The 57,113-nt window shown below is 59.8% G+C and carries 53 protein-coding genes (1 of these 53 running past the window's edge); 30 read left to right on the top strand and 23 right to left on the bottom strand.

The features are described from left to right. Positions 1 to 960: the 3' portion of a 3-hydroxyacyl-CoA dehydrogenase family protein gene (locus ACYVIT_RS11275; RefSeq protein ID WP_415806090.1), read on the top strand. Its footprint begins 6 nt before the window's first position; the window shows 960 of its 966 coding nt (coding positions 7-966); the start codon falls outside the window, past its left edge; it ends in the stop codon at positions 958 to 960. A gap of 289 nt (positions 961 to 1,249) precedes the next feature. Here ACYVIT_RS11275 and ppk2 read toward each other — a convergent pair whose 3' ends face one another. The 5 genes from ppk2 to ACYVIT_RS11250 form a co-directional block, all read right to left on the bottom strand. Beyond that, positions 1,250 to 2,170 carry a polyphosphate kinase 2 gene (gene ppk2, locus ACYVIT_RS11270; protein ID WP_415806089.1) on the bottom strand — a complete coding sequence of 307 codons (921 nt, stop codon included), beginning with the start codon at positions 2,168 to 2,170 and terminating at the stop codon, positions 1,250 to 1,252. A 151-nt stretch (positions 2,171 to 2,321) separates the two neighbouring features. Beyond that, the gene (cuyA, locus tag ACYVIT_RS11265) at positions 2,322 to 3,317 is read right to left on the bottom strand and encodes a D-cysteate sulfo-lyase (RefSeq protein WP_415806088.1); all 996 of its coding nucleotides are present in this window, start codon (positions 3,315 to 3,317) and stop codon (positions 2,322 to 2,324) included. A 42-nt stretch (positions 3,318 to 3,359) separates the two neighbouring features. Further along, complete coding sequence (locus ACYVIT_RS11260; protein WP_415806087.1) at positions 3,360 to 3,518, bottom strand: helix-turn-helix domain-containing protein; 159 nt, start codon at positions 3,516 to 3,518, stop codon at positions 3,360 to 3,362. An 83-nt stretch (positions 3,519 to 3,601) separates the two neighbouring features. Further along, positions 3,602 to 4,123 (bottom strand): DNA-deoxyinosine glycosylase, encoded by a 522-nt coding sequence (locus ACYVIT_RS11255; protein WP_415806086.1) that lies wholly within the window; start codon positions 4,121 to 4,123, stop codon positions 3,602 to 3,604. Between the two features lie 93 nt (positions 4,124 to 4,216). Continuing rightward, positions 4,217 to 6,073, bottom strand: coding sequence for a phosphoenolpyruvate carboxykinase (GTP) (locus tag ACYVIT_RS11250; protein ID WP_415806085.1), 1,857 nt, complete (start codon positions 6,071 to 6,073; stop codon positions 4,217 to 4,219). Positions 6,074 to 6,366: 293 nt separating this feature from the next. On the opposite strand from ACYVIT_RS11250, the gene ACYVIT_RS11245 reads away from it, so the two are divergent. Continuing rightward, complete coding sequence (locus ACYVIT_RS11245) at positions 6,367 to 6,702, top strand: thioredoxin family protein (protein WP_415806084.1); 336 nt, start codon at positions 6,367 to 6,369, stop codon at positions 6,700 to 6,702. Positions 6,703 to 6,736: 34 nt separating this feature from the next. On the opposite strand, the gene ACYVIT_RS11240 is transcribed toward ACYVIT_RS11245, so the two are convergent. Further along, entirely contained in the window at positions 6,737 to 7,459 is a 723-nt protein-coding gene (locus ACYVIT_RS11240; protein ID WP_415806083.1) for a GNAT family N-acetyltransferase, read from the bottom strand. Positions 7,460 to 7,533: 74 nt separating this feature from the next. Between ACYVIT_RS11240 and pdxR the strand changes: the two genes are divergently transcribed. After that, the gene (pdxR, locus tag ACYVIT_RS11235; protein ID WP_415806082.1) at positions 7,534 to 9,039 is read left to right on the top strand and encodes a MocR-like pyridoxine biosynthesis transcription factor PdxR; all 1,506 of its coding nucleotides are present in this window, start codon (positions 7,534 to 7,536) and stop codon (positions 9,037 to 9,039) included. Positions 9,040 to 9,096: 57 nt separating this feature from the next. On the opposite strand, the gene ACYVIT_RS11230 is transcribed toward pdxR, so the two are convergent. After that, positions 9,097 to 9,393, bottom strand: coding sequence for a hypothetical protein (locus ACYVIT_RS11230; RefSeq protein ID WP_415806081.1), 297 nt, complete (start codon positions 9,391 to 9,393; stop codon positions 9,097 to 9,099). A gap of 215 nt (positions 9,394 to 9,608) precedes the next feature. On the opposite strand from ACYVIT_RS11230, the gene gorA reads away from it, so the two are divergent. Together gorA and ACYVIT_RS11220 are read left to right on the top strand one after the other, a co-directional pair. Continuing rightward, on the top strand, positions 9,609 to 10,967 hold the full coding sequence (gene gorA / locus ACYVIT_RS11225) for a glutathione-disulfide reductase (RefSeq protein WP_415806080.1): 1,359 nt from the start codon (positions 9,609 to 9,611) through the stop codon (positions 10,965 to 10,967). A 110-nt stretch (positions 10,968 to 11,077) separates the two neighbouring features. Next, positions 11,078 to 12,205 carry a 3-deoxy-7-phosphoheptulonate synthase gene (locus tag ACYVIT_RS11220; RefSeq protein ID WP_415806079.1) on the top strand — a complete coding sequence of 376 codons (1,128 nt, stop codon included), beginning with the start codon at positions 11,078 to 11,080 and terminating at the stop codon, positions 12,203 to 12,205. A 72-nt stretch (positions 12,206 to 12,277) separates the two neighbouring features. Here the strand turns inward: ACYVIT_RS11220 and ACYVIT_RS11215 are convergent, their stop codons facing one another. Continuing rightward, on the bottom strand, positions 12,278 to 13,078 hold the full coding sequence (locus tag ACYVIT_RS11215) for an IclR family transcriptional regulator (RefSeq protein ID WP_415806078.1): 801 nt from the start codon (positions 13,076 to 13,078) through the stop codon (positions 12,278 to 12,280). Between the two features lie 183 nt (positions 13,079 to 13,261). On the opposite strand from ACYVIT_RS11215, the gene ACYVIT_RS11210 reads away from it, so the two are divergent. The 4 genes from ACYVIT_RS11210 to alkB all read left to right on the top strand — a co-directional run bounded on the left by ACYVIT_RS11210 (position 13,262) and on the right by alkB (position 17,516). Further along, on the top strand, positions 13,262 to 14,065 hold the full coding sequence (locus tag ACYVIT_RS11210; protein WP_415806077.1) for an enoyl-CoA hydratase/isomerase family protein: 804 nt from the start codon (positions 13,262 to 13,264) through the stop codon (positions 14,063 to 14,065). A gap of 3 nt (positions 14,066 to 14,068) precedes the next feature. Beyond that, on the top strand, positions 14,069 to 16,153 hold the full coding sequence (locus tag ACYVIT_RS11205; protein ID WP_415806076.1) for an acetate--CoA ligase family protein: 2,085 nt from the start codon (positions 14,069 to 14,071) through the stop codon (positions 16,151 to 16,153). A 203-nt stretch (positions 16,154 to 16,356) separates the two neighbouring features. Then, positions 16,357 to 16,686, top strand: a complete 330-nt coding sequence (locus ACYVIT_RS11200) for an I78 family peptidase inhibitor (RefSeq protein ID WP_415806075.1) — start codon at positions 16,357 to 16,359, stop codon at positions 16,684 to 16,686. Positions 16,687 to 16,865: 179 nt separating this feature from the next. Continuing rightward, on the top strand, positions 16,866 to 17,516 hold the full coding sequence (gene alkB, locus ACYVIT_RS11195; protein WP_415806074.1) for a DNA oxidative demethylase AlkB: 651 nt from the start codon (positions 16,866 to 16,868) through the stop codon (positions 17,514 to 17,516). A 27-nt stretch (positions 17,517 to 17,543) separates the two neighbouring features. Here the strand turns inward: alkB and ACYVIT_RS11190 are convergent, their stop codons facing one another. After that, positions 17,544 to 18,410 (bottom strand): ParB N-terminal domain-containing protein, encoded by an 867-nt coding sequence (locus ACYVIT_RS11190; protein WP_415806262.1) that lies wholly within the window; start codon positions 18,408 to 18,410, stop codon positions 17,544 to 17,546. Positions 18,411 to 18,612: 202 nt separating this feature from the next. On the opposite strand from ACYVIT_RS11190, the gene ACYVIT_RS11185 reads away from it, so the two are divergent. Next, positions 18,613 to 19,233: a DUF937 domain-containing protein gene (locus ACYVIT_RS11185; RefSeq protein ID WP_415806073.1), complete on the top strand. Its 621-nt coding sequence runs from the start codon at positions 18,613 to 18,615 to the stop codon at positions 19,231 to 19,233. A 111-nt stretch (positions 19,234 to 19,344) separates the two neighbouring features. Here ACYVIT_RS11185 and ACYVIT_RS11180 read toward each other — a convergent pair whose 3' ends face one another. Beyond that, on the bottom strand, positions 19,345 to 19,473 hold the full coding sequence (locus ACYVIT_RS11180; RefSeq protein ID WP_415806072.1) for a hypothetical protein: 129 nt from the start codon (positions 19,471 to 19,473) through the stop codon (positions 19,345 to 19,347). Between the two features lie 107 nt (positions 19,474 to 19,580). On the opposite strand from ACYVIT_RS11180, the gene ACYVIT_RS11175 reads away from it, so the two are divergent. From ACYVIT_RS11175 to ACYVIT_RS11160, 4 genes are all read left to right on the top strand, one after another. Next, positions 19,581 to 19,934 carry a YciI family protein gene (locus ACYVIT_RS11175; protein ID WP_415806071.1) on the top strand — a complete coding sequence of 118 codons (354 nt, stop codon included), beginning with the start codon at positions 19,581 to 19,583 and terminating at the stop codon, positions 19,932 to 19,934. Between the two features lie 200 nt (positions 19,935 to 20,134). Beyond that, positions 20,135 to 20,545 carry a VOC family protein gene (locus ACYVIT_RS11170; RefSeq protein ID WP_415806070.1) on the top strand — a complete coding sequence of 137 codons (411 nt, stop codon included), beginning with the start codon at positions 20,135 to 20,137 and terminating at the stop codon, positions 20,543 to 20,545. Continuing rightward, positions 20,542 to 21,819, top strand: coding sequence for an RNA polymerase sigma factor (locus ACYVIT_RS11165; RefSeq protein WP_415806069.1), 1,278 nt, complete (start codon positions 20,542 to 20,544; stop codon positions 21,817 to 21,819). The genes ACYVIT_RS11170 and ACYVIT_RS11165 overlap by 4 nt, the downstream gene beginning before the upstream one ends. A gap of 133 nt (positions 21,820 to 21,952) precedes the next feature. Beyond that, on the top strand, positions 21,953 to 22,369 hold the full coding sequence (locus tag ACYVIT_RS11160; protein ID WP_415806068.1) for a DUF4168 domain-containing protein: 417 nt from the start codon (positions 21,953 to 21,955) through the stop codon (positions 22,367 to 22,369). 88 nt (positions 22,370 to 22,457) lie between these two features. Here the strand turns inward: ACYVIT_RS11160 and ACYVIT_RS11155 are convergent, their stop codons facing one another. The 3 genes from ACYVIT_RS11155 to ACYVIT_RS11145 form a co-directional block, all read right to left on the bottom strand. After that, on the bottom strand, positions 22,458 to 24,224 hold the full coding sequence (locus tag ACYVIT_RS11155) for an ABC transporter ATP-binding protein (RefSeq protein ID WP_415806261.1): 1,767 nt from the start codon (positions 24,222 to 24,224) through the stop codon (positions 22,458 to 22,460). A gap of 5 nt (positions 24,225 to 24,229) precedes the next feature. Further along, a complete protein-coding gene (locus tag ACYVIT_RS11150) occupies positions 24,230 to 24,448 on the bottom strand; it encodes a SlyX family protein (protein WP_415806067.1) in 219 nt (72 codons plus the stop codon). Positions 24,449 to 24,592: 144 nt separating this feature from the next. After that, positions 24,593 to 25,525: a LysR family transcriptional regulator gene (locus tag ACYVIT_RS11145; protein ID WP_415806066.1), complete on the bottom strand. Its 933-nt coding sequence runs from the start codon at positions 25,523 to 25,525 to the stop codon at positions 24,593 to 24,595. Positions 25,526 to 25,703: 178 nt separating this feature from the next. Here ACYVIT_RS11145 and ACYVIT_RS11140 point away from each other — a divergent pair, with 178 nt between their 5' ends. The 6 genes from ACYVIT_RS11140 (at position 25,704) to ACYVIT_RS11115 (ending at position 33,715) form a co-directional block, all read left to right on the top strand. Next, the gene (locus ACYVIT_RS11140) at positions 25,704 to 26,900 is read left to right on the top strand and encodes an acyl-CoA dehydrogenase family protein (RefSeq protein ID WP_415806065.1); all 1,197 of its coding nucleotides are present in this window, start codon (positions 25,704 to 25,706) and stop codon (positions 26,898 to 26,900) included. 9 nt (positions 26,901 to 26,909) lie between these two features. After that, entirely contained in the window at positions 26,910 to 28,049 is a 1,140-nt protein-coding gene (locus tag ACYVIT_RS11135; protein ID WP_415806064.1) for an acyl-CoA dehydrogenase family protein, read from the top strand. 83 nt (positions 28,050 to 28,132) lie between these two features. Next, on the top strand, positions 28,133 to 29,386 hold the full coding sequence (locus ACYVIT_RS11130; RefSeq protein ID WP_415806063.1) for a CaiB/BaiF CoA transferase family protein: 1,254 nt from the start codon (positions 28,133 to 28,135) through the stop codon (positions 29,384 to 29,386). A gap of 90 nt (positions 29,387 to 29,476) precedes the next feature. Beyond that, positions 29,477 to 30,457 (top strand): tripartite tricarboxylate transporter substrate binding protein, encoded by a 981-nt coding sequence (locus ACYVIT_RS11125; protein WP_415806062.1) that lies wholly within the window; start codon positions 29,477 to 29,479, stop codon positions 30,455 to 30,457. A 218-nt stretch (positions 30,458 to 30,675) separates the two neighbouring features. Beyond that, positions 30,676 to 31,647, top strand: a complete 972-nt coding sequence (locus tag ACYVIT_RS11120) for a Bug family tripartite tricarboxylate transporter substrate binding protein (RefSeq protein ID WP_415806061.1) — start codon at positions 30,676 to 30,678, stop codon at positions 31,645 to 31,647. 181 nt (positions 31,648 to 31,828) lie between these two features. Further along, positions 31,829 to 33,715, top strand: a complete 1,887-nt coding sequence (locus ACYVIT_RS11115) for a choice-of-anchor I family protein (protein ID WP_415806060.1) — start codon at positions 31,829 to 31,831, stop codon at positions 33,713 to 33,715. 131 nt (positions 33,716 to 33,846) lie between these two features. On the opposite strand, the gene ACYVIT_RS11110 is transcribed toward ACYVIT_RS11115, so the two are convergent. Then, positions 33,847 to 35,103 (bottom strand): multidrug effflux MFS transporter, encoded by a 1,257-nt coding sequence (locus tag ACYVIT_RS11110; RefSeq protein WP_415806059.1) that lies wholly within the window; start codon positions 35,101 to 35,103, stop codon positions 33,847 to 33,849. A gap of 99 nt (positions 35,104 to 35,202) precedes the next feature. On the opposite strand from ACYVIT_RS11110, the gene ACYVIT_RS11105 reads away from it, so the two are divergent. Continuing rightward, a complete protein-coding gene (locus ACYVIT_RS11105; protein ID WP_415806057.1) occupies positions 35,203 to 35,910 on the top strand; it encodes a glutathione S-transferase N-terminal domain-containing protein in 708 nt (235 codons plus the stop codon). An 83-nt stretch (positions 35,911 to 35,993) separates the two neighbouring features. On the opposite strand, the gene ACYVIT_RS11100 is transcribed toward ACYVIT_RS11105, so the two are convergent. Then, on the bottom strand, positions 35,994 to 36,377 hold the full coding sequence (locus ACYVIT_RS11100; protein WP_415806056.1) for a YbaN family protein: 384 nt from the start codon (positions 36,375 to 36,377) through the stop codon (positions 35,994 to 35,996). Between the two features lie 187 nt (positions 36,378 to 36,564). Next, complete coding sequence (locus tag ACYVIT_RS11095) at positions 36,565 to 37,683, bottom strand: NADH:flavin oxidoreductase/NADH oxidase (protein ID WP_415806055.1); 1,119 nt, start codon at positions 37,681 to 37,683, stop codon at positions 36,565 to 36,567. Positions 37,684 to 37,792: 109 nt separating this feature from the next. Here ACYVIT_RS11095 and ACYVIT_RS11090 point away from each other — a divergent pair, with 109 nt between their 5' ends. Continuing rightward, positions 37,793 to 38,743, top strand: coding sequence for a LysR family transcriptional regulator (locus tag ACYVIT_RS11090; RefSeq protein WP_415806054.1), 951 nt, complete (start codon positions 37,793 to 37,795; stop codon positions 38,741 to 38,743). A gap of 5 nt (positions 38,744 to 38,748) precedes the next feature. Here the strand turns inward: ACYVIT_RS11090 and ACYVIT_RS11085 are convergent, their stop codons facing one another. From ACYVIT_RS11085 to ACYVIT_RS11075, 3 genes are all read right to left on the bottom strand, one after another. Further along, positions 38,749 to 39,276 carry a helix-turn-helix transcriptional regulator gene (locus ACYVIT_RS11085; protein WP_415806053.1) on the bottom strand — a complete coding sequence of 176 codons (528 nt, stop codon included), beginning with the start codon at positions 39,274 to 39,276 and terminating at the stop codon, positions 38,749 to 38,751. A gap of 14 nt (positions 39,277 to 39,290) precedes the next feature. Further along, positions 39,291 to 39,548, bottom strand: a complete 258-nt coding sequence (locus tag ACYVIT_RS11080; RefSeq protein WP_415806052.1) for a hypothetical protein — start codon at positions 39,546 to 39,548, stop codon at positions 39,291 to 39,293. Between the two features lie 184 nt (positions 39,549 to 39,732). Continuing rightward, positions 39,733 to 41,133 carry an aminotransferase-like domain-containing protein gene (locus tag ACYVIT_RS11075; protein WP_415806051.1) on the bottom strand — a complete coding sequence of 467 codons (1,401 nt, stop codon included), beginning with the start codon at positions 41,131 to 41,133 and terminating at the stop codon, positions 39,733 to 39,735. Positions 41,134 to 41,338: 205 nt separating this feature from the next. Here ACYVIT_RS11075 and ACYVIT_RS11070 point away from each other — a divergent pair, with 205 nt between their 5' ends. The 3 genes from ACYVIT_RS11070 to ACYVIT_RS11060 all read left to right on the top strand — a co-directional run bounded on the left by ACYVIT_RS11070 (position 41,339) and on the right by ACYVIT_RS11060 (position 44,630). Next, positions 41,339 to 42,628: a hydroxymethylglutaryl-CoA reductase, degradative gene (locus tag ACYVIT_RS11070; RefSeq protein WP_415806050.1), complete on the top strand. Its 1,290-nt coding sequence runs from the start codon at positions 41,339 to 41,341 to the stop codon at positions 42,626 to 42,628. Between the two features lie 142 nt (positions 42,629 to 42,770). Next, a complete protein-coding gene (locus ACYVIT_RS11065; RefSeq protein WP_415806049.1) occupies positions 42,771 to 43,232 on the top strand; it encodes a hypothetical protein in 462 nt (153 codons plus the stop codon). A gap of 15 nt (positions 43,233 to 43,247) precedes the next feature. Beyond that, complete coding sequence (locus ACYVIT_RS11060; RefSeq protein WP_415806048.1) at positions 43,248 to 44,630, top strand: tripartite tricarboxylate transporter permease; 1,383 nt, start codon at positions 43,248 to 43,250, stop codon at positions 44,628 to 44,630. Between the two features lie 232 nt (positions 44,631 to 44,862). Here ACYVIT_RS11060 and ACYVIT_RS11055 read toward each other — a convergent pair whose 3' ends face one another. From ACYVIT_RS11055 to ACYVIT_RS11040, 4 genes are all read right to left on the bottom strand, one after another. Beyond that, complete coding sequence (locus tag ACYVIT_RS11055; protein ID WP_415806047.1) at positions 44,863 to 46,371, bottom strand: tripartite tricarboxylate transporter permease; 1,509 nt, start codon at positions 46,369 to 46,371, stop codon at positions 44,863 to 44,865. Between the two features lie 9 nt (positions 46,372 to 46,380). Further along, positions 46,381 to 46,887 (bottom strand): tripartite tricarboxylate transporter TctB family protein, encoded by a 507-nt coding sequence (locus tag ACYVIT_RS11050; RefSeq protein WP_415806046.1) that lies wholly within the window; start codon positions 46,885 to 46,887, stop codon positions 46,381 to 46,383. 19 nt (positions 46,888 to 46,906) lie between these two features. Next, positions 46,907 to 47,917, bottom strand: a complete 1,011-nt coding sequence (locus tag ACYVIT_RS11045) for a Bug family tripartite tricarboxylate transporter substrate binding protein (protein WP_415806045.1) — start codon at positions 47,915 to 47,917, stop codon at positions 46,907 to 46,909. A 70-nt stretch (positions 47,918 to 47,987) separates the two neighbouring features. Continuing rightward, a complete protein-coding gene (locus ACYVIT_RS11040) occupies positions 47,988 to 49,379 on the bottom strand; it encodes an NAD(P)H-dependent oxidoreductase (protein ID WP_415806044.1) in 1,392 nt (463 codons plus the stop codon). 213 nt (positions 49,380 to 49,592) lie between these two features. Here ACYVIT_RS11040 and ACYVIT_RS11035 point away from each other — a divergent pair, with 213 nt between their 5' ends. The 5 genes from ACYVIT_RS11035 to ACYVIT_RS11015 all read left to right on the top strand — a co-directional run bounded on the left by ACYVIT_RS11035 (position 49,593) and on the right by ACYVIT_RS11015 (position 57,018). Beyond that, on the top strand, positions 49,593 to 50,303 hold the full coding sequence (locus ACYVIT_RS11035) for a GntR family transcriptional regulator (RefSeq protein ID WP_415806043.1): 711 nt from the start codon (positions 49,593 to 49,595) through the stop codon (positions 50,301 to 50,303). A 193-nt stretch (positions 50,304 to 50,496) separates the two neighbouring features. Beyond that, positions 50,497 to 52,614 carry a TonB-dependent receptor domain-containing protein gene (locus tag ACYVIT_RS11030; RefSeq protein WP_415806042.1) on the top strand — a complete coding sequence of 706 codons (2,118 nt, stop codon included), beginning with the start codon at positions 50,497 to 50,499 and terminating at the stop codon, positions 52,612 to 52,614. A gap of 231 nt (positions 52,615 to 52,845) precedes the next feature. Then, positions 52,846 to 53,373: a sigma-70 family RNA polymerase sigma factor gene (locus ACYVIT_RS11025; RefSeq protein WP_415806041.1), complete on the top strand. Its 528-nt coding sequence runs from the start codon at positions 52,846 to 52,848 to the stop codon at positions 53,371 to 53,373. A gap of 8 nt (positions 53,374 to 53,381) precedes the next feature. Continuing rightward, positions 53,382 to 54,371: a FecR domain-containing protein gene (locus ACYVIT_RS11020; protein WP_415806040.1), complete on the top strand. Its 990-nt coding sequence runs from the start codon at positions 53,382 to 53,384 to the stop codon at positions 54,369 to 54,371. Positions 54,372 to 54,621: 250 nt separating this feature from the next. Next, a complete protein-coding gene (locus tag ACYVIT_RS11015) occupies positions 54,622 to 57,018 on the top strand; it encodes a TonB-dependent siderophore receptor (protein ID WP_415806039.1) in 2,397 nt (798 codons plus the stop codon). Positions 57,019 to 57,113: the final 95 nt, after the last annotated feature.

Below are 57,113 nucleotides of genomic sequence, written 5' to 3'. Positions count from 1 at the left end.
TCATTACCTCAACCGCTGCTCACAAACCCCGCCGCTACGCACGCCGTGGTGGTAGGTGGCGGCACGATGGGCGCTGACGTGGCCGTCGTCCTGGCACGTGCGCATTGCCGCACTACCGTCATTGAACCCGATGCCGCGCGCGCCCAGGCCCTGCCTGCGCGCGTCGCCGCTAATCTGGCCGCAGCGGGACGCGCAGAGGCGGCGGATTATGTACACACAGCGCCCGATCTGGATAGTGTCGACTGGAACAGCGTCGCGTTGGTGATCGAATGCATTCCAGAACGATTGGATCTGAAGCAAGCCCTATTTGCAGACCTGGAGCAACGTGCGTCTGCGCATGCCATTCTGGCGAGCAATAGCTCGAGCTTTCCGATCAGCGCGATCGGCCAGGGACTCAAGACACGCGATCGTATGTTGGGCCTGCATTTTTTCATGCCCGCGCATCTCGTGCCGCTGGTCGAGGTGGTGTTGTGCGACGCCAGCGATCCCGCGCAGGCCGATGCCCTGATTGCTTTCATGCGCCGTTGCGGCATGGTCCCGGTCAAGGTATTGAAAGACTTGCCTGGTTTTCTGGCCAATCGTTTGCAGCATGCGCTGTCACGCGAGGCATTTGATCTGATCGATCGCGGTATCGCCTCGCCCGAGGATGTCGATGCGGCTGTGAGATTCGGTTTTGGCTTCCGGTTTCTGGCCGCCGGCCCAGTATTACAGCGCGATCATGCCGGAATCGAGGTGCACGCGGCGGCAGGCGCCACGATGTATCCCTCGTTCTGCAACAGCGATACGCCTGCGCGTTGTCTCACCGAACGCGCCGCGGACGGCAGGCACGGAATGAAGGCAGGCCAAGGCTTTTATGAATGGACGCCTGAAAGTATCGCTACTGAGCGTGCGCGCTATGATCGATTGCTGCGCGCAGGACTCGATTTGATTGCGGATGAACTGCCGCCGATAGATCCCTGATCGGTCCCGGATTTCAATCGCTTTGCCAATTCGGCTGACATGCCGTCGCCCTTGACCCAGACCGACATTTTCTCGAGCCACTCGAAAGCGCTTGGCGTTCGGTGTGGTTCAGGGGGACCAGCATCACCTCCTCAAGTATTTTGCCGACCTCGTCGGCATGAGCGCGCAGCTTGCGGCCATGATGGGCAGCTCTGCACCGCGGTGTCGGGGCTGGTGATCCTGTTGCTGTGCCCGGTGGCCGGCATGCTGTCGGACCGCTATGGGCGCGATATCGTGATGCTGTTCGGCCTCAATACACCTGGGGCACGATCATCTCGCTTGGCACCGGATGACGGATATAGTCCTTGTTGCGCACGCGCTCCGGCAAGATCACCTCTTCACGTTCGACTTCCTGGTAGGGAAACTGCGACAGCAGATGGTGGATGCAATTGAGCCGTGCCTGCTTTTTATTGTCGGCAGGCACGACCCACCACGGCGCCTCGTTGATGTGTGTGTGGTCCAACATCGCCTCCTTGACGCGGGTGTAATCCTCCCAGCGGCGGCGCGATTCCAGATCCATGGGGCTGAGCTTCCATTGCTTTAGCGGATCGTGGATACGGCCGAGAAAGCGCAGATGCTGTTCCTCGTCCGTGATCGAGAACCAGTATTTGATGACCTTGATCCCGGAACGCACGAGCATGCGTTCGAATTCCGGCACCGAACGGAAAAACTCCTCGTATTCCTCGTCCGAACAGAACCCCATGACGCGCTCGACGCCTGCCCGGTTGTACCAACTGCGATCGAACAACACGAGTTCCCCGGCTGCAGGCAGATGTGCAACATAACGCTGGAAATACCATTGTGTACGCTCGCGATCGTTGGGTGCGGGCAAGGCAACTACGCGGCATACGCGGGGATTCAGGCGTTGGGTGATGCGCTTGATCACGCCGCCCTTGCCCGCTGCATCGCGTCCTTCGAAAATGATGACCGCTTTTTGCCGAGTCGATGCGACCCAGTTCTGCAGCTTGACCAACTCGCCTTGCAGACGAAACAGCTCACGGAAATAGGCTATTCGCTGGGCGTGTGTTTCATTTCCCGGGGCAACGCCACCCTCCTGCTGTGCCAGATCATAGGTGCGGTCTTCGATTTCCAGCTCCAGCTCTTCGTCCAGGCTGTCGAGCAAATCGTTTTCGATGCGGCGTCGCAGTTCGTCGCGGTCTTCAAAATTCATGGCGTCAGAGATCCTTTACCCGTTTTTGACAGCGTAGCGGGCGCAGATGAAGGATTGTTGACAGCGTTGTTGCACGGCGGATTTCGTCAGAGGCTGGGGGCTTGGCCGGCTGACTCACAAGCAGCCGGCCTCGGCATTCCCGCCCATTGAATCAAAGCACCGATCGATATCCAAACAGCGCGACCGACCCGCCCGTGTGAACGAACACGACATTCTGGCCACGCGTAAACTGGCCTGCGCGAATTTGACCGATCAGCCCGGCCATGCCTTTTCCTGAATACACAGGATCGAGCAAAATGCCCTCTTTCTGCGCGCACAGGGTCAGGGCCTCGATCATTCCAGGCGTGGGCTGACCATAGCCATCACCCACGTAGCCGTCATCGGCGCGTGAGGCGGACGCCTGAATTTTTGTCGATAGCCCAAGCAACGCGACGGTTTCATTAGCCAACTTCAGCACATTGGCCTCCTGAGGGGCCCTTTTTGCGCGCACGCTGATGCCCATGACGGGAATGCCGCTTTGCGTGCCTTCGAACGCCGCGAGCAAGCCTGCCTGCGTGCCGGTACTGCCGGTGGCATGGACCACCGAATCGATATTCAGTCCCAGATCATAGGCTTGCTGCATGATTTCCATACCGCAGGCGACATAACCCAAAGCCCCGATAGGGTTGCTGCCGCCGCCGGGAATAATGTAGGGCTTCGAACCTTTTGCACGCAGCTCGTCGGCCAATGTTGCCATGGCAGCATTCATATCGGTACCCGCCGGCACGCGCGCGACGATTTCGCCACCCAGCAGTCTGTCGAGCATCACGTTTCCGGACTCGGCGTATTCCTCGTCCAGGTTGGTAACGCGTGCCTCGAGAATCACCTTGGTTTTCATGCCGACGATGGCAGCAGCCGCGATGGTTTGGCGCACGTGATTGGACTGCGTAGCGCCTTGGGTGATGACAGTATCGGCGCCTTTGGCGAGCGCGTCGGCGATCAGGAATTCCAGTTTTCTGGTCTTGTTGCCTCCCGTGGCGAGCCCAGTGCAATCATCGCGCTTGATGTAGATGTCCGGCCCTCCCAGATATTCGCTCAGATTTTTCATATGTTCGAGCGGCGTCGGAAAATGGCCCAACCGTTTACGCGGAAATTTGGCGAGATTCATTGATCGATAACTCCAGTGGTGGATTGGCGAAACAAAAAGACCTCAGTGTCGTGACATGCCGCGCCGGGCTCCGCAGGTTTGACGCAGCTCCTGGCGCCGCACCTGGCGGCCCAGCGCTGGCTGCCCGACGCCCAACATTAACGCCGCCTGAGTGAAGCTGCCTAGTTCAGCGGCATAGTAAAAATATACGAGCTGCCGCAAATCCGTTCACACCCCTTCTGGCGGAAGAACCGGTATGGTGGGATTGTAGCGTTGCAACCTGGACCGGCGCGTGCAGTGCATGGCTATGGCACAGGCATGTCCAGGGCTCGCCGCCACGCCGTCGACTTGTCCTGCAGGCTCATGGCGGCATGCGCCGGGCTGGTTGACGGCAATTCGAAGTACAGCAGTTCGCGCGAGAGTCCCAACGCCGGCAGCACGTGCCGCTTGTACAACGCCGCGGCTTTGGCGCCATTGAAACAGACGCGTTCTATGCCCGGATGCAGGCGAAACAGCATCTCGAAATCGTTCGGCACCACGCTGGCAGCGAGGATATTTGCATCCAGACTGCCGGGACGCTCGCAGGCCTGCAGCACGTCCCACAGCGCTATCCCATTTGCCTTCAATGCCTCGCAACGCACCTGATACGAGGCCTGCGCGCCAAAGCCGTACAACTGCGCCGCTATCGGCCAGAACGCGTTGCGCGGATGTGCGTAATATTGTTGCTCGCGCAGCGATGCCACCCCCGGCATGGTACCCAGCACGAGCACCCGCGCATGCCGGGAGATCAGTGGCGGAAAGCCCGAAACATGACTTGAAACCGGCACAGCGGAAAGCTCCCAATAGCAAACGCGGCGCCCGGACAGTATCCAGGCGCCGCGTTTTTCCTGCAACGTGACGATGAAAACACGCCGTCCGTATTACGCAGCCAGACGCGTCTCGATCGACGACTTCACACCCGGCAATTCACCCGGCAGCCCCTGTGCCAATTGCTGGAACAAGGTATCGTGCAGCGCCAATTCATCACGCCACGATTTCACATCGACCGAGATGACTTGCTGGAACTGATCCGGGCTGAATTCCAGGCCGGTCCAATCGATGTCCTGATACGTGGGTGATACGCCGAATACTTGCTCGACACCATTGGCCGTGCCATCGATGCGGCCCAGCATCCACTTCAGAACACGCATGTTGTCGCCAAAACCCGGCCAGACAAATTTGCCATCCGGCCCTTTGCGGAACCAGTTGACACAATAGATGTGAGGCAGCTTGGCACCTGCATCCTGCAGGCGTTTGCCCAGTTTCAGCCAATGGCCAAAGTAGTCGCTCATGTTGTAGCCGCAGAACGGCAACATGGCGAACGGGTCGCGGCGCACGACGCCCTGCTGGCCTGCGGCCGCAGCCGTGGTCTCAGAGCCCATGGTGGCCGCCATGTAGACGCCTTCGACCCAATTACGGGCCTCGGTGACCAGCGGCACGGTGGTGGAGCGACGGCCGCCAAAGATGAACGCGTCGATGACGACGCCTTTGGGGTTTTCCCATTCAGGGTCGATGGACGGACATTGCGAGGCAGGTGCAGTGAAGCGCGCATTCGGATGAGCGGCTTTGCGGCCAGTTTCCTTCGCGCTCGCGGGCGTCCAATCCTGACCCTGCCAGTCGATCAGATGCGCGGGCGGCGTATCGGTCATGCCTTCCCACCAGACGTCGCCGTCATCAGTCAACGCCACGTTGGTGAAAATGACGTTGGCTTTCAACGTGGCCATGGCATTGAAGTTGGTCTTTTCGCTGGTGCCAGGCGCCACGCCAAAATAACCCGCTTCGGGGTTGATGGCACGCAGGCGGCCTTCGGCGTCCGGTTTGATCCAGGCAATGTCGTCGCCGATGGTGGAGACCTTCCAGCCGTCCATACCCTCGGGCGGGATCAACATGGCAAAGTTGGTCTTGCCGCACGCCGACGGGAATGCCGCGGCGACGTGATATTTGCGGCCTTTGGGCGAGGTCACGCCCAGAATCAGCATATGTTCGGCCAACCAGCCCTGATCGCGGCCCATGGTCGACGCGATCCGCAAGGCAAAGCATTTTTTGCCCAACAAGGCATTGCCGCCGTAACCCGAGCCAAAGCTCCAGATCTCGCGCGTTTCGGGATAGTGAACGATGTATTTCGTCGGATTGCACGGCCACACCACATCGGCCTGGCCTGCTGCCAGCGGGGCGCCCACGCTATGCACGCAAGGCACGAACTCGCCATCGCTGCCCAGCACGTCAAACACGGCGCGGCCCATGCGGGTCATGATGCGCATGTTGACCACGACATAGGGACTATCAGACAGCTCGACACCGATGTGGGCGATATCCGAGCCCAACGGCCCCATTGAGAACGGCACGACATACATCGTGCGCCCACGCATGGAACCCTCAAACAAGCCATTCAGCGTGGCGCGCATTTCAGCGGGATCAGCCCAATTGTTCGTAGGACCGGCGTCCTCGGCATGCTGCGAGCAGATAAAGGTGCGGTCTTCGACGCGCGCCACATCGGAGGGGTCGGACCAGGCCAGGTACGAATTCGGCCGCTTTTCCGGGTTCAATCGTCGCAAGGTGCCTGCCTGCACCATCAGCTCGCACAGTCGGTCGTATTCTTCTTGGGAACCATCGCACCAGACCACATTGTCCGGCTTTGTCAGCGCAGCCACACGCGCCACCCACTCGACCAACCCCTTGTGCTTGACGTATTCGGGTACGTTAAGCGAGGCGACTTCTCCGTCGAACGGCTTATTCATCGGGACCATCTCCTTTAATAAAAAAACGATGCGGGTCCCCCATGAGGACCCGCATTTCATCTATTTATCTGATTTCGCAATATTACTTGCCCGCACGCCCGCCGAACCAATTCGGGGCATCAGGAATGCAACATCGTATGTCTGTTGTATCGTCAACGAGGATAGGATGAACAGATGCACGAGTGCCTTGACGCGAATTCAGAAGTCGTCGAGCGTACTGCATTCCGCGGTATTCGTTTCGCGAAAACAGGGTAAACCCCGATAACATAGCGATTTTCAGCCGCCCATTTCCCATGCAACAAATCGAACTCAACGATAGTACTGCTGACCGCTACCTGCTGGATGCCCCGGGCTTGTCGCTGCTGGCCTTTCATAGCCGTACCTGCGGCACGTGCCGCATCGCGCGGGAACAGTTGCCCGAGCTGGACCTGCCGGTCGAGCGCCTGTGCTGGATCGATGCGGGCGATAACGGGGGATTGGTCGAACGCTACGAGGTCTTTCATTTGCCCGCCCTATTCCTCGTGCGCGACGGCGCCTATTACGGCGCCGTCAATGCATCGCTGGCGGAATGGGACCTGCGCCAGCAGATCAGTCTGGCGCTGGATAGTTACCCCGCAGAGCTACCCTGACGTTCAGGTGGCCAGTTATCCGGTGCTCGGACGGTCAAGCCGTCCGCGCCGACTCGATCAAATCTGACAGCCGGCGGCGTTGACGCCCTTCGGCGTCGAAATTATCCGGCGCGAGCCATTGCTCAAAGCCGCTGCACACGGCCGGCCATTCCGAATCGATGATGGAAAACCAGGCAGTATCCCGATTGCGCCCTTTATAAACCACGGCCTGCCGGAAAATCCCCTCGAACTGAAATCCCATGCGCAGCGCAGCGGCACGCGACGGCGCATTCAGGCTGTCGCACTTCCATTCATAGCGGCGATAGCCGAGTTGATCAAACGCCCGGCGCATCAGCAGATACTGGGCCTCCGTGCCGGCAGGCGTGCGTTTGAGCAGATTCGAATAGGCCACGTTGCCTACCTCGATCACGCCATTGGCCGGATCAATGCGCATGGCGGCCAAGGTGCCGACCGCTTGTCCCGTAGCCGAATCGATAACGGCAAAAAACTGGGGATCCTCAGAGGTCTGCACCGTACGCGCATATGCCAGATAGCTGGCCTCGTCGGCGAATGGCCCGGCCAGCGTATATGTCCAGTCAGCATCGTCAGGCGTCTGGCGAAACGCGGCATACAGTTGGGCGCCATGACGCGCCGCATCCAGCGGCTCGAGCCGGCAGTAATGTCCCGCGATCGCCTCATGCGGGGGCCGCGGACGCGCGGTCCAATTCGGGAGGGGATCGCCCACGGGCTGTTGAGTCCAGGCGCTGGTCGACGGCATACGTAGTTCCTTCTGATGATCGGTGGACAACGGTGTCATGCAAATACAGGCCATAAGGCTAGCTGAATCGTGGCATGGTAAAAAGATCCAATATCAGACTATTTGATGGTGCCATGGATACACCAGCCCCATTGCTGGACAGCCCGCTGTCGCCTCCTCAGGATGGCCACACGCTGCAGCGGCAATTGTTGCAAAGACTGAAGGCCTCCATTCTGGACGGGCGGCTGCCCGCGGGTAGCCGGTTGCCTGCATCGCGTGCTCTGGCAGAACAGCTCGGCATTTCGCGCAATACCGTGATGCTGGCCTATGGGCAATTGACCGCGGAGGGCTATGTCCGGGCGGATCGTCAGGGAACGCGGGTCGCCGCGCTGCCAGCGGCACCGACGGCGCGGGTCGCCCCCGCCCCCACAGGCGCCGGCGCCGCGCAACGCGTCAGCCGATTGACGCCATCGCCCCGCCGCGTCGAGGCTGGCATGGCATTGCGTCCAGGGACGCCGGCGCTCAATCATTTTCCGCTCAACGCGTGGCGCCGTACGCTGGACCGTACGCTGCGTGATATGCCCGCCAGCACACTGGGCTATGGCGAGCCCGCGGGCGAGCCGGCGCTGCGTGAAGCCATCGCCCGACATCTGGGTTTATCCCGCGGCGTGCGCTGCAAGGCAGAGCAGATCCTGATTACCGAGGGCGCCCAAGAGGCGTTGACCCTGTGCGTACGGCTGCTGAGCAATCCCGGCGATATCGCCTGGGTGGAGGACCCGGGCTATCGAGGGATCAAAGCAGCACTCCAGGCAGGAGACCTGCAGGTGATACCGGTGCGCGTTGATGCCGAGGGCCTGGCTGCGCCTGCCGCGCTCTGGCACACCCATACGCCACGCGTGATCTACACCTCGCCCTCGCATCAATATCCGACGGGCGCCGTGCTGAGCGCCGCTCGCCGCCTGGACCTGCTGGATCGCGCCCGGCGCAACAACGCCTGGATCATCGAGGACGATTACGACAGCGAATTCCGCCACCAGGGCGATCCGATCCCTGCGATGCAGGGGCTCGCGGATAACGCCCCGGTGGTCTACATCGGCACGTTCAGCAAAACCATGTTTCCCGCCCTGCGCGTCGGATTCCTCGTATTGCCCGAAGGGCTGACGGGCTCGTTACATACTGCCGTGCACGAATTACTGCGCGGCGGCCATCGGCATGAACAGCTCGCCCTGGCGGACTTTATGGAAAGCGGCCAATTTGCCCGCCATCTGGGCCGCATGCGGCGTCTCTATCGCGACCGGCAATCCGCGTTGCGAACGGCCTTGGCTTTGCATCTGCCGGTCTCGCATGAAGTATTAGGCGGACAAGGCGGCTTGCATTTGACCCTGAGACTGCCGCCAGACATCCCAGACCGGCAACTCGCTGCTGCGGCGCGGCGGGCGGGCATGGCGCCCACGGCCCTGTCGGCCTTTGCCCTGCAGCCGACTGCAGAAGACAATGGACTGGTACTGGGCTATGGCAATACCTCGGCGGATCTGTTCGAGCCCCTCATCAAGCGGCTTGCCAAACTGATCGTGGAAACCACTGCAGGGCGCACGGCATAAGGACGACAATCCCGCTCGCCGGAAAATGCCCCAGCCAGGAGCGGGCCTCGGCTCGTGCTAACTGATCAGAGCGGACAACAACAGCATCGCCAATAGCAACCAGAACAATCCCGACACAATGGAGCGCCCCATAAAGGCCTTGACCGCAGACCACAGCAAGACCAGGCCCAGGAGCAGCAGCGCGAAATGAAATATCGACGAGCTCATTCCCAATGCGCCGGCCAGGCCCGAGAAAAAATCCCCGATCGCCGAGCCCAGACCGCTAAAGACATAGCGGATGCCCGACACAATGGCACGGATCACCTCGCCTAACACGGCGCCTACCGAGCCAAAGAAACTAGTTTCAGTCTGCATGCATTCCCATCACGGAATCACCCCGAACACCGCCAGATACGGCGGCACCACCGTCAGAATGTATCCCATCTGCGAGGCCTGTGCTGAGGCGCCACCAGCCAGGCCGCAGCATACCCGCCGGATGGCGGTTTAAGATTAGCGGTTTAATACTGTTCTTTTCAGAAATTGTGTGGGCCACGGCGTCCCACCATGCAGACTCGTAACAAGGATTCGTAATGGCTTTCGATTTCGACTTATACGTCATAGGCGCAGGTTCAGGCGGCGTACGTGCCGCGCGCTTTGCCGCGGGATTCGGCGCTCGTGTAGCCATTGCGGAAAGCCGCTATCTGGGCGGCACCTGCGTGAATGTTGGATGCGTACCCAAAAAGCTGTTGGTGTATGGCGCGCATTTTCACGAGGATTTCGAGCAAGCCTCGGGATTTGGCTGGACCGTCGGGGAACCGGGCTTTGACTGGGCCACGCTGATCGCCAATAAAAACCGCGAAATCGAGCGCCTCAATGGCATTTATCGCAATCTGCTGGTCAATAGCGGTGTGACCCTGCACGAAGGCCATGCCCGGTTGGTCGATCCTCATACCGTGGAAATCAACGGCCAGCGCCACACGGCCGAGCATATCCTGGTGGCCACTGGCGGCTGGCCACAGATCCCTGATATTCCGGGTAAAGAACACGCCATCACCTCGAACGAGGCCTTTTTCCTGCCTGAACTGCCGCGCCGCGTCGTGGTCGTGGGCGGGGGCTACATCGCGGTGGAATTCGCCTCGATTTTCAATGGCCTGGGCGCACAAACCACGCAGTTGTATCGACGCGACCTGTTTCTGCGCGGTTTTGATGGCAGCGTACGCGAACACCTGCGCGACGAGTTGATCAAAAAAGGCCTGGATTTACGGTTCAACGCCGATATTGCCCGCATCGACAAACGCGATGACGGCACACTGAGTGTCACCCTGAAAAGCGGCGAAATCATCGAGACCGATTGCGTGTTCTACGCTACCGGCCGCCGCCCCATGCTGGACAACCTCGGGCTGGAAAATACGGGGGTAACGCTCAACGAAGACGGCTTTATCGCCGTCGACGACGAATATCGCACCAGCGAACCCTCGATCCTTGCCCTTGGTGACGTGATCGGCCGCGTGCCGCTGACCCCAGTGGCCCTGGCCGAGGGAATGGCAGTAGCCCGCCGTTTGTTCAAACCCGACGAATATCGCAAGGTCGATTACGATCTGATCCCGACGGCCGTATTCAGCCTGCCCAATATCGGCACCGTCGGCCTGACGACCGAGGCGGCGCTCGAGGCCGGCCATCGCATCAAGCGTTTCGAAAGCCGGTTCCGCCCGATGAAACTCACACTGACCGGCATCCAGGAAAAGACGCTGATGAAACTGGTAGTTGACGCCGACACCGACCGCGTTTTGGGCTGCCACATGGTTGGCCCCGACGCGGGCGAAATCGTGCAAGGCCTGGCCGTCGCGCTGAAAGCGGGTGCGACCAAACAGGTCTTTGACGAGACCATCGGCATTCACCCGACGGCGGCCGAGGAATTCGTCACCCTGCGCACACCCGTTGCAGAGTGACCCGGATACGATCAACGCCAATCAGATAGCCCTCTGCACGCTCTATCCGCCCACTGCCGACTCTGTCGCAGTAGCCGTCGAGCGCGCGGCCCCCTTTTCCCGAGATCATCATGACCCGTATCGACGATTCCCACCACGACCGTGAAGTCGGCCAGGCCGACTCCACCCAAGACACCACCCGCATCGATGACGTTCGTATCGGTGCGGTACGTCCACTGATTTCCCCTGCGCTGCTGCAGGATGAACTGCCGATTCCCGCCGCAGCACTGGCCCTCGTCGAAAATGCCCGCGCCCAGATCGCCGACGTATTGCACGGCCGCGATGACCGTCTGGTCGTCGTGGTGGGCCCCTGTTCCATCCATGACCATGATCAAGCGCTGGAATACGCGCGCCGTTTGAAAACCGCCGCACAATCGCTGGACAAAGACCTGCTGATCGTCATGCGCGTGTACTTTGAAAAACCGCGCACCACCGTCGGCTGGAAGGGCTATATCAACGACCCGCGCCTCGATGGCAGTTTCCGTATCAACGAGGGGCTGCGTCGCGCGCGCGAACTGCTGCTGGAAATCAGCGAATTGGGCTTGCCCATCGCCACCGAATTCCTGGACCTGCTCAGCCCGCAATACATTGCCGATCTGGTGGCCTGGGGCGCAATCGGGGCACGCACCACGGAAAGCCCCAGCCATCGCCAATTGGCGTCCGGCTTGAGCTGCCCGTTGGGCTTTAAGAACGGTACCGACGGCGGTATGCAGGTCGCCGCCGATGCGATCGTGGCCGCTCGCGCCAAACACGCCTTTATGGGCATGACCAAAATGGGCATGGCCGCGATTTTCGAGACGCGCGGCAATGACGACACCCACGTGATCCTGCGTGGCGGCAAACAAGGCCCCAACTACGACGCTGCCAGCGTCGACGCCAGTTGCGACGCACTGAAGGCCGCAGGCCAACGCGAACAAGTCATGATCGACTGTTCGCATGCCAACTCCAACAAATCGCACGAGCGCCAGATCGACGTGGCCCGCGATATCGGTACACAGCTCGCCAACGGCGATTCGCGCATCATTGGGGTCATGATCGAAAGCCATCTGGAGGCCGGCCGCCAGGACCTGAAACCCGGCGTGCCGTTGCGTCATGGCGTGTCGATCACCGACGCCTGCCTGGGCTGGACACAGACCGAACCGGTGCTGGCCGATCTGGCCGAGGCCGTACGCAAACGGCGCGCACGCAAGGCTGGTTGATCAGCGTCGTTGCACCCTGCACGCACTTGGCACATCATGTATGTCGCCGAGTGCGGTCACCGCCATAGTCGGTCAAGCGTCAGCAGTGAGTAACGCGGTCTTCGCCTTCTCGCGGAGTTCCAGCAACGGGCTGCCCAGCTGCTTCTGCGTCTCTGACATACTGGCCGTGGTCCTGACGCTGACATTCAATACGTAGATGGGACGGTCTGGCAGCACAAGAGGCGTTGCCATTGCCACCACCTCCGGCTGCCATGAGGCAGCGCAATAGCCTTTTGTATCGACACTGAGCTTGGCAGCGTCGATTTCGTCGAGCAGATGGCGCGAGTCAGTACTGCGCCGCCGGCAAAACTGCTCCAGCAGTGCCTGCCGCTGCGCATCATCCACTACCGCCAGATAGGCCCTGCCCAGCGAGGTGAGCTCCATCGGCACACGCTGCCCCGCGACGACACTGCGCAGTGCCACCTTGCGGTTAAACCGAAAGGATTCCAGATAGACCATCTCGTCGCGATCCGCAGTCGCCAGCCCCACATTGATCCGCATTTTCTCGGCCATCGCACGCATTAACGGCGCGATCGCATTCAACACCGGTGAGCCTGCACGCATCGCGTGAGCCAGACTCAACACCGGCGTGGCCAGGCGATAAGTCCGCCTCACCCGATCATGCTCCAGCAGCCCGCATTCGACTAGCGTCTGCGTCAGACGGCTGACCGTGGCGCGCGAGAGTTGAGTCCTTTCCGCAATCTCCCCATTGCCGAGTTGATCCGCTCCTGGGCGAAACGCGCGCAGGATCTCGACCCCACGCACCAACGAACGGTTCAACACAGGGTCTTCGTGATGCTGGCGGCGCACAGCCTGGAGAGAAGAATCGGACATGATGTAGCGAAATGAGAGCGACGCAGCAGCTTAGCACCATTTCCATTCAATGGAATTTAGGGGATACACATTGCGGCTCGGACACCTAAACTACCTAGCACAAGGCAACCAATGGTTTGACGCAAACGCATCAAGAAAAGCCACATTGCCAACGACTGAGCCGACTCAAGGAAAACTCGCGACATGACCACGGATTTGATCGAACTGACGGTTACCGACGGCATTGCCACACTGCTGCTTAACCGCCCTGAGAAACGCAATGCCATGAGCGACGATATGCGCAGCGCATTCATCGCGGCGCTGGAACGCATCAGTGCCGACAAAGCGATCCGCGCGTTGGTGCTCAGCGGCAACGGAAAGGGGTTCTGTGCCGGTGGCGATGTAGCAGGGATGGAACGGCGTATGAACGCCCCCGCTGGGGAAATCGCTTTCAATGGCTGGCATCGCCAGCAGCGGGTGCACTACACACAATCGTTGCTGCACTCCATGCCCAAGCCCACCATTGCTGCCGTCAATGGCGCTGCGTCGGGCCTGGGCGCAGACACCGCTCTGGCCTGCGATTTCATCATTGCCAGCGATGCCGCGAGCTTTACCTGGTCGTATATCAATCGCGGCATCGTCCCGGACGGTGGCGGCATGTATTTCCTGCCGCGCCGGGTGGGCTTGTCCAAAGCAAAAGAGCTGATTTTCACGGGTCGAAAAGTCGAATGCGAAGAAGCCCTGCAGTTGGGCATTGTGGATCGCACCACCAGCGCAGCACAGCTGTTGATCGATGCGCAGACCTGGGCTGCCGAGTTGAGTCAAGGCTCCGCGACCGCATTGGCACTCGGCAAGACCATTCTCAACCAGAGTTTCGAAATGTCGGCTGAGCAGGTGTTTGCACAAGGCAGCCAAGCGCAAGGCATCTGCTACACGAGCACCGAACACCGCGAATCGGTCATGGCCTTTCTGGCCAAGGCCGCCGAAAAGCGCACCAGCAAAGAGTAGATCATGAGCCCCATCTCCCGCCTCATCAATCCACGCAGCGTAGCCGTCATCGGCGCCTCCGCCGATAGCAGAAAGACCGCTGGCCGCCCTGTTTCCTATCTGCGCAAGCACGGCTTTACCGGTCACATTTATCCTGTCAATCCACGAGTCGATAATATCGACGGCCTGCCCTGCTATCCCGACATTGCATCGCTGCCGTCGGTCCCCGACGTCGGCATCGTACTGCTGGGCGCCGAACGCGCGCACTTGGCTGTGCGTGATCTCGCACAGCTCGGTACGGCAGCAGCGATCGTGCTGGCCAGCGGCTACACCGAAGTCGGTGCGGAGGGTGCGCGCCGGCAAGCCGAACTCATCGAGGCCGCAGGCAGCATGCGCATCCTGGGACCCAACACGATTGGTCTGGTAAACCTGACCGATAACATCGTGCTATCGGCCAGCGGCGCACTGGAAATGGATCATTTCCCAGCCGGCTCCATCGGCGTGGTGTCGCAAAGCGGCGGCATCCTCGGTGCACTGCTGTCCCGCGCGGCCTCTCGCGGAATCGGCTTGTCCAAGCTCATTTCGACCAGCAACGAGGTCGACCTGGACTTGGCCGATTTCATTGACTACCTGACTGACGACGAGGCCACCAAAGTCATCGCGCTCTATGTCGAAAGCGTGCGCAATCCGGAGAAATTCCGCACTGCAGCCCTGAAGGCCGCCCGTGCCGGCAAGCCGGTCGTCGCCTTCAAGATCGGCCGCTCGGAAGCCGGCGCAAAAGCGGCGGTGTCGCACACGGGCGCCCTGGCCGGCGCTGATCGCATGTATGACGCACTGTTCAAGCAAGTCGGCATTATTCGCGCACAGACTTTCAGCGATTTGCTGGATATCCCTAGTGCGCTGGCCACAGACCGCGTGCTGCGCGGGAATCGCGTCGCGATACTGACCTCGACCGGTGGTGCCGGTACGCTGGTGTCCGACAGCCTGGGCATTTCGGGTTTTGATACGCCCGTCCCCGATGCCGATACCGCTGCGCAATTGCGCGCGCTGCAAACCGGCGACCATGCCGCGCTGGATCGCAATCCCATCGACGTCACCCTGGCCGGCCTGCAACCGGATCTGTTGCGTGGAGCCATCCGGGCGCTGCTGGCAAGTCCCAGCTATGACGCGCTCGCCATCATCGTGGGGTCTTCGGGCCTCGCCATGCCGGAGCTGATGGCTGGCGCCATCCAGGACTGCCTACCCGAAAGCGACAAACCCGTGATCGCCTTCGTCAGTCCTCACGCGCCAAATGTCGGCGCCCTGCTCACACAGCGCGGCGTCCCGGCTTTCGCCATCCCGGAGGCGTGTTCCGTCGCGCTGGCCGGCATGCTGCAGCACGCGCACTGGAGGGAGCCGACACATTCGGAGCCTGCTGCGCCGATCGACGTAGCAGACTTGCCGGCAGGTTCGCTGGACGAAGCGCAAGCCAAACAGTTGTTCGCGCGCTTCGGCGTGCCCTGCGCGCAAGAAACCGTGGTAACAACACCGGCTGGCGCGGAACAAGCTGCCCGTATCTTTAATACGCGTGTCGCGCTAAAAATCCTCTCTGGTGAAATTACACACAAGAGCGACGTCGGCGGCGTCGCCATCAATCTCACGGCCGAGCAGATCGGTGAGCGCCTGCGGGCTATGCAGGACGAAGTACAAAGCAAGACAGGCATCGAGCCTCAGCGCTTTCTTGTTCAAGAAATGGTTACCGGTGGCACGGAGCTGATTCTCGGCATGCATCGCGATCCGCTCGGCACGGCGATCCTGCTCGGCATGGGCGGCGTCACTGCCGAACTGTTCAAAGACACCACCATGCGCTTGCTGCCATCCGGCAACAAAGGGCTCGGCCACGAAGACGCCCTCGACATGGTGCGCGAATTAAAGACATGGCCGCTGCTCGACGGTTTCCGCGGCCGGCCAAAAGCCGACCTGCAGGCGCTGACGAACGCCATCGTTGCGTTCTCGCAAATGGCCGCACAATTGGGCGACCGCTTGGTCGAAGCCGAAATCAATCCCCTGTTCGTGCTGCCTGCAGGTCAAGGCGTACGTGCCGCGGATGGTATTGCCGTACTCGCCTGAGCACCGAGAGACGGAGAAACGGGCTTGCGTTCCCCACCTGAAAATTCCATACAATGGAAATTTCAGGCGCACTGATAGCCTCCTGATCCCGACACACCCGGCGAATAGCAGAACCGCCGGCCCGCCGTGGAATCATATGCAAACAAATCAATGATCAAGCTGGTCTATCATTGACAACTAATTTGCAAGAAGGAGTTTCTCTCATGATGCGCAAGCTGTTTCCCGTTATCCTCGTCGCCGGCCTCACCGCCTGCGCCTCCTCTGGAACGCAGCACACTTCATCGGATACCAGTACGTACGGCGGCAGTGGCGCGTCGGCTGGCACGGCCACTACCTGCGACGCACAATCGGTACAAGATCAGGTGGGTAAAAAATACTCGGAATCGCTTAACCGCACGCTGAGTTCGGGCGCCAATGCGACGCAACTGCGTGTGCTGAAACCCGGCGAGGTCATGACCATGGAATACAACCCCACTCGTTTGAACGTGATCGTCGAAAGCGACGGCTCGATCAGCGCGTTGCGCTGCGGCTGAGCACCCAACGAGTTCAAGCGCAAAAGCCGGAGTGTCTGGCATCGCAAGGATGCCTATATTAGAGTCATAAACGATTCTGACGCACACTCCGGCCTCGTCGCCCATGGTCGTATGACCATCATGGCGCAACCGCGGGCCAGTGCAACGAAACACCCTCTACCCGCCGACGCGGACTTGCCATGAATCTGGACCTGTTTGCCCCCGATACAGTCGCCCCGGCCAACGTGCAATTGGGTCCGCAAGCTGTCGTATTGCGAGGCTTGGCGCTGCCCTATATTGATGCCCTATTGCCCGAGCTGGACGCCATATTCGCGGCTGCGCCGCTACGCCATATGGTGACGCCCGGCGGATTCAGGATGTCTGTCGCGCTGACGAACTGTGGTGCGCTCGGATGGACAACGGATCTGCGTGGCTATCGCTATACCCAGCTGGATCCGCAAACCGGACAGCCCTGGCCCACCTTGCCGGCGTCGTTTCTACGGCTGGCGCAGCGGGCTGCGGAGACTGCCGGCTTTGCCGATTTTCAGCCCGATGCCTGCCTGATCAACCGCTATCTGCCGGGCGCTCGCATGAGCTTGCATCAGGACAAGAACGAACGGGATTTCAGCGCGCCTATCGTATCGGTGTCGCTGGGAGTTCCCGCGACATTCCTGTTTGGCGGGGAGCAACGAAGTGACCGCGCGCAACGCGTGCCGTTGCAGCACGGAGACGTCGCCGTATGGGGAGGTCGGGATCGACTGCGGTATCACGGCGTGTCTGCGTTGAAAGACGCCACGCATCCTTTGTTGGGCGCCATGCGTATCAATCTGACGTTTCGCCGGGCGGGCTGAAACACCCGACCAACCGCACCGTTCCCCCTATTTGTCCTGACGCGCCTCGGACAATGCCACGGTCAAGTGCATGACTTTCTTTTTCAGGCTATCGCGTTCCTCGGTCAGCGCCGCCACCAGTCGACGCAGGCGCGCCACCTCGGCGGGATAGTCCTCGACGGCCTCAACGGGAGGCTCTGTTTCCAACTCGTCTTCCCCGGCAACAGTGTCCATTGACGGTACCTTTGCCTTGGCTTTCGCCTCGCGGGCTTGGCGCGCGAGTTCCTTCAATGCCTTGCGCCCTTCGGCCGCGGCGGCGACCTGCTTGTCGACCGGCATTTCGGCGACCGCCGCAGCGGCGTTGATGGAAATCTCGCCGGACTTGACCGCACGCACCAGTTCTGGCGCGGCATCTTTTTGAATTTTTTCGATCTGGCCTAGCGTATTGCTGCTGACCCGCGCCGCACGTGCCAGGGCCTGGCGATTGGGAATCACCACCGGCTCGGCCGGTGATGCCGCAGAGGTTTCCGCCTCGTCGGCTGGGCCGGCGTCCGCCTGCTGCGCCTGTTGCTGTGCCTCCAGCTCCTGCCGCCGCTGCTGCAAGATCTCTTTCTTGCGTAAGGCCAACACTCCCCGCTGGAAATCCGAGACACTGCGTCGGCCCAGATGATTTTCAATCATCCATAACCGCACGTCGTCCATCGATTTAAAGCGGGTGTTTTGCGTGGTCTTGAACTCGATGCCGTGTTTGGTGCACAGCGCATAGCGGTTATGTCCATCGACCAGGACATCGCCCCATAACACCAGTGCATCGCGGCACCCGTCTGCCAGGAGGCTGCGCTCGAGCGCCTCGTATTCGTCAGCGCTCAGCGGGTCTATATAAGTTCGTAACTCTTCGTTAATCTGGATCGTCATCGTAGCGATTTTGGGCATGTAGTTCGTCTGCGCGACCGCTATTAGAACATTGGCCTCGCGATCCGGCCGCTGCTGGGGAGATAGCGTCCGACAAGACCGCGCTCCCCCCGTGCCCGGACCAATCATCAACAACTGTCAAGGACACACTTGCGACGCTATCCGGTGGTACGCTTAGGCCACCTTTAACCAGGAAGAACACACCATGAACTCCCCCACTACGCTTTCCGACGAATTGCTCGCGCAGTTACAAGGCGGGCCGATGCAACAAATCTCTCAACAACTGGGGACCGATACGGCTCAAACGCAAGATGCGGTCAGCGCCGCGCTGCCCATGTTGCTGGGCACGCTGGGCCAGAACGCCTCGCAACCCGGAGGCGCCGACGCCCTGTTTGGCGCACTGCAGCGTGACCATGCCGGCGGTGGCGCCGATCTGGGTGGACTGCTGGGTTCGTTGCTCGGCGGCGGGTCTGCCGGTGCGGGCCAATCCGACGGTGCCAGCATTCTGGGCAACATCTTTGGCGGCAACCAGCAACGCGCCGAAGAAAACCTCGGCCAAGCGACTGGCCTGGGCGGCGGCAATGCGTCGAACCTGCTCCAGATCCTGGCCCCCATCGTCATGGCCTTTCTGGCCAATCGCATGCAGGGCAGCAATCTGGACGCTGGCGGACTCGGCGCCCAACTCGGCCAGGAACGCGACGCCGCCCAACAGCAAGGTGGTGTGGGTGGCGGCCTCCTGGGCTCGCTGCTGGACCAAGACGGCGATGGCCAAGTCGGCCTGGGTGACTTGCTGAAAATGGGCGGCGGGCTCTTCGGTAAAAAATAAATTCCGTAAGCGCGCACGCAACCGGCCTCGACTACACCTGCCGGGTTGCCCCTTGCGGTCTTCGTCAGGCGCTGGACAGCGTCCAGCGCCTGACGCTTCCGCCCAGCTTTACTACGCCGTCGCGACAACGTCTGGCATCTGCGATGCGCCCCCAGCCGACAAGGCCTGTGGCAGCGTATCGAACATCCCCTGCGGCCCCACCAGATCGGCAATCATGGCTTTGCGCAGTCTGCCTCGCACGCGGGGATCCGTATTCGTGTTGTCGAGCGCGCGCCCGACCAACTGACGCTTCCATTCGCCCCACTGCCCGGCTAGACTGCGATTCTTCGCCTATTCAGGAGACTGTCATGTCTTTTATGATGCTCATCGTCGAGCCGATCGGCCAACGGGCGCAGCGCACACCTGAGGAAGGTCATGCCGCCTACGACAGCATGCTGCAATTCGCAGCGGATCTGAAATCACGCGGTCTGCTGCAAGACGCCCAATCCCTCAAGTCAGAAAAAGAAGGCGTGAAACTGCAAGTGCGCGATGGCCGGCAACGCCTGCTGGACGGCCCCTATGCCGAGGCAAAGGAAATGATCGGCGGCTTCTTTCTGCTGAACTGCGACACGCGTGAGCAGGCCATCGCCATCGCTGCCGAATGTCCCGCCGCACAATGGTGCACGGTGGAAATACGCGAACTCGGGCCCTGCTTCGCTTAATTTGCGGTAACAGGTCTGCGGGAAGCTGAGTTGTCACCTGGCCTTGCTAAGCCAATTACTGCACCGATTGATTAGGGTTTTCCCTGAATATCCGTTTTGTTGTCGATTGCAGGACATCTGATTCGTCGTATGCATAACAGCCACCATCAACCCAGCTGTTGTGAATCCTCCAACTCGACCTCCCACTTAGAGAGTCCGCCATGCATAAGCAAATTTTCGTCAATCTCGCCGTTGTTGATCTGCCCGCTGCCATGACCTTTTTCCGCAAACTCGGGTTGGACTTCAATCCTCAGTTCAGCGATCAGAACGCGGCCTGCCTGGTTTTGGGCGAAAACCTGTATGCCATGCTGCTCACGCGCGAGTACTTCAAGACCTTTGTCAATAAACCGCTGTGCGACCCGAAGCAAAGCACCGAGGTTCTGATCTGCCTGTCGTGCGAGAGCCGCGCCGAGGTTGACGACCTGGTCGCCCGCGCCGTCGCGGCGGGCGGCTCGGTACCTCGGGAACCACAAGACTATGGTTTCATGTACGGCCACGCGTTCGAAGATCTGGACGGCCACATCTGGGAACTGATGTATATGGATCCCAACGCGGAAATGCCGCAGCAATGAGTTCACGCGACGCCGTCCACCGGGCCATCGAGACCGTCTGGCGCAGCGAGTCCGCCAAAGTCATCGCCAGCGTCGCGCGTGTCGTACGCGACGTGGGCCTGGCCGAAGAACTCGCCCAAGATGCGCTGGTCACGGCCTTGGAGCACTGGCCCCGCGACGGCATTCCTGACAAACCAGGAGCCTGGCTGATGACCACGGCCAAGAACCGCGCCCTCGACCGATTGCGGCAGCATGCATTGCATGAACGCAAGCACGAGCAATTGGGTTATGAAATGGACGCGTTGCAAACCCATGTCGAACCCGATTTCGTCGACGCGCTGGACCAGGCCCGCCAAGACGAGATCGGCGACGACTTGCTGCGATTGATCTTTACGGCCTGCCATCCTGTGTTGTCGGCCGAGGCACGTGTCGCGATGACACTACGTCTGCTTGGTGGATTGCGTACCGATGAAATTGCCCGCGCCTTCCTCGTTTCCGAAGCCACCATCGCCCAGCGCATTGTCCGCGCCAAGCGAACCCTGCGCGAGGCACAAGTCCCATTCGAAGTCCCTCGCGGACAGGACTTGGCCGCGCGCCTGGTTTCAGTGCTGGAAGTGATTTACCTGATTTTCAACGAAGGCTACGCTGCCACGGCAGGCGACGACTGGACACGTCCCACCTTGTGCGAAGAAGCCCTGCGATTGGGCCGCATATTGTCCGAACTCGCGCCCCAGGAAAGCGAGGTTCACGGTCTGGTAGCGTTGATGGAACTGCAGGCTTCGCGACTGGCGGCGCGGACCGATGCGCAAGGCCACCCTATCTTGCTCATGGACCAAGACCGCAGCCGCTGGGATGCGCTGCAAATTCGACGCGGTCTGGCCGCCTTGGATCGTGCGCAAAGCCAACCGGACACATTGGGCCCGTACACCCTGCAAGCGGCGCTCGCTGCCTGTCACGCACGTGCCGCTCGAGCCGAGGACACGGACTGGCCGCAGATCGTCGCACTGTATGACGCATTGGTGCAATCCACCCCCTCGCCTGTCGTCGAACTCAACCGGGCGGTCGCGGTAGGCATGGCTTATGGTCCGCAGGCCGGCCTCGCGCTGACGGACGCTTTGCTGACCGAATCGTCTCTCGCCGACTATCACCTGTTGCCCAGCGTGCGCGCCGATTTCCTGGAAAAACTCGGCCGCCGCGACGAAGCCGATGCGGAATTCCGCCGCGCCGCCGCCCTCACACGCAATGCGCGTGAACGTGAATTTCTACTGTCCCGAGCGCGTGCGCTCAAGTCCTGAACCGCCTTGAAACGCCCCGTAACGCGGGGTCCCTGCGGACGGTCACATGCGCAAACATCCGAAAGCTTGAACCATACTTGGTAGGCTTGTCATCATGGAGGGGTACGACGTTCAAACTATGAAGGAGGTCTCCATGCCGCGTTCTACATACGCATTCTTTGCCGCAGCCGTACTCGCCGCGAGCCTGTCGCCCGCAGCGGTGCTGGCCCAAACGGCACAGGCACCGGCTGCGCAACCCCCTGCCCAAGTACAGCCTGCTATCAAGCCCACTGAAGCGCAATTGCAAAAATTCGCCAGTGCATCACAGAAAGTCGCCATGGTTGCCGACGAGTATCGTCCCAAACTGCAAGCCGCAAAGGACGAACCTGCCCGTCAACAGGTCTATCGCGAAGCCGACGACAAAATGGTGAAAATGGTGCAAGCCGACGGCTTGACGGTCGATGAATTCAACGGCATCGGACAAGCCGTTGAACAAGACCCGCAACTGCGTCAGCGCGTCATCGACATGGCGCAGAAAAACGCTCCCGCGGGTAGTACGGCACCGCAGTAAGACTGCCGCGCTTATTGCCAATCGGCTCTGCGGCGGCATACAGCCTTGTCCTCGTCGCCATCCGGCGACGAGGACACCAAAGTTCAACTCAACGCCGCCGCATCGTATGCTCCACTGGCCGTTCGCCAATCTGTTGACGCCACATCGCGTAGTACAAGCCTGTCTGTGCCAACAGTTGGGAATGCGTGCCGCTTTCGACAATATGGCCTTTTTCCAGCACAAAAATCGTATCGGCGTGCATGATCGTCGATAGCCGGTGTGCAATGAGCAGCGTGATCTGCTGCCGGCTGGCGGAAATATGACGCACGGTATCCGAGATCTGCTCTTCGGTCAGCGAGTCCAATGCCGAGGTTGCCTCGTCAAAAATCAACAATCTCGGTTGGCGAATCAAGGCCCGCGCGATCGACAGGCGTTGTTTCTCGCCGCCCGATAGCTTCATGCCCATTTCGCCGATCGTCGTATCCAGCCCGTCAGGTGATTTGTTCAGCAAATAGGCACAAGCCGCCTGCTCCATCGCTTTGATGATTTCCTCATCCGTGGCATCGGTACGCACCAACCGAATATTGTCGCGCAGCGTGCCAGCGAACAGATAGGGTTCCTGCGTCACCAGCCCGACCTGGCGACGCGCCCGGTTATATCGCAGGACCTTGGTGGAAATATCGTTGTAAAAGACCTCGCCTGACGCCGGGGTATAGAGGCCCAGCAGCAACTTGACCAACGTCGACTTGCCAGACCCCGACGGCCCTACGAACGCGATCGTATCTCCGAGCGATGCAGAAAACGTCACGCCATCCAGTGCGTTATCGCGAGCTCCTTTATGGCGAAACGTCACGTCGGCAAAACGCACGCCATTGATCGGCCCGCTGTCCTGCGGCGATTCGGGCCGCCGATCGATCGGCCTTTTCATGAGGGCATCGAAACTCGACAATGACGCGTCAGCCTCGCGATACGCGAGAATGATATTGCCCAGCTCCTGCAGCGGCGCGAAAATCGCCACCGAAATGAACTGCATCGCGATCAGTTCACCCGTACTCAATACATCGCGAAAGATCAGCCACAGCAATGCAAATAGAATCGCGAGTTTCAGCAGGCTCAGCGTCACGCCCTGCAAAAAGGACAATAATCGGATCCGTTTGACCTTTTGCATCTCGAGCTCAAAGATGCGCACGATTTGCGCCTGCAATCGGCGGATCTCTGGAAACGTCAATCCCAGGCTTTTTATCAGTTCGATATTGCGCAACGACTCGGAAATAAAGCCCGAGCTACGATTCGTTTCGCGCATGATTGAGCGCTGCTGCGTTTTGATCTCGCGACTGAGCAACCCGGTCAATCCCCCCAATACCAACACACCGATCACAAACACCGGCACCAGCAGCCAATGCCGCGTCACGGCATACCACACCAGAAAACCCATGCCCACCACGGCGGCAAAAAGCGTGTTGATGAACGTATTGATGAACCGCTCGCTATCGGCCCTCACCTTTTGCAGCAGCGACAAGGTCTCGCCACTGCGCAGATCTTCGAATTCCTGGAATTTCAGGCGCATCGCTTGACGCAGGCCGTCATTGAATAGCTGCGTGCCAAACTTTTGCACCACCAGACGCGTGACGTATTCCTGCAAGGCCTTTGCCAGCCTGGACAGCACCGCTATCAACACCGCCAAACCCAGCAGCGTCAACACACCCGACACAAGCTCGCTGTCGCTTTTACCGGCGCGATTGATCGCGTACTCGTCGATAATCTTGCCAAAGATAATCGGATCGATCAGCGCCAGCACTTGGCTCGCCCCAGCCAGCACCAATGCCAAAACGGCCAGGCGGCTATGGGGCCGCAGATACGCCCACAGGATACGCACCGCGTTCAATAATGAGGAGGAATCTCGTCACGCAGGCTGCGGAAATTACCTCCCGCGGCATCCGGCACCTGTTGACGCAATTCGGCCAATTCACGCGCCAGGCGTTCGATCAGCTGTTGCTGGCGAAACAGCGTCTGATTCAATTGATCCAGCATATCGTCGGCCAAGCCGAGCTTGATTTCCAGATCGGTTAAACGACGGTCAGTATCCGTAGCAGCATTCATGGCAAATTCGACTCTTGAATAATCCGGGACCTGCGCCACCAACGCAGCGGCATGCATCGACACCGCACATCGATGCGTTGGCCGATGGCCCCCAAAGCAGCATCACGCCGCCGACGGGCCATTATCGCAGGTCCACGCCCCTGCTCACCGAGCCTGCCTCGGCAACAACAGCCCCGGCCGCCCCACATGCGCCGCATGGGCCTTATCCATGATGAATTCGATCAGCATCGCCAACGCGCGAGGCTGATGCCGGCTAGGCATCATCAGCAGATACATCGCCCGTCCGAAAATGCTGAGCCGCCAATCGTCCAGTGCCGTCAGCAGACGCTGTTGCGCGACATCCTCATACACGACATAGTCGGGCACTACCGCCACGCCCAAGCCTGCCAGCGCGGCATCGCGCAAAAACACGTAATTGCGCGACACGATCGTCGGATCCAGAACGACCTGCTGACGCTGATTGCCCTGATAGGCCGAGAGCCGCAGCGGCCGGCCTATCACTGCCGCACTGATCACGGGCAGATCGGATAATGCCTCCGGACGGCGAGGCAACCCATGACGGTCCCTATAGGCTGGCGAAGCGCAGACCACGTAACGCACCTGGCCCAACTCACGCGCCACCAGATGTCCCGGCGGCTCGGACATGATACGCACGGCGATATCCACTTCGTCGCGCAGCAAATCCTCGACGCTGTTCTCGAACAACACATCCAGCACGATATCCGGGTAGCTGCGCTTGAATTCCAGCAGCCATGGCGTCATGACGAACTGTCCATAACCACTGGGGACACTCAATCGCACACGCCCCTGGGGCGTTTTCCCCAGCGACTCCACTGACGCCTGCGCCGCCGCCAGTTCGTCGCGAATGCTGCACCCGTGCTGATAGAGCTTGAGCCCGATCTCGGTAGGCTCGACGCGGCGCGTCGTACGCCGCACCAGTTGCATCCCTACTGCCCGCTCCAGCTGACTCAGGTGATAGCTCACATTGGCTCGAGTCATTTTCAGGCGACGCGCGGCCTCGCTCAGGTTGCCCGCGTCGAGTATTTCCACCAGTAACGTCAGTGATTTCGTGTCCATAACGACCAATTGTCAAATTTTTTTGAACGCAATGTCAATTATCGATGTAATTGTCAAGCCTTGCTTACTGATGAAGAATAGAACGCTGCCGCGGTTCATATCCCTCTTTCCGTTCAGGAGGTTCTATGCGTGTAGCGGCGCCGGCTTGTTTGAAATTTACTGATCGCGAGAATCCCTGATGGATCTGACCTTCACCCCCGAAGAAGAGGCCTTTCGCACCGAAGTGCGAGCATTCCTGGCCGCCGAACTGCCCGAGTCTCTGGCGCGCAAGGTGCGTGAAAACCGCCATCTCCACAAAGCCGATATGGAGGCCTGGCACGCGATCTTGAACGCCAGAGGGTGGCTCGCCAGCCACTGGCCGCAGGAATACGGCGGCACCGGCTGGACAGCGATACAAAAATTCATTTTCGAAAATGAATGCGCGCTCGCGCACGCCCCCCGCATCGTGCCGTTCGGCCTGAGCATGCTGGGGCCTGTCCTCATCAAATACGGCAACGAAGCACAAAAACGTTATTGGCTGCCGCGCATCCTGAACGGAGCGGACTGGTGGTGTCAGGGCTATTCCGAACCCGGCGCAGGCTCGGATCTCGCATCGCTGAAAACCAGCGCTGTACGCGATGGCGATCACTACATCGTCAATGGCCAAAAAACCTGGACGACCTTGGGCCAGTACGCCAACATGATTTTCTGCCTGGTGCGCACGCTCAACGACGGCAAGCCTCAAGAAGGCATCAGCTTTCTGCTGATCGACATGAACACCCCTGGCATCGAAGTCCGCCCCATCGTCACCCTGGATGGCGGGCACGAGGTCAACGAAGTCTTCTTCTCCGATGTCCGAGTCCCCGTTGACAATCTGGTGGGCGAAGAAAATCGTGGCTGGTCCTGCGCCAAGTACCTGCTGACCTACGAGCGTACCAATATTGCAGGGATCGGTTTCTCGACAGCCGCCTTGCAGCAGCTGAAGGAAGTCGCCGCTCGACAACAGAAAAACGGCCGCCCCCTGCTGCAAGATCCCGCCTTCGCGGCCCGTCTGGCGCGTATCGAAATCGACCTGGACAACATGCGCATCACCAATCTGCGCGTGCTGGCGGCCGCTGCCAACGGCGGCGCACCCGGTGCAGAAAGCTCGATGCTCAAGATCCGCGGCACCCAGATCCGCCAGGAGATTTCATCGCTGAACCGCCGCGCCATGGGTCCCTATGCACGCCCCTACGTAGCTGAAGCGCTCGAGGACGGCAACCAGCACCTGAGCATCGGCCCGGCAGGCGCGGACAGCGCCGCCGCGCAGTACTTCAATAACCGCAAGCTGTCGATCTTTGGCGGCTCGAACGAAATCCAGAAGAACATCATCTCGAAGATGATTCTGGGCCTGTAAGGAGCCGCCATGAATTTCAACCATACCGAAGACCGGCGCATGCTGTCGGATATGCTCACGCGCTTTGTGGCCGAGCAATACAGCTTTGCCGTACGCGACCGGATTGCGAATTCCGCTGAAGGCTACAGCATGGAGTTCTGGCAACGCTATGCCGAACTGGGCGCGATCGGCGCCTTGTTCGACGAGGCCAATGGTGGATTTGGCGGCCATGGTTTTGACATCGCTGTGGTGTTTGAAGCATTGGGGCGAGGCCTCGTTGTCGAGCCGTTTCTCGATACCCTGATGGCCGGCGACGCTATCGCTGCCGTAGGAACTCCGGCCCAAAAGGACATCCTGGAAAGCGTGCAAACCGGCGCAATGCGAATCGCATTGGCGCACACAGAACCGCAAGCGTATTACGAGCTGGCCCACGTCGACACCTATGCGGTGCGTAACCAAAACGGGTGGACACTGAATGGCCACAAAGCCGTCGTCGCCCAAGCCGAACATGCCGATTTATTCGTCGTGCCGGCACGCACGTCCGGCGACGCGGAAAACGAGCAAGGCATCACACTCTTTCTGATACCGGCGACCACCCCTGGTCTACATATCAGCGGCTACCCATTGATCGATGGCGGACGTGCGGCGGACATCACGTTACGCGACGTCGCACTACGGGACGATGCGGTCTTGGGCACGATCGATCAAGGATACGCCACCCTCGAGCGCAGTGTCGGCAAAGGCATCCTCGCCTTGTGCGCAGAAGCCCTGGGCGCCATGGACGCAGCCCGCGACGCTACCTTGGACTATCTGCAAACGCGCAAACAGTTCGGCGTCCCTATCGGCCGGTTCCAGGCGCTGCAACACCGCATGGCCGACGTCCTGCTGGAAATCGAACAAGCCCGATCCGCAGTCATCAATGCGGCCTCGCAGCTCGATCATTCCGACCGGATTACACGCGAACGCGCCCTGTCCGCTGCGAAATACACCATTGGCCGCGTTGGCACGCTGGTCGCGGAGGAATGCATCCAGTTGCATGGTGGCATTGGCATGACATGGGAACTGCCCCTCGCGCACTACGCCAAAAGGCTGATCATGATTGATCATCAGTTAGGCGACGAAGACCATCACCTGAATCGCTATATCGCGTTGGCTAACCGGCCCGGTTGACGACATGCCACACACAGATTGTGCTGACACATACCATCACCTGGGCCGGTGCATCGCATCGGCCCACCAACCGAGTTGATGCCATGCCAGACACCCATACCGCCCACACATACGATCAAGACCTGCCGCTGGAAGGCATACGCGTGCTGGACCTCTCGCGCGTCTTTGCGGGCCCGCTGTGCGGCCAGGTCTTGGCCGACTTTGGCGCCGAGGTGATCAAGGTCGAACACCCCGTCCGTGGCGACGACACGCGCGATTGGGGCATGCGCATCGGCAAGACCGAGACCACGTACTACAACAGCATGAATCGCAACAAGCGATCCATCACGCTGGACCTGCAAAGTCCCGAAGGCCTGGCCCTCATCTACGATCTGCTGCCCCAGTTCGACGTGGTCCTGCACAACTTCAAATGCGGTGGCGCCGACAAACTAGGCCTGGGCTACGAACAACTCAAAACCCACAAACCCGACCTCATCTATTGCGCCATCAGCGGCTACAACAGCGCCGGCCCGGAAGCCACTCGACCGGGCTACGACCTCGTCATCCAAGGCGAAAGCGGATTGATGGCCCTCAATGGCGAAGCCAGCCAGCCCCCTCTGAAATTCGGCGTCGCAACCGTCGATATGATGACCGGCATGTACGCGGCACAAGCCGTATTGGCGGCATTGTTCCGGCGCGAACGCAGCGGCAAAGGACGCCTGATCGAAATGGCGCTCTACGACTGCGGCATCATGGTCACGAGCTACTATGGGCTCGATGCCTTGCTGCTGGGACACGATCCGCAACGCTACGGCAACGCCCATCCGTCCATCGTGCCTTACGGCATGTTCGAGGCCGCCGACGGGCCTTTTATCATCGCAGTCGGCACCAACACGCAGTTCGACAAATTCTGCCGTCAGGTCGTCATGCGCCCCGACATCGTCGAGGATCCGCGCTATGCCACGAATATCGAACGCGCCAAGAATCGCTTGACCCTGCTGCCCATGGTGACGGCACTGCTACGCGAATTTCCCCGCGATCTCTTGCTGCAACGCCTGAGCGAGTGCGGTATTCCGTGCGGCAAAGTCCTGGGCTTGCACGAGGCCCTCACCAGCGAGCGCACACGCCAGAGCGGCCTGCTGCATGACCTGCCGCACCCCGTCGCGGGATCCACCCACGTCTATGCCCCACCCTATCGGCTCGACGGCCAGCGCCTGCCCATCCGTCATGCGCCACCAACCTTGGGCGAAGGCACCAAAGATGTATTACAGCAGCTACTGCAACTATCCGAATCCGAATTACGCGCCTTGCAGGCCAAAGGCGTGTTGACCTTGCCAGGAGAAATCCCGGCTGAATGACAAAGCAAACCGCTGACTCGGGATCATGACACAGATCAGACCCGGCCTGTCGCGACATTCCATCAGCACCGCTAACGGAGACAACCCATCATGCCATCGACCACCCGCCGTGCCTGCTTTCGGCTGACACTGGCTGCACTATTGAACCTGGCCGTTGCCTGGCCCGCCTTGGCACAGACCGATTTCCCCACCAAGCCCATTACATTGATTGTGCCCTTTCCTGCGGGCGGATCCACAGATCGCCACCTGCGCGCCGTCGCCGCGCAAGCCAGCAAATCGCTCGGCCAGAACGTCGTCGTCGAGAACCGTCCTGGCGCAGGCGGCACCATGGCGCCTGGCAACATGGCCCGATCAGCCAAACCCGACGGCTACACGATCAGCCTTTATCCGTTAGGCATGCTGCGCATGCCCTACATGCACAAGACCGACTGGGATCCGATCAAAGACTTCACCTTCATCGTGGGTTTATCCGGCTATACCTTTGGCTTCACCGTCCGTGCAGACTCGCCATTCAAGACCTTTAACGATTACATTGCCGCGGCTCGCGCAAAGCCCGGCGCGATCGACTATGGGTCCACAGGCGTGGGATCCTCTCCCCATCTCCTGATGGAAGAACTCGCCATCAATGCCAAAGTGAAATTGACTCATGTGCCCTTCAAAGGCAACGCCGATATGCAACAGGCGCTGCTGGGCGGACACGTCATGGCGCAAAGCGATGCCAGCGGATGGGATCAATTTGTCGATAGCGGCAAAATGCGTTTGCTGGTGACCTTTGGCGAAAAACGCACCACGCGTTGGCCCGACGTCCCGACAGCAGAGGAACTGGGCTATGGCGTCACATCTACGTCACCTTATGGCCTGGCCGGCCCCAAGGGCATGGACCCCGCCGTGGTCAAAAAACTGCACGATGCCTTTAAAACTGGGCTGTTTTCCGAGCAAAGCATGGAAATCATGAAACAGCTCAACCAAGAGCCCGTCTATCGCAACAGCGACGACTACCGCGAATGGGCCATCGCCACCTACGCAAAAGACAAGACCCTGATCGAGCACCTGGGCCTGATGGCGAAATAGGCTGCGCGCCCGCTCGGGGCACATCATGGGCGGCCAGCATAGCCGGGCCAGAGGCATCGGCTCGGAAGCAGCCGCTCCCCGATCAATCAACAGGAAAGATTGCAAAACAGTAATCTCCCGGTTAATCTCACACCACGATAAGTTGTACGACAACATACGACCATAACGAGATGGACGCTGAGCGGCTATTTAGCCGGCGTCCCAAGGAGATTTAAATAATGCAACGCCGTGATTTTCTGCGTACCGCCGCAGCACTACCCCTGACGGGTCTTGTCACCCACGCCCATGCTGCCGAGGAAAAATGGCCGACGCGTCCCGTACGCATTGTGGTGCCCTACACCCCCGGCGGGTCATCAGACATCATTGCACGTCTGATCTCGGCCGACCTGAGCAAAGCCCTGGGCGAGAGCGTGGTCGTGGAGAACCGTCCGGGCGCCAATGGCAACCTGGGCACGGGCATCGTGGCCAAGGCTGACGACGGTCATACCCTCTTGCTGTGCGATATCGGCGCGTTGGCAATTACCCCGTCGGTCTATACCAAACTCACCTTTGATCCGTCGAAAGATCTGCGCCCCGTCAGCATGCTGGCGTATTCCCCGCACGTCTTGGCCGTTCACCCCAGCTTCCCCGCCAAGACCCTGCCCGAAATTGTCGAGCTCTCGAAAAAGCAGCGCGTCAATTTCGCCGTCACTGCCATCGGCAGCGCCCCTCACCTGGCCGCGGTCGCCGTGCAGCAAGCCACCGGCGCAAAATGGGAATACGTGCCTTACAAGGGCGGCGCGCAAGCCATTTCCGATACGGTGGGCGGCCAAACCGAAGTCATCATGAATGGTTTGCTGGCGACCCTGCCGCACATCCGCAGCGGCAATCTGCGCGCCATCGCCATTTCCAAGCGCGAACGCATGCAATTGATTCCGGACATCCCCACGATCGCTGAACAAGGTGTCACCGGATTCGAATCGGGCACCTGGCAAGGCATCATGGCCCCGGCCACCCTGCCCGCCGCGACCGCAGAACGCTTAGCCAAAATCCTGGCCGACATCGCCAAAAAGCCCGAGATCGTAGAAAAGCTCAATCAACAGGGCGCGGAAGTCGTCACCTACGATCCAGCGCAGCTGGGCAAGTTCTACACTACCGAGCGTGATCGTTGGGCCAAAGTGGTCAAGAGCGTAGGGATCACGCTGGACTAAACACCCCAATGCCGCCACTGCGGCTGGTAATGCGTGCCGAGCAGGCGATGTGAGCCTGTCGCATTTTTCCCGAATGCGGCAGGCTCACATCGCCCGCTGCAGTTTTTGCCAGCTGACTCTCTGTTTGTAACAAAACCGAAACAAACCACCCCTAGTCTGTCCGCTCTTACGAACTCCTGAAGTGGACGACAAGAAAATGAAGAAATGGAAACTGGCCGCGGCAGTTGCTCTTTTGCCTCTGGCCCTGCTGGGTTGCGGCAGCAGCAGCGACGACGGCGACGACAATAATGGTGATAACACCGAGGTCCCGCCTCCCACACCGCCTGTCGCCGAAGTCGCTCAACACATCACCTCGGTAGATTTCCTCGGTCGGTATGAGACCGGCAGCTATGGCGTCAGCGCTGCTGAAATTCCGGCTTATGATCCCGCGACCAAGCGCGTCTTTGTCGTCAATGCCCTCTCCGGCAAAATCGATATCCTTGATCTGCAGATACCCGCAACGCCGAGCCACCTCGGCACACTCGACGCGGAAGCGGTGCTGGCTGGCGCCGAAATCAACAGCGTTGCAGTCAACCACGGCAAAGTCGCCGTCGCGATTCAGGCGCCAGTCAAGACCGACCCGGGCTATGTCGCCTTGTACGACGCTGCCTCGCTCGCCCTGTTAGGGTCAGTTCAAGTCGGCGCCCTGCCCGACATGGTGACTTTTACCCCCGACGGCAAGACCGTGCTGGTCGCCAACGAAGGCGAACCCTCCGATGACTACACAATCGATCCCGAAGGCTCGGTCAGCGTCATCGATGTATCCAACCCTGCAGCCCTTACGGCACGCACTGCAGGATTCAGGGAATGGAACGGCAAAGAGGCCGCACTGCGCGCGCAAGGTGTGCGTCTGGTGGGTCCGCGCGCGACAGCCGCACAGGATATTGAGCCCGAGTACATCACAGTATCGGACGACGGCGCCACCGCCTGGATCGCTCTGCAAGAAAACAATGCACTGGCCAAACTGGATGTCGCCAACGCCCGTATTACCGACATTCTGCCGCTGGGTGCCAAAGATCACGGGATCGACGGCAATGGCCTGGACGTCAGCGACGCCGATGGCGCCATCAACATCCGCCCGTGGGCCGGCGTCAAAGGCCTGTACATGCCTGACGGCATCGCATCCTATACCGTGGGCGGCGCCACCTACATCGTCACCGCCAACGAGGGCGATGGCCGTGCCTGGGGCGAAGACAACGACGCCTACTGGAACTGGGGCCGTGATGCTGACGGCAACTGGCTGGGCCTGGATGCCTCCGAAGCGCCCGGTTTTGTCGATGAGTTCCGCGTCAAACACCTGGTGCATAAAAGCGGTTTCGATCGTCGGGCTGGCGACGATTTGCCGCCCCAACTGCGCCAACTCGCACCCGGTGGCCTGCTTGACCCCACTGTCTTTGCCTATTGCGGCGCCACCGACACCGATCCAGGCGATTGCCGCGAAGACGAAAACCTCGGCCGCCTGACCGTGACCTGGACCATGGGCTACAAACAGAACGCCGATGGCACACCGCAACTGAGCGCAGATGGCCGCCTCGTCTATGACACGCTATATGCGTACGGCGCGCGATCCTTCTCGATCCGAGACGCCGACGGCAAACTGGTCTGGGACTCGGGCGATCAATTCGAAAAAATCACGGCCGAACGATACCCGGAGTGGTTCAACTCGGGCCATGACGAAACGATCTTTGACGATCGCAGCGACAACAAGGGACCGGAACCCGAAGGTGTCACACTGGGCAAGATCGGTGAGAAAACCTATGCCTTTGTCGGTCTGGAGCGTATGGGCGGCATCATGGTCTACAACATCAGCGACCCCGCGAATCCTGTGTTCACCACCTATGTGAACTCGCGCGACTTCAATGTGGATTCCGCTGAAAATCCAGCAGGCGCAGGTGACCTGGGTCCTGAAGGCTTGGCCTTCGTATCCGCCGAAGATTCGCCCGACGGTCAGCCCTTGTTGATCGTAGGCAACGAAGTCAGCGGCACTACCTCAATCTATCGCATCGTCCTGGCCGACGACGCAAACTGATCGTAGATCGCCTCGCCGGGGCTGAGCATCGCTTGGCCCCGGCAACCATGGTGCCCACGCCCTCGTCGCTGTCCCGCCCCGTTCTGACCGGCCGCGCATGTGGCCAACCGCTGTCAGGCGTCGCTGTCGTTTCAGTTGCGCGACGCGCGCCCTCGCGACGCCATCCAGAACATGCACTGCCCGGTCAGCCCAGCGCCAGCCAGCACCAACGAGGTAGACAGTGCGGGAGATGAGCCCAATCCTGCCAAGGCCGTACACAGCGCGCCCACCGCCATCTGCAATGCGCCGTACAAACCCGACGCGGAACCGATCACCAGCGGATTCACGCCGACCGCCAATGTGAGAGAAATCGGACCGGCCATGCCGCAGCCGAACGTATAGAAAAACATCAACGCCACAATCGGCGCAACGGCCGCATAGCCCGACAACACCAGCACCAAAAACGCCACTGCCGATATGGCGCTCAGTGCGTTACCTGCCACCATCACGCGATCCATAGGCACCCTGCCGATCAATCTCGAGGTGACCACACAACCCAGCCACACACCCGACACCAGCACGGCCAGATAAAGGCCGACTTCGCTCGCAGGCCGATGCAGCTCATTGACAAAAATAAACGGCGCCGACGCGACAAAGGCGAACATTGAGGTAGTGGCGCAACCTCCTCCAATCGAATAGCCGATAAACGCCCGGGAGGCGAGCAATTGCCGGTAATGACGCATCAGCGTTGCCGTCGTCACCTGCGCCAGCTTTGCCCCCGTTTCCGGCAGCATGCGCCAAGCCAGGAGGAAATTCACAACGCCCAGCACGCACAGGCTGAACAGCACTGCGCGCCAACCGGCCCACGTGGCCAAGGCTCCCCCCACTATGGGAGCAACACCGGGCGCGACCGTCACCATCAAACTCATCAATGCCAAGCGTTTCGCTGCCTCGGCAGGCGCCGCAGTATCACGCACGATGGCACGGCCCAACACCAGGCCTGCGCAGCCGCCCAGCGCCTGAAACAGACGCGCGGCGATCAACGCATAGACATCGGGGGCCAACGCTGCGGCCAATCCCGCCGCGGTGTAGATCACCAATCCGGCCATCAGCACACGGCGGCGCCCATACCGATCAGACAGCGGGCCATAGATCAGTTGTCCCACCGCCAGCCCGATGATGTAGAGACTGACCGTCATCTGCATCGCGCCGTTGCCCGCCTGCAGATCTTGACCGGCCATCGCCAGCGCCGGCACGAAAATATGCATCGCCAGCGTACCGCTAAAGGTGAACAGGGCTAATAACCAGAGCGGCACATGCGCCACAGCGGGTACATCAGAGAGATCAGAGGCTGGCGACGGCGAGCGTTCGTCGTGCGTCACGCCGCGTGGCAACGTAGTAGAGTCCATCGGCAAATACATGACATATCAATTAATTGTATATCAAAGATATTGCCCCCGCCATTCGGGTACGATTCCAACGCCCCCATCATTATGGAAATCGACCCCATGGCTGACCTGTCCGCTTTCCCCATTACCCGCAAATGGCCTGCCCGCCACCCGGACCACATTCAGTTGTATTCCTTGCCCACTCCCAATGGCGTCAAGGTATCTATCATGCTCGAGGAAACGGGCCTGCCCTACGAACCGCATCGCGTCGCGTTCGACACGCAGGACCAGCTCTCTCCGGAATTTTTGTCGCTGAACCCCAATAACAAAATTCCCGCCATCCTGGATCCCAACGGTCCCGATGGCCGGCCCCTGGCGCTGTTCGAGTCGGGCGCGATCCTGGTGTATTTGGCCAGCAAGACCGGGCAATTCATCCCTCAGGACACCGCGGGCCGCTTTCAGGCACTGCAATGGCTGATGTTCCAGATGGGTGGCATCGGCCCGATGTTTGGCCAACTCGGTTTCTTTAACAAGTTCGCCGGCAAGGAATACGAGGATAAACGTCCGCGTGATCGCTACGTCGCAGAATCGCGGCGCCTGCTGCAGGTTCTGGATGGTCATCTGGCCGATCGCGCCTGGATCCTGGGCGACGAATACAGCATTGCCGATATCGCCACATTCCCGTGGATACGCAATCTGGTAGGTTTCTATGAGGCAGGCGATCTGGTGGGCTTTGGCGATTTTGCCAACGTGCAGCGTGTGCTCGATGCCTTCGTTGCGCGCCCCGCCGTTCAGCGGGGGCTGACCATTCCCGCCGCGCCGAACTGAGCCATTGCATTCGAACACGGCACGCCGGGAGGGCGCTTATCATCGCGAAGCTCTCGGCGTGAAGCGAGGAGCGCGAAACGCCGCTACGCTTTCGGCGCGGGACGGGTTAGCAGCCACACCGCGCAACCCACCATAAAGAGACTGACCAATGCGCCCAACCACCAGACGGGATCAACGGTCAGCCAAAACACGGCCAGCCCAACGGCGATGCCTGCCACGGCAAAGGCCTTGCCGCGCGCAGAAATAGCCCCCTGCTCTCGCCACGCGACCAAGGGCGGACCGAACTGGGGATGTTGTAATAAATAGGCTTCCCATCGCGGCGAGGCGCGGCCAAAGCACGCCGCCGCCAGAATCACGAAAATCGTGGTCGGCATCACCGGCAGTACCGCGCCAACGACGGCCAGCACGAGCATCAGCATGCCCAACGCCCAGTACAAGCGGCGTATCCAGCGATGCCTACCAACCATCAGAACGCAGCCACGTTCGCACGCCGCCACCGGCTGCCACCACCTGGTACTCAGGCTGCCGTGCCGCAGGCGTATTCAGGGAGTGCAGGGGCGTCATGGGTTCTTGATCGGGGAGAAGTAACGTGACCTCAATAACGTTCAAAACGTCATCCACGACATGATACCAATGACTGGCCCTGCCCCGGCCTCAAGCCGATTTCTTGCCTGCACCGCGATAACGGGACAACCAATGGGCATAAGGGGCCGGCAACACCCAGTCCGGATCCTGCACGCCAAGCACCTGGGCCAGATGATACGTGTAGTGCGGATTTGCCAAATGCGCACGCCCCATCATCACCAAGTCCATTTGGTTTTTCTCAACCAAGCCTTGCGCTATGAGAGGATCGTCCATGCCCCAAGCCGACGCCACGGGGATTTCGGCCTCACGGCGAACGCGTTCGGCGATCGGGCCCAGAAACGCGGGCGTTTTCCAGGGGATATCAACCTCGGCAATCGTGAAGCCGACACTGACGTTCAACAGATCCAGTCCGCCCCTGCGCATGGCACGCGTGAGCGAAATCGACTCAGCTAACGTTTCCTCATCACGCCCATCGTATTCCAGCACGCCAAAGCGCGCCGTCAACGGCAAGTGCTCTGGCCATACCGCACGCACGGCATCCAGCGTTTCCAGCAAAAAACGGCTGCGCGCGTCAAAGCTGCCGCCATACTGATCCGTACGCTGATTGGAATGGCTCGAAAAGAACGATTGCGCCAGATAACCATGCGCAAAATGCAGCTCCAGCCACTGAAATCCCGCATCACGCGCACGGCGCGCAGCGGCAGCGAAATCCGCCTTGACCCGCTCGATATCCGCCAGGCTCATTTCCGTCGGGACCTTGGGCAACTCGCCTCCGTACGCCACCGCCGAGGGCGCGATGGTCTGCCAGCCGCCCGGGGCATCATTGGGAATGTGATCGTCGCCTTCCCAGGGACGGTTGGCGCTGGCCTTGCGGCCGGCGTGAGCGATCTGGATACCAGGTACGGCCCCGGCAGCTTTGATACTGGCCGCGATACGGGCCATCCCCTCGGCCTGCTCGTCATTCCACAGGCCCGTGCAGGCGGGCGTAATACGCCCTTCGGGCGACACGGCGGTTGCTTCGACGATCACCAATCCGGCGCCGCCGCGCGCAATGCTGGGGTAATGCACCTGATGCCAGTCCGTGGTGAATCCGTCCTCGGCGCTGTATTGGCACATCGGCGGTATCGCAATCCGGTTGCGCAGTGTGACGTCCTTGAGTGTGAAAGGCGTAAATAATGCAGACGGCATCAGATTCTCTTTGAAAAAATACGGGGATTAGATAGGGACAGCGCTAGATTACCCTCCGCGCACCAGAATTTGATCTAATGGATCATTATCCCTTCGATAAATTATTGTTATGCTTAATCCGCAATGGCTACGTACCTTTTCGACGGTAAGCGAGACCGGAGGCTTTACCCGCGCGGCCATTAGGCTGGGATTGACCCAGGCCGCCGTCAGCCAACACATCCGGCATCTGGAAACCGAACTCGGCCCCTTGCTGATCCGGCGTCCTCGTCAGGTTGAGCTGACCCCTGCCGGTATGGCACTGCTGGAGTACTGCAACGATATTGAACAGGCAGACCGCCGTCTGCAGGCCCGATTGAGCGATGGCGACACGGAGCATGGTGAAATCAGCCTGATCACGCCCGGCAGTATTGGCCTGTCCTTGTATCCCGTATTACTGGACCTGCAACGGGCCCAGCCAGGTCTGAGTATTCGTCATCGTTTCGCGCCAGATTGGGAGACCCTCGATGCGATATTGCGCAAACAATTCGAACTGGGATTAGTCACGCTGCGCCCGGATGACCCTCGCCTGGCGTCGCAAAAATTTGCGGAAGAACCGTTGGAACTCATCGTGCCCGCCTCTGCACGCGTGGACAGCTGGGCCGATTTGGCAGGCCTGGGATTTATTGACCACCCTGAGGGCCAAGCCATGGCCACCCGCCTGCTGGCCCGCCGGTTTCCCGGCAATCCTGGGATGCACAGCCTGCCCATACATGGTTTCAGCAATCAGATTGCCTTGATGCTGGAGCCTGTCGCACGTGGCCTGGGATTCACTGTATTGCACCGTCATGCACGCCAAGCATTCCCTCGCCCTGAGGCCATCCGCGTCGTTGAATGCGGCGCGCCAGTCGTCGATACGTTGTGGCTGATCCATCGCGCAGAATGGCCGTTGTCGGCTCGCGCGGCCTATATCGTCGATTACTTGAAAAGACACATTGCGTCAGAGCGGCCTCGAACCCGGCAACCCTCGCCGCCTGGCTCTCGAACCAAGACAGTCCCCCCCAAACGAAGCACGAAACGTTGAGCAAACTAACGGGCAATCAAGGTACGCAAGCCCGTTGCGAGCCGGCGCGACACGCGCTGCTGTTGCTTAACGATATTGACCTGCAAGGTCATTTTGGCCACCTCGATCATCGGTTGCGACAAGGAATATCCCTCTCTTGATTGCAACCACGTCAGCAGATCGGCCAAATGCCACAACACCGAGCTGCCCTCGTGGACGGGGGTCGGGAAAGTCCCCGAATGCGTCAACATCAATTTGCGCATGTTCTGTCGAGACACGCCCACCAGCTCGGCAGCATCGGTCAACCCGACCAGATCAGGTGTCGCCTCGATCAGTTGTGCCGAAGGAATCGCACGCTGCACATCGGCCAATGCACTGCGAATGGCGGCCTCGGCACTCTCTGCCTCGCGGGTGAATTCCAACGCCAATCGCCCAGGCAAGCCCATGCCGACCAACGCATCGTCACAGCCAGCTTCTGCCAGGCGTTCGACGATGTCGTCCATGTCCCGGTCGCTACTCGCGAGGTGATATTTCAAGGTAAAAACGTATTCCATCGATATTCCTTAATTCAAGACAACAGCATTTTGCGGTGCGTGGAACAATTCTCGACAACACGGCACAAGGCATGAGCATGATTGGCCGGGCTTTTAGGTGTGCTCCATATACCGGTAATGCAAAACTCTCCGCAGCGGCACTCGTCATCGTTGTAGGGGCAATACATCTTGCCCCACGCATGGCCGCCCCCTACGACAATTCGCCAGCCTTGTTGCTTTGCGTATTTGAGTACTTGTTCGATTTCCTTTTTTGGATGAGCCCGGCGGACCATTTATGCTCCCACTGTACGAGTATGCCAACAAGTTGTCAACTGACAACCATAAAAATAAAAAAATAACTGGCCCGAACCGCATACCGCTTTCGACGGCGCTGCCTCGCGGCACTATGGTTGATGACCAATGAGACAGTGTATGTGGCGCACTGGCATACTCACAACGCCATACGTGATAAATCCGTCATCCCATAGCGCCTAGCAATTCCGCCACGGCCCGCTGGAATCGCGGATCCAGCATGGCGGCAACGTTGCAACGGGACCAACGAGAGACAGCGGCAGAATCCAGATGAAACACCCGCCCGGGCGCCATCTTGACGTTACGCGCCAGCAGGTCCTCTGCCCACTGCAAAGAATCATGAACCCCCGGGAAAGCCACCCACAAATAAAGCGACTGCCCGCTGCGGGCAAAGACTTCGCACTCATGCTCGTCCAGCCATTGCTGTGCGGATGCGCATGCCGCGCTCAATTTTTGACGCAGCTTGACGAGATGGCGCTCGTAATGTCCTTCGCGCAGCATGATGTCGACCATGCGCTCGCAATATTCAGAGCCGCTGACATGAATGAGGGCATTGAGATCCGCGAGATCACTGGCCAACGCTGTATTGCAGGCAATAAACCCGACCCGTAACGCAGCAGAAAAAGATTTGGAAAAGCTGCCGATATAAATCGTACGTTCGAGTTGATCCAGCGTAGACAGGCGCACAGTGGACGGCGGCTTGAAGTCGGCAAAAGGATCATCCTCGACGATCAGCAGATTATGGCGCTCGGCCAACTGCAACACGCGATAAGCCTTGGCCGCGCTGATATCGGAGCCCGTGGGATTGTGAGCGACAGATTGCGTAAAGAACAACCTGGGCCGCTCGGTCATCAAGATATTTTCCAACGCGGCCAAATCCGGCCCGTCGGCCAATCTCGGCACACCGATGACGCGCGCACCGGCGAGCTTCAGCTTGCCAAACAGCAGGTAATACCCAGGCTCATCCACCAACACCGTAGCGCCCGGCGGAACGAAATAACGAATCACCAGATCCAGCGCTTGATTCGCCCCCTGCGTCAACACCAATTGACTGGTACTGACCTCCAGCCCCAGCACGCCCAGCTTGCGAACCAGACTGTCGCGCAACGGGGCGTACCCATAACGATGTCCATAGCGAAACAAGGAACTCAATCCCGTACGCACGACCTTTTGGTGATAACGGTCCATACGCATATCCGCTAACCACTCGATCGGCGGAAACCCGTCTCCGACCGCCGTCGTATCGGGATGGGTTTTGAGCTGTTCGCGCATCAGCCATACCGTGTCCATGGCGCGATGCAACTGCCCGGGTTCGTCCTCGGTCTCCTCGGCTCGACGAAATTGGGCCGACACGTAAAACCCAGCGCCTCGGCGAGGCTCGATCATGCCCCGCGACACCAGGATATCGAACGCGGAGACCACCGTGTTGATCGCGTAGCGATGTAATCGCGCCAACTCGCGCAGCGATGGCAACTTGTCCCCGGGTTGATACACCCCGTCCGAGATCTGTTGGCCGATGACGTCGGCCAGTTTCTGGGCAATCGTGGCGGAACGCTGCACACGCATGTCTCGTTGATCCTCTGAGTTTTCCTGGCATCGCAACGCCTTGAATGTTGCATTGCAATGATACTGTTTGTACAAACTGTACCTTTTATAAATGAGGCACCTTTAATACAGTGCGCTCCATTGTTTCGCATTGTCTACTTTTTTTCGCTACCGGACCGCGTCAACCGCAGACACGGACCGGGGCCTCACATTCTGGAGTGCTGTCGTGGTTGCCGATTCCCGCTTGCCCAATTTCCGTGCCCTCAATCCTGCCCAACGTTGGGATTTCCTTGCGAACGCTTGCGGGTTGACGGACGAAGATCGCGCGTTGCTCACGCAACCAGGCGCCCTGCCCGTCAACATTGCCGACGGCATGATTGAAAACGTGTTCGGCACCTTTGAGCTGCCCATGGGAATCGCCAGCAATTTCCAGATCAATGGCCGAGACGTCCTGATCCCTATGGCGGTCGAAGAACCGTCCATCGTCGCCGCCGCCTCCTACATGGCCAAACTGGCCCGTGAAGATGGCGGTTTTCAGACATCCAGTACGCTGCCGCTCATGCGCGCCCAAGTGCAAGTCCTGGGCATCTCCGATCCCTACGGCGCGCGTATCGCGCTGCTGCAAGCACGTGACCAGATCATCGAGCGTGCAAACGGCCGCGACAAAGTGCTCATCGGACTGGGCGGCGGCTGCAAGGACATCGAAGTCCACGTGTTCCCCGAATCGCCGCGTGGCGCCATGATCGTGATGCACTTGATCGTAGACGTGCGCGACGCCATGGGGGCCAACACGGTCAACACCATGGCCGAATCGGTGGCGCCGCTCGTCGAGGAACTGACTGGCGGCTCAGTGCGCCTGCGCATTCTCTCGAATCTGGCTGACTTGCGTCTGGCTCGCGCCCGTGTCCGCCTGACTCCGGAAACGCTGGCCACCAAAGAACGCAGCGGCGAAGCCATCATCGAAGGCGTGTTGGACGCCTATACTTTCGCCGCCATCGATCCGTATCGTGCTGCGACGCACAACAAGGGCATCATGAACGGCATTGATCCCATCATCGTCGCTACCGGCAACGATTGGCGCGCCGTCGAGGCGGGAGCGCACGTCTACGCCAGCCGCCAAGGCGGCTACACCTCGCTGACTCGCTGGGAAAAGGACAACAGCGGCGCGTTGGTTGGCACGATCGAATTGCCCATGCCTGTCGGCCTGGTCGGCGGCGCCACCAAAACGCATCCTCTCGCCCGCCTGGCGCTCAAGCTCATGCAGGTCAAATCCGCGCAAGATCTAGGCGAAATCTGCGCAGCCGTCGGATTGGCGCAAAATCTGGGCGCGTTGCGCGCACTGGCCACCGAGGGTATTCAGCGCGGCCACATGGCATTGCATGCCCGCAATATCGCGCTGGTAGCTGGCGCAGTCGGCGACGAAGTCGACGCGGTTGCCAAACGCCTCGCTGCCGAGCACGACGTACGCACTGACCGCGCGCTTGAGGTTCTGCAAGAACTGCGCGCCAAAGGCTAAGCACCCTGATGTCGGCTCGGATACATAGTCCTCCGAGCCCGCATTCGAGTGTTGGCCCTCAACCAGTCCGCTGACACTCGCATCAAAAACGAAAAAGAGCCGCCTGCGTAACGGCTCACCTGACACTCACGGAGACCTATCCATGACACCCGAGCATCAAGGCTCTCATCCTGCGCCACAAGGCCGGTTCGCCGAGGTTTGGGGCGACACCGTCGATCTGAAGCATCTGGCCTGGGCGATAGCCATAGGCATTGGCATCAGCATATTCGGCTTCTACGTGGCCAGTCACTGGCTGACATCCATCGTCGAGTCCAAACAACTGGCCCATGCCTACGCCATGTTGGCAGGCCTGGCGGGGTGCATCATCGCCGGCGTGATTTGCGCAAAAGCATTTCCGCCAAAACGCGAGGTCACGGAAACGGAAATTTCCGTCGATCCGCAATGGCGGCAAGAAGTGCTGGAAGAACTCGCCATGACGTCCGGCGGCATGGGTTCGATCGCCGACCTTCCGCCCACGGTCACCCAAGAGTTGAAAGAACTCAAACTCTACGACCTGTTTGCCGAAGCCGAATCCTCGGCCCGCAACGTCCCCACAAGCCGCTGAACAAGGAATCACTTCATGGATCCTCATCTGATAGAACAGATCGCAGTGGCCGCGGGCATGGGTCTGATCGGCGCTGTGGTCTTCGCAGCCATCGGCCTGGTCTCTGGCACCGATGAAACAACGACGCTCGCTCCGCTGACATTGCTGACGGTCTTGTTGGGCGTACCGCCTGCCGGTGTGTTCACTTTCTTCTTGGCTGGCGCCGTCGCTAAACACATGACGCACGCGGTACCTACGGCCTTGCTGGGCATTCCCGGTGACACCATGGCCATGCCGCTCCTGCAGGACGCGAACCTGCTGCGCAAGCTGGGCGTGCCGCATATCGCCTTGCGCAAAATGGTCTCTGGCGCCATCATCGCGGCCTTTGTCGCGGTGCCCCTGGCGGTCCTGTTTGCTGTCATGCTGGCGCCGTTTGGTGCGTTCATCACTAAAACAGCCCCCTGGATTTTCCTGGCCGCCGCGGTATTGATCGCCTATTTTTCCGCCGGCCGCTGGGCATCCGTTGCGCTGTTGGTGCCCTTTGTCGTGGTCATCCTGGCGCTGCAGAGCCTGACTGCAAAATACGACGTCAAGCTCAGCATCAGCTATTTTCTGGGTATTGCCATCGGACCGCTGATTGCAGACCTGTTCACGGTACTTTCACCGGCCGGCCGCCAACGGATGTCACGCGACAATGTGCGCAAATTCAATCTGGCTCCCGACGTCAAAGGCTGGTCGGGATACTTCCCCAACCCGTTCAAGGTGCTCGATCGCAGCCAGACACGATGGACACTGAGCACGGCACTGGTATCCAGTGCGACCTTTGTATTCAGCCCTGTGGCCATGACCGTCGTCCTGGGCGAAATCGTCGGCTCGCGGATCAAACACGCTTATCACCGGCTCACCACCGTGTTGAGCGCACGCAATGGCGTCACTGAGGCCACCTACATTGCCGAAGCCTTGATCCCGCTGATCGCATTTGGTCTGCCGCTAAGCCCCGTCGCCGCAGGCCCCGCTGCACCGCTGTTCAATGCCCCTCCCCGCTTTACCGTGGATTCCGCAACAGGCCAGACGCACAATCTGCACAACCTGATGAACCATTGGGAATTCCTGGGCTACGGCATGCTGGCCGTGATTCTGGCGGCGGTCGTGTCCTATCCGTTCGCGATGAATTATGCACGCCGCGCAGCCTTGTTCGTCTCGCGCAAAGTCAGCCACGAGGCCATCATTGCCACCTTTGTCGGCCTGATCATTGTCATCAGCGTGTGGGAAGGCCAACTGCTCGGCTTGCTGGTCATCCTGACCATGGGTTTGATGGGCGGTCTGCTGTCACGTATTTTCGGCTTTAACACTGGCGTGCAGTTCATGGGTTACTACACGGCAGTGCTGAGTGTGCCGGCCTTGGTCAAACTGCTGTAGACCAGCCGGGGCCTCCCCTGCAAATGCGCGAGCCCCGAATCATCATCTCGCACATGGAAAAAGCCCCGGTTCACATATTGAACCGGGGCTTTTTTCTTTTACGCGCTGTGGTGCCGCTTGAATCACTCTGTCATCGGCAAACTCGCTGTTTGATCCCAGACCTTATGCTTGCCCAAGTACCGATGACGAAGGGATGAAGCGGCAATTCGATCATACCGCTCCACCAATATGGTTACTGCTCAGCGATAGGCTGCTTTTCGCGACCCGTAAACAACCGTCCAACCAGGCCCCACACCAATAACAGCAGCGCTGCCGTCATGATGGTGCCGACCAGGCCGTTCTCAAAGAATACCGCCATCGATCCTTCTGACAGCAGCATGCTTTGACGGAATGCATCCTCGGTTTTATCGCCCAGCACCATGGCCAGGATCAGTGGTGCAATCGGGTAGTCGAGCTTTTTAAAGACATAGCCCACAACACCAAACACCAATGCGATGTACACGTCCGACATCTTGCCGCTGATCGTATAGGCGCCGATCAAGCAGATGACGATGATCAGCGGTCCAATCACGGCAAACGGCGCGCGCAGGATCGACGAGAACAAGGGAATCGTCGCCAGTACCAGCACCACGGCCACGATATTGGCCACATACATCGAGGAAATCAGGCCCCAGACAAAATCAGGCTGTTCAATGAACAGCATCGGCCCAGGCTGCAAGCCCCAGATCATCAGACCGCCCATCATCACCGCTGCCGTGGCAGAGCCCGGCACACCCAATGCCAACATGGGCAGCAGCGCCGACACGCCGGCGGAGTGATCCGCCGCCTCGGGAGCGACTACGCCGTCCGGCTCGCCTTTGCCAAAGTTATTGCGATACTTGGAAAAGCGTTTGGCCAAGCCATACGACATGAATGATGCCGCCGTCGGACCGCCGGGTGTGATGCCCATCCAGCATCCCACGATCGTCGATCGGATGAGGGTCACCGCATGACTAGGCATTTTCTTGATCGCCTGCCACACCACGCCCCAACTCATCCGCGCCCGCAGGCCGTTGAATTTCAGGCCTTCTTCGATGGTGACCAGCAACTCGCCGATCCCAAACAGCCCCACCACGGCCGCCAGGAACGACACACCGCTCACCAAGGTGTCAGAGCCATAGGTCAGGCGCATTTCACCCGACACCGTATCCATGCCTACCGTCGCCAGGATCAGGCCGATCAACAGCGACGTCAGGGTTTTCAACGGAGAGCCGCCACTGACCAGGTAACTGCAGAACGTCAGCAGATAAACGGCAAAGAACTCGGGCGGACCGAATTTCAACGCAAAATCGGCAATCGCATTGGCAATCAGGGTAACGACAATCACCCCTGCCATTGCGCCGAAACCCGCGGCGATAAAAGCGGTAGCCAACGCCTCTGGCGCCAGGCCCTTGCGTGCCATGGGATGGCCGTCGAACGTGGTCGCGACCGATGATGGCTCACCAGGGATGTTGAACAGGATAGACGTCGTCGAACCGCCAAAGAGCGCGCCCCAATACATCGAGGACAGCAGAATGATGGCGGAGACGGGCTCCATCGTGAACGTCAAGGGCAATAACAGCGTCACGCCGTTGGGCGCCCCCAGGCCGGGCAAGACCCCGACCAGGATACCCAGCAGAACGCCTGCCGCCATCAACCCGATGTGATGCAGAGTCAGTGCAGTGTCAAAGCCTGACGCGAGATAACTTAGTTGATCTAACATGGCAAATCTCTAGGCGGCGAGGCGCCAGGTATCAATCCAGTCTTCCAGCGGCCCACGCGCCAACGGCACGTTGAACCACAACTCGAAAATGGCGTACAGCACGACGACAGCCCCTACGCCGATCAACAATGACCGCCCCCAGCCAAAATGGCCATGCAAGCGGCACATATAGACCAGGAAAACCGCCGATGCCACGTAGAACCCCAGGAATGGAGCGGCAGCCGCCAACACCACCGTTGGAATAAACAGTGACATCACGCGGCGCAACTGTTCGCCGGTAACGAAGACTTCGTCTTGTACGGGCTTGCGCACTGCCTGGATCAGCAGCAATACGCTGACAATCAGCAGCAACACGCTCAGACGCAGCGGAAAGTATCCCGCCTCCGGGCCCGTACTGCTCCAGCCGGAATTCAGTTGCAGGCTGCCGTAGATGACAACTGCGGAAAACGCAGCCAGCAGGCCAGCCATGGTGACCTCCATGGCTTGGCGTTGAATCGATATAGACTTGCCGTTCATGCTGAGTCACCCGCGAGGCTTAGTCTTTGACCAACCAGCCGTCTTTTTCGAACTGGGCTTTGTTTTTGTCGGCGTCGGCAGCGATATAGTCCTTCAGCGCCTGCCCTGTCAGGAACATTTCGGTTTGCAGGCCGCGCTCGAGCCAGGCCTTGAATTCCGGCTGTTCACGCACCTTGGCCATCACGTCCTCGTAGTACTTGACCTGCTCGGCGGTCAATCCGCCGGCTGCCCATACCGTACGCGGCATGTTGAACGTTTCAATGGCAATACCCGACTCATGGCAGGTGGGCACATCGCTAAAGCCCTTGTCGCCATGTACTTTGCCTGTAATCGTCAGACGCTCTTTGGTGAACACGCACAGCGGCTGTACCTTGCCGGCACGCCAGTGCGAGACGTTTTCCGAGGGGTTGTTGAGGTTGGCATCGACGTGACCTCCCGACAACTGCGCAGCAACTTCACCACCCGACTTGAACGGGATGTAGGTGACTTTCACACCTGTCGTCATTTCGATCTGGCGAGTCAGGATGTGATCGGTGTCTTTGGATTGCGCCCCGCCCACTTTGATCGAGCCCGGCTTGGCGCGCGCGGCGTCCAACAGGCTCTTGACGTCCTGATACGGGCCTTCGGCATTGGACCACAGCATGAACTCGTCGGCAGCCATGATTGCCACAGGCGTCATGTTTTCGATCTTGTAGCCCACCTTGGTGATCATCGGCATCAGATAAGCCAGGTTGGTCGAAAACACCAGGCGGGTGGGATCGCCTTCAGAGGACTGCAAGTAGACCAGCGCTTCGGATCCTGCACCGCCGCCTTTGTTCGTCACGATGATAGGCACCGGCATCAGCTTGTGCTTTTGCACCACCGCCTGTACCACACGGGCGAACTGATCCGTACCGCCTCCTGGCCCCGCGGTCACAACGAATTCCACCGGACGCGTGGGTTTCCAATCGGCCGCCATCGCCGGCATGGTGACAGAGGCGGCGCCGATTGCGACGGCAGCCAAAGAAGCAAAACGAAATACGCTACGCATGTTGTCTCCTGAATAGCGGTTTATTAGTCAAAACGAAGTCTAGGTCGTACTGCTTGCCGCGCAGATCGGCTCAAACGGCCGGAAAGAACGCAGCGTCCTGCTGTAGCCTCAACGTCAGCAATTCCGACGCCGGGTCAATTTCAATATCGTCAAAGCAGATCAACTGGCCGGCCGGCACATCACGTACCAATTTGCGGTTACCGACCAGGTAGAACGGCGCCGGCGTGCCGGCGGCCAGCGGCGCAGCCGGCACCAATTCCGCAGCGGTGCCGTCGATGGTGTGATGATGGCCGCCCATGGTCAACACCGTTCCGGCCGACAAGGCTTTCGTGCTGCGTGCCACCAGATCCAGACGGGGCTGTGGCACTTGTGCTCCGCTGGACAATCCGTAGACGGCTGCGTCCAGCACGCTGCTGAACGCCTCCAGGCCCAGCAAATGGCGGGGAATGTACATCATGGCGCGCTGCTGATCACGGCTCATCACGTGCCCCTTGCCCAGCAACAGATCCCAGGTAGGCTTGTCGTCACAGCGAATCACGACGAACACGCCGCCGGCAAAGCTCAACTCGTCACGTTTGCGCAGGCAATGAAACACATCGACGACGCCATTGCGCTGGAACAAACCGCCTTCGGCAGTGGTGGCGAACAAATCGGGGACTTCGCCAGGACGGGCGATGGGCGCATGAAAAGCAGCCGTGTCCACGCCCAGACCAGTGCTATTGGCCACAACCTGCATCTCGCACAAATCCGGCACGGCGCGCTGCGGCAATGCTGCGCAAATCTCGGCACGCGCTTTGACGCATTCGACTTCCTTGCCCGCCGGCATCACCCATTGATCGCCAAAGCCCGGCACATCGATGGTTACGCCATTGCTGTCCATGCGGTTCGTCTCGGCATCGAACACAAAGTCATATTCGCTGGACTTGCCTGCCGACAGCACCTCAAAACCCATTGCCTGCGCCCAGGTCACCAGGCCGATCAACAAGGAAGGCTGGTCACCGTCGACCGGCGTCATCACACGCCCCTTGGCCCGCGCCAGACGCGACAGTTCAGGACCGACCACGCTATCGACTTCTTTCGATGCCATCGCCACATGCAGACCGGCCTCGATGGCCAGACGCGCATGACGGGCGCCTGCCTCGGGATGCCCTGTGGCCTCGACCATGACCTGCAGCGGCAAGCCCACAACAGCGGCGGCATCGCTCGCGGCAATGTAGAGGCCCTGCTCCCAGGCCTGGGTGGCCTGCTGCGCAGTGTCACACTGCGCGATCTGGGCTGGATCGATACCGATAGACACCCACGCGTCTGCTGCAATAGCCGAGGTCAGGTCAACCGCGACACGGGCGCTGATCGTAGGCACGCGCCGGGATTGGGCGAGAAAACTCCGCCCGAAGCCGCCGCTTCCGATGACGCAAACTTCGATAGGCTGGGTGACGCCTTGATAACGATGCAGATAGTCCATGGAGTGAAATGAGCACGCTTAAGCGACAATACGCTTCTAAGGAAACGCAGATTGCATGTAAATTTGCATGCAATACAGGCATTTCAGTTGAATGACAGGCCGAATATTAGGCGAAAAATAGATTGATTGCATGCACTTTGGCAAAAAAGACCACACGAGATGAAACCAAATACTCACGCGACGGCATCGGCCAAGCCTTCCAGCAGAGACGGCATGAGGACCGATCAGGTCGCCGCGCAACTCCGTAAATTGATCGTCTCAGGCACGCTGTCGCCCGGGCAGCGCCTATCCGAGCGTGTCGTGTCCGAGCAATTCGAGGGAATTTCGCGCACCCCGTTGCGCGAGGCGTTCAAAATACTCGCGGCGGAGGGGCTGCTGACATTGGAGCCGAATCGCGGTGCAGTCGTGACCGCACTGTCTCTGCCCGAGGTCGAAGCGGCCATCGAGGTCCTGAGCGGACTGGAAGCCATGGCCGCCGAACCGGCCTGTGACCTGATTACCGACAGCGAATTGGCGGAGATCGAGACATTGCATGCAAAAATGGTCGCCGCGCATGATGCGGGCGATCTCATGTCGTACTTTCAAATCAACCAGACCATCCACCAGCGCATGGTTGATGCCGCGCGCAACCCCGTTCTGTCACGCATCTATGCCGCCGAATGCGCGCGCATACGCCGCTATCGCTACGCAGGCAATCAACAGCCCGCACGTTGGCACCAAGCCGTGCGCGAGCATGGCGAGATGCTGAACGCGCTGCGTGATCGCGCGGGGCCGGTCCTGCGCGAAATGCTGCGCAGACACCACAAAGCAGGCTGGGTCGTATCACGCGGCGTGCTTGAAGAAACCCTGGCAGCCGCCGACGTCTCAACGGCCAGCACCAGACAGCAACGCCGTAGCGCAACAGCGTCAAAGCGAAGCAAATAACCCCGTTGGATGGCGCAGGCGCCATCCAACGCACCCGCCTGACTTGCGGTAGAGTTGATGTTCGGCTCTACCCCTAACGATTTCCGTTCATCCAGAAAAATATCGGGCACGCCTCTTGCGCATGCTCGTCCTTTTGGACATACGGCCGTCTCATATCTAGGCTGCAGCGCCTGGTGTCATCACGCATCCACACATGCCTCATTCACCGTCAGCTCACCGATTATCATGGTTTGGATTAGCCTGCCACAGTACATTGTGGTTCAGCGCTTCGGCCGCGTTGGCACAAACGCCTACACTCGAGCCGGTCATCACGACCAGCACCCGTTATGACACCAATGTGCTGGACACGCCGGCGTCGGTCAACATTGTCGATGGCGTTCAATTACGTGCAGACAATTTACAGATCAATCTATCGGACAGCATGGGCAGCGTTCCTGGATTGCAGATTCAGAACCGGCAGAATTATGCCCAGGACCTGCAGCTCTCGATACGCGGCTTTGGTGCGCGCTCGACCTTTGGCGTACGTGGGATAAAGATTTTTGTCGACGGGATTCCGGCCACCATGCCAGATGGCCAAGGCCAGACGTCCAACATTGATATCGCATCGGCCGATCACGTCGAAGTCCTGAGAGGGCCATTTTCCGCGCTCTATGGCAATGCCTCCGGCGGCGTGCTGCTAGTAGAAACCGAAACGGGTAAAGCGCCTCCCACCCTCCAAGCCAACTTCGGCGCTGGCAGCTACGGCACTTATCACTATGGCGTCAAAGCCAGCGGCGCAACCGGCAAGTTCGACTACGTGGTCAGCGCCAACCGCTTTACCACCGATGGCTACCGCGATCACAGCAGTGCGCGCAAAAACCTGGGCAATGCCAAGCTAGGCATTCAACTCGACGACGACAGCCATCTGACGATCGTGGCCAACAGTGTGGATCTGACGGCACAGGACCCCTTGGGCTTGACTCGCGAACAATACGAATCTGATCCGCGGCAGGCCACACCGCAAGCCGACCTGTACAACACTCGAAAAACCGTTCAGCAAACCCAGGGTGGGCTGGTGTACGAACGGCAAATCGATCCCGACAACGAGTTGCGCGCGATGGTGTACTACGGCCAGCGCCACACCGTGCAATATCAATCTATTCCTGCCATCGTCCAAGCCAATCCTCAACAAGCCGGCGGCGTCATCGATCTGCGGCGCAAATATGCCGGGGCTGATGTACGCTGGACCTCGCATCTGAGCCTGGCGGGCCGGCCCTTTACCTTGATTGGCGGCGTGTCGTACGACACATTGAGCGAACGGCGCAAGGGCTATGAAAATTTTCTGGGCAGCGCCAGCGACCCGACGGAGCTCGGTGTCAAAGGCGCACTGCGTCGCAACGAGACCAACGACGTCGACAGCCTGGATCCCTATCTACAGGCCTCATGGCAATTCGCATCGGACTGGACCCTGGACGCCGGACTTCGTTACAGCACGGTCGACTTTGACTCCGATGACCATTACGTCAATGCAGCCAACGGCGACGACAGCGGCTCGGCGCGTTATCGCAAAGCGTTGCCCATGGCGGCGCTGCGTTATCAGTTCACGCCGAAAACCATGGCCTATATTTCCTATGGCCGCGGCTTCGAAACCCCGACCACCAACGAATTATCCTATCGCCCGGATGGCGCATCGGGCCTGAACCTGGGCTTGCACCCTGCGTTGAGCAATAACTACGAGGCCGGCATAAAGACCGAACTCGGCAATGGCATCCTGTCCCTGGCGGCTTTTCACATCGACACCCGCGACGAGATCGTATCAGCAGGCAGCCTGAATGGACGGACCTCGTATCGCAACGCCGGACGGACTCGCCGCGATGGCGCAGAACTGGGCTGGAGCGGCAACATCACCTCAAACTGGCACGCTGATCTGGCCTATACCTGGATCAATGCGCGCTACCGCGATAGCGTCGATAACTCGGACATTCGCGCCGGCAACAAGATCCCCGGCATCGCCAGCCAAATGCTGTACGGCGCTCTCGCCTGGGCTCCCGCTGAAGGCTGGCGTGCCGGCATCGAGGGCAGATACCTCAGCAAGATCTACGTGAACGACGCCAATAGCGACACGGCCCCCGGCTATTTCGTCGCCTCGGTCTCTACGGGCTATCTTTGGCGCCGAGGCCCTTGGGAATGGAACGCCTACGCTCGCGTAGACAACCTGTTCGACCGCAATTACGTAGGCTCAGTCATCGTCAACGATGGTAATGACCGCTACTTTGAACCCGCCCCTGGCCGCAACTGGAGCGCGGGATTGAGCGTCAGCTATCAGTTCTGACGCGCCACTGGACCGCACTGGACCGCACTACACCCTTCGATTTGTTTGGCCTGCCGACGCACCAACGCAGTGCGCGCCAGGCAATTTCCTCTCACCTCACCGGCTACGCCCCCAGCATGGCGCAACCGGCGGCCAGCGTACTTGGGCACAGAACCAGCACCTGCGCCACGAACCTCTATATAATCACTAATAAGACACGTTCTCATTACAAAACTTAACCGCGCATGCCCGATGCCTTTGCCTGCCGTCCCTGCACGATCGTTGCCTCCATCAGCCACTGAATGCGTCGGCACGCTATATCAAAGCCATCACACGTGGTTAAACAGTTGGCTGCGCCGCAAACTGGGCGACCATCATGATGCGGCCGATGTCGCCCACGATACGTTCGTGCGCGTATTGCAAACCCGTCTGGCTGATCGGATACAAGAGCCGCGCAGCTACTTGACCACGATAGCGCGTGGCCTGGTCGTGGACCTGTGGCGACGGCGCGCACTGGAACAAGCCTATCTGCAGGTCCTGCAAGCACTGCCCGTCGAGCACCAACCGTCGCTTGAAGCGCAAGCCTTGATCCAGGAACAACTCATCCAGCTCGACCGCATGCTCAACGGCCTGGGAGCCAAAGTAAAACAGACCTTTTTGCTGTCGGTCATCGAGGGCGCCACCTATCCCGCCATCGCACAGCGCCTGGGCATCTCGGAGCGGACCGTCAGCCACTATATGGCTCGGGCCATGGAACGCTGCTGCTTGCTGATGGATTGAGCACGACCATGACCGCTTCTTTTTCCTCGACGGCCGAACAACGTGCTGCCATCAAAGAAGCGGCTCGCTGGTTCGCCCGTCTGCAAGCCTCGCAGGCGGATGAGGCCGCCCATGCAGCTTGGTCGGCCTGGATGGCACGTCATCCGGAGAATCGCAACGCCTGGTCCAAAGTCCAGGCAGTGCAGCAACAGTTCGCAGCAGTGCCTGGCCATGTCGCGCTGCCGACATTACAGAACGTCGATCACGGACGACGCCGGCTACTGGGTTGGGCCGCCGCCAGCGCAGCGCTGCTGCCTCTGGGACTCTGGATGAGTGACGATGCTCACCGTGCCAGATGGACGGCGGATTTTCGAACCGCTGTCGGCGAAATCACTCCCCTGCCCCTATCCGACGGCAGTGTAGCCATCCTGGATACCAACAGCGCGGCAGACGTGGATTTCACTGCCGATACCCGTCGTATTGTCTTGCGCGCCGGACGGCTCTATACCAAGACCCATTCCGACAACGTCGCACGATCACGGCCCTTTGTTGTGCAGACCCGCCATGGCGAGGTCCAAGCGCTAGGCACCGAGTTCATGGTTCGCGTCACCGATACGCACAGCAAGGTCTGGGTCAACGAACATGCAGTGCGCGTTATTCCGAAGGGTGCGCCCGACGCCACGATGATCATCCAGGCGAGCCATCGCGCGACATTCGAGGACCGCGGCCTGCAAGCCGGGCCCGTCGAGAAGCATGATGCGCTGGCCGCCAGCAATTTTGCGCCTTGGCGCAACGGCTCGCTGGTGGCTACCAATATGCGCCTGTCGCAATTCGTCGAGCGGTTCCAGGCCTATCAGCGCGGTTATCTATTCTTGGATGACAGTCTGGCCAACGTGGAAGTCTCCGGCGTATTCCCCCTGTTCAAACCGGAATTAGCGCTGGCCGCGCTGGAAAACAGCCATCCCTTGCAGGTACGGCGGCTGACGCGTTATCTCACCTGGATTGAACCGCGGACCTGAGGCGCTCCGTCGCACTACCTCATTTCGAGCCTCGTGACAGTTATCTGGTCAGCGTCACCCGTTTCAACCGGAAACAAATTGGATTGCAAGAAATCACGGCGCCATTCGGCCTCCTTGGTATCCGTGAACATCGACGATCAACGTCCGTTTCAATATGCCGCTGCGACACCTGCCCACGAAGCCAACTCTCTCGCCTTCGCCCACACGCGTATTCCCCAAAGCCCAGCTCTTGCTCATGCTGAGCACGGCCATGTCGTTCAATCTCGCACCGCTCGCCACCCACGCAGCCCCCGCTGAGGAGTCGGTCGCCATACGGACCTATCAGATTTCGGCGGGTCCGTTGCTGCCTACGATCAATCAGTTTGCTTCCGAGGCCGGCATTGCATTGACATTCGACGCCAATGCACTGCAAAACGAGACTTCGCCGGGTGTACAAGGACGCTACACGGTAGACGAAGGCCTGCGGCAAGTGCTCGCCGCGTCGAGCTGGCAAGCACGGCGCAGCGCCAACGGCGCCTATGTGCTGGAAAGAAAATCCGCGCCTCGCAGCAGCGGCGACGTCACACTAGCCCCCGTCACCGTAACCGCCTCGTCCCTGGCCTCAACCGAAAACTCCGGCAATTATGGCGGCCATACGACCTCGGTATTCAAAGGCGAAACATCGATCCGCCAAACACCACAGCCCGTCACCATCATCTCGCGCCAGTTCATCGACGATCGCGACATGCCGGACCTGCACGACGTCATGCAGAATACGCCGGGCGTCACTGTGGACTACACCGACAGCGAACGCGTGACCTACTATTCGCGCGGCTTTCAGATCGACTCTCTGCAGATCGACGGTTTGAACGTCTATCAATCGGGCTCGACCTTTATTCAACCGGATACTGCCGTCCTCGATCGCGTCGAGGTACTGCGCGGCGCTGCCGGCATTCTGCGTGGATCGGGTAACCCATCTGCCACCGTCAATCTCGTGCGTAAACGCCCCACTCCTGAATTCCAGGCCGGCGTCAAACTCATGACAGGCTCATGGGATCGCAACCGCGTCGAAGCCGATATTTCCAGCCCCCTGAATGAATCGGGCAGCCTGCGCGGCCGCGTCGTCGCCGTCTTGGATAACAAAGATTTTTTCCAGGACGCGCGCGAAGAAAAACGCCGCGTGTTCTACGGCGTGCTGGAAGCCGACTTGACGGACAACACCACCCTCACCGCGAGTTTCCAACACACCGAGCTCAAGGCCACCGGTGCGTGGGGCGGACTCCCCCGGGATTTTGATGGCAGCTCGCTGCATTTCTCGCGCGACACCTATCTGGGCGCCGCGTGGAATCATTGGAACCGCTACAACCAGCAAGCCTCGCTAGAACTGGAACACCGCTTTGATAACGACTGGAAAGTCAAAGCCAGCGCCGCCAATACACGATTCCGTTATTTCGATGGCGGCTTCAAGCAGAGCTACATCACGCGCGCCGGCACGACAAACCCATATCTATACAACGTGACGACATCGGTCTATCCCGACTCGGCGAGCGATCAGAATGCCCTCGCACTCGTGGCCGATGGTCCTTTGACGGTGCTCGGTCGCAAACATCACCTGACCGTTGGCCTGGAAAGCAACTACACCCGTACCACCGGTTCCAGCGGTTACTTCAATCTCGGTCCCCTGAACAACGTCGACATCCGCGATTGGAATCCCTATACCAGCTATCCCGAGCCCACCGATGAAACCGCGGGCACCTATTACAAAGCCACGAACAACATCGTCAAACAACAAGCCGCCTATGCCGTAGGCCGCATCTCTGTCACGGATCCCCTGACTGTTCTGCTAGGCGCGCGCGCCACATGGTGGGATTACAAAGTTCCTGGCGATTCCGACAGCAACTACAGCATCGATCGCGAGATTACCCCCTATGTCGGCCTCATCTACGATCTGAACGACAACTTCAGTCTCTACAGCAGCTACAGCGAAATCTTCGTGCCGCAAGACGCCTACGATGCGACCGGCAATCTGCTGGACCCCATCACCGGCGAAGATTACGAGGCCGGTTTGAAAGGTGAATTCCTCGATGGCCGCTTGAATTTCAGCGCATCGGTATTCCGCATCAACAACACGGGCCGCGCGATGGACGATGCCAACAGCGCCAACCCTTGCCTGCCCAACTACCCCAACGGCTACTGCAAAGTCGCGGGCGGCAAGACGCGCAGCCAAGGCTGGGAACTGGAACTGACCGGCGAGATCACGCCGAACTGGCACATCATGGCCGGCTACACCAACACCCAGACCAAATATGTGCGTGATGCATCCGACACCAACATCGGACAGCCCATTCGCACCCTCGATCCCCGCCACCTGCTGCGCCTGTTCACCACCTATCGTTTCCCCGGCGCCTTGCACGGCCTGACCATCGGCGGCGGCGTGCAGGCACAAAGCAGCACCTACGCCACCAGCCGCGGCATCGAAGCCCGCCAAGGCGGCTATGCCGTCTACAACCTGATGGCCGCCTACGATTTCAACGAAAACGTGCGCCTGCAGCTAAACGTCAACAACGTATTCGACAAGGTCTACTACCGCAAGGTCGACGCGACAGGCATCAGCAATTACTACGGCGACCCGCGCAACTTCATGTTGTCGCTAGGCCTGCGGATGTAAAACGGACACCAGTTGCCAAGCAAGGGCCGAACCTTCATCGTCTGCGGCCTGTGTTCCTACTGTTGCATAGGCGAGTGTGCCTGAGTGTAGGATGT

It is taken from the genome of Bordetella muralis, assembly GCF_054781015.1.
This window is presented reverse-complemented; position numbering and strand designations above follow the sequence as displayed.

What these genes read in the sequence shown, in the direction of transcription:
- ACYVIT_RS11135 (WP_415806064.1), top strand. Translation starts at nt 26,910, where the DNA reads ATGAATTTCAACCATACCGAAGACCGGCGCATGCTGTCGGATATGCTC.
- ACYVIT_RS11185 (WP_415806073.1), top strand. Translation starts at nt 18,613, where the DNA reads ATGAACTCCCCCACTACGCTTTCCGACGAATTGCTCGCGCAGTTACAA.
- ACYVIT_RS11100 (WP_415806056.1), bottom strand. Translation starts at nt 36,377, where the DNA reads ATGGTTGGTAGGCATCGCTGGATACGCCGCTTGTACTGGGCGTTGGGC.
- ACYVIT_RS11205 (WP_415806076.1), top strand. Translation starts at nt 14,069, where the DNA reads ATGAGCCCCATCTCCCGCCTCATCAATCCACGCAGCGTAGCCGTCATC.
- ACYVIT_RS11160 (WP_415806068.1), top strand. Translation starts at nt 21,953, where the DNA reads ATGCCGCGTTCTACATACGCATTCTTTGCCGCAGCCGTACTCGCCGCG.
- ppk2 (WP_415806089.1), bottom strand. Translation starts at nt 2,170, where the DNA reads ATGAATTTTGAAGACCGCGACGAACTGCGACGCCGCATCGAAAACGAT.
- ACYVIT_RS11175 (WP_415806071.1), top strand. Translation starts at nt 19,581, where the DNA reads ATGTCTTTTATGATGCTCATCGTCGAGCCGATCGGCCAACGGGCGCAG.
- ACYVIT_RS11125 (WP_415806062.1), top strand. Translation starts at nt 29,477, where the DNA reads ATGCCATCGACCACCCGCCGTGCCTGCTTTCGGCTGACACTGGCTGCA.
- ACYVIT_RS11130 (WP_415806063.1), top strand. Translation starts at nt 28,133, where the DNA reads ATGCCAGACACCCATACCGCCCACACATACGATCAAGACCTGCCGCTG.
- ACYVIT_RS11145 (WP_415806066.1), bottom strand. Translation starts at nt 25,525, where the DNA reads ATGGACACGAAATCACTGACGTTACTGGTGGAAATACTCGACGCGGGC.
- ACYVIT_RS11030 (WP_415806042.1), top strand. Translation starts at nt 50,497, where the DNA reads ATGCCTCATTCACCGTCAGCTCACCGATTATCATGGTTTGGATTAGCC.
- ACYVIT_RS11015 (WP_415806039.1), top strand. Translation starts at nt 54,622, where the DNA reads ATGTCGTTCAATCTCGCACCGCTCGCCACCCACGCAGCCCCCGCTGAG.
- ACYVIT_RS11170 (WP_415806070.1), top strand. Translation starts at nt 20,135, where the DNA reads ATGCATAAGCAAATTTTCGTCAATCTCGCCGTTGTTGATCTGCCCGCT.
- ACYVIT_RS11140 (WP_415806065.1), top strand. Translation starts at nt 25,704, where the DNA reads ATGGATCTGACCTTCACCCCCGAAGAAGAGGCCTTTCGCACCGAAGTG.
- ACYVIT_RS11150 (WP_415806067.1), bottom strand. Translation starts at nt 24,448, where the DNA reads ATGAATGCTGCTACGGATACTGACCGTCGTTTAACCGATCTGGAAATC.
- ACYVIT_RS11245 (WP_415806084.1), top strand. Translation starts at nt 6,367, where the DNA reads ATGCAACAAATCGAACTCAACGATAGTACTGCTGACCGCTACCTGCTG.
- gorA (WP_415806080.1), top strand. Translation starts at nt 9,609, where the DNA reads ATGGCTTTCGATTTCGACTTATACGTCATAGGCGCAGGTTCAGGCGGC.
- ACYVIT_RS11065 (WP_415806049.1), top strand. Translation starts at nt 42,771, where the DNA reads ATGACACCCGAGCATCAAGGCTCTCATCCTGCGCCACAAGGCCGGTTC.
- alkB (WP_415806074.1), top strand. Translation starts at nt 16,866, where the DNA reads ATGAATCTGGACCTGTTTGCCCCCGATACAGTCGCCCCGGCCAACGTG.
- ACYVIT_RS11165 (WP_415806069.1), top strand. Translation starts at nt 20,542, where the DNA reads ATGAGTTCACGCGACGCCGTCCACCGGGCCATCGAGACCGTCTGGCGC.
- ACYVIT_RS11120 (WP_415806061.1), top strand. Translation starts at nt 30,676, where the DNA reads ATGCAACGCCGTGATTTTCTGCGTACCGCCGCAGCACTACCCCTGACG.
- ACYVIT_RS11020 (WP_415806040.1), top strand. Translation starts at nt 53,382, where the DNA reads ATGACCGCTTCTTTTTCCTCGACGGCCGAACAACGTGCTGCCATCAAA.
- ACYVIT_RS11045 (WP_415806045.1), bottom strand. Translation starts at nt 47,917, where the DNA reads ATGCGTAGCGTATTTCGTTTTGCTTCTTTGGCTGCCGTCGCAATCGGC.
- ACYVIT_RS11025 (WP_415806041.1), top strand. Translation starts at nt 52,846, where the DNA reads ATGCCTTTGCCTGCCGTCCCTGCACGATCGTTGCCTCCATCAGCCACT.
- ACYVIT_RS11050 (WP_415806046.1), bottom strand. Translation starts at nt 46,887, where the DNA reads ATGAACGGCAAGTCTATATCGATTCAACGCCAAGCCATGGAGGTCACC.
- ACYVIT_RS11110 (WP_415806059.1), bottom strand. Translation starts at nt 35,103, where the DNA reads ATGGACTCTACTACGTTGCCACGCGGCGTGACGCACGACGAACGCTCG.
- ACYVIT_RS11075 (WP_415806051.1), bottom strand. Translation starts at nt 41,133, where the DNA reads ATGCGTGTGCAGCGTTCCGCCACGATTGCCCAGAAACTGGCCGACGTC.
- ACYVIT_RS11215 (WP_415806078.1), bottom strand. Translation starts at nt 13,078, where the DNA reads ATGTCCGATTCTTCTCTCCAGGCTGTGCGCCGCCAGCATCACGAAGAC.
- ACYVIT_RS11080 (WP_415806052.1), bottom strand. Translation starts at nt 39,548, where the DNA reads ATGGTCCGCCGGGCTCATCCAAAAAAGGAAATCGAACAAGTACTCAAA.
- ACYVIT_RS11210 (WP_415806077.1), top strand. Translation starts at nt 13,262, where the DNA reads ATGACCACGGATTTGATCGAACTGACGGTTACCGACGGCATTGCCACA.
- ACYVIT_RS11240 (WP_415806083.1), bottom strand. Translation starts at nt 7,459, where the DNA reads ATGCCGTCGACCAGCGCCTGGACTCAACAGCCCGTGGGCGATCCCCTC.
- ACYVIT_RS11250 (WP_415806085.1), bottom strand. Translation starts at nt 6,073, where the DNA reads ATGAATAAGCCGTTCGACGGAGAAGTCGCCTCGCTTAACGTACCCGAA.
- ACYVIT_RS11230 (WP_415806081.1), bottom strand. Translation starts at nt 9,393, where the DNA reads ATGCAGACTGAAACTAGTTTCTTTGGCTCGGTAGGCGCCGTGTTAGGC.
- ACYVIT_RS11200 (WP_415806075.1), top strand. Translation starts at nt 16,357, where the DNA reads ATGATGCGCAAGCTGTTTCCCGTTATCCTCGTCGCCGGCCTCACCGCC.
- ACYVIT_RS11040 (WP_415806044.1), bottom strand. Translation starts at nt 49,379, where the DNA reads ATGGACTATCTGCATCGTTATCAAGGCGTCACCCAGCCTATCGAAGTT.
- ACYVIT_RS11190 (WP_415806262.1), bottom strand. Translation starts at nt 18,410, where the DNA reads ATGACGATCCAGATTAACGAAGAGTTACGAACTTATATAGACCCGCTG.
- ACYVIT_RS11035 (WP_415806043.1), top strand. Translation starts at nt 49,593, where the DNA reads ATGAGGACCGATCAGGTCGCCGCGCAACTCCGTAAATTGATCGTCTCA.
- ACYVIT_RS11090 (WP_415806054.1), top strand. Translation starts at nt 37,793, where the DNA reads ATGCTTAATCCGCAATGGCTACGTACCTTTTCGACGGTAAGCGAGACC.
- ACYVIT_RS11095 (WP_415806055.1), bottom strand. Translation starts at nt 37,683, where the DNA reads ATGCCGTCTGCATTATTTACGCCTTTCACACTCAAGGACGTCACACTG.
- ACYVIT_RS11105 (WP_415806057.1), top strand. Translation starts at nt 35,203, where the DNA reads ATGGCTGACCTGTCCGCTTTCCCCATTACCCGCAAATGGCCTGCCCGC.
- ACYVIT_RS11085 (WP_415806053.1), bottom strand. Translation starts at nt 39,276, where the DNA reads ATGGAATACGTTTTTACCTTGAAATATCACCTCGCGAGTAGCGACCGG.
- ACYVIT_RS11060 (WP_415806048.1), top strand. Translation starts at nt 43,248, where the DNA reads ATGGATCCTCATCTGATAGAACAGATCGCAGTGGCCGCGGGCATGGGT.
- ACYVIT_RS11055 (WP_415806047.1), bottom strand. Translation starts at nt 46,371, where the DNA reads ATGTTAGATCAACTAAGTTATCTCGCGTCAGGCTTTGACACTGCACTG.
- pdxR (WP_415806082.1), top strand. Translation starts at nt 7,534, where the DNA reads ATGGTAAAAAGATCCAATATCAGACTATTTGATGGTGCCATGGATACA.
- cuyA (WP_415806088.1), bottom strand. Translation starts at nt 3,317, where the DNA reads ATGAATCTCGCCAAATTTCCGCGTAAACGGTTGGGCCATTTTCCGACG.
- ACYVIT_RS11220 (WP_415806079.1), top strand. Translation starts at nt 11,078, where the DNA reads ATGACCCGTATCGACGATTCCCACCACGACCGTGAAGTCGGCCAGGCC.